Here is a 57671-nt window from a genome sequence, read left to right as displayed (position 1 = left end):
AAGGTTCGTTAAATTATTATTTCAGAAATCAGAATTTAGTCAACAAATACAATTCGGCCGGACTAAGAGCACCAGTCAACAACTTCAGCTTAAAAGGCTATGGTTTTACCGTGGGGGGACCAATTATCAAAAACAAGCTATTCTTTTTTGCAAGCGGCGAGCTTGAGCGAAGAACAGACCCAGGAACAAATTTTATAGCTTCACGCGGAGGAAATACGGGGCCGAATGTTTCAACCGTATCTGCGGAGAAACTTGATGAGCTAGCCAACTACCTTAAATCGATCGGGTATAATCCTGGATCTTATCAAGATTATCCTTTGGATACACGCAGTGACAAATTTTCCGTTAAATTAGATTACAATATCGATCAAAAAAATACCTTAAGCGCTAAATATTTCTACTTTCGTTCCTATCGCGACATCTTACCGTCCAATAGTGGTGCGCCCAAAAATAATCGGCAACCGTCCAACCTTGGCCTACCTTTCAGCTCAGCAGGCTACGGTATAAACAACAACATGGACAATGTGAATTTAGAATTACGTACGCGTATCAGTAGCAAATATTCTAATTCATTGACCGTAGGATACAATGTCATGAACGACTATAGAGAGTCGAAAGGTGGCCAACCATTTCCTTTGGTAGACATCATGAACCCCGACGGTAGTAGCATGACAGCATTTGGTTACGAACCATTTACAGCATTTAATAGCTTAAAGACGAAGGTATTTCAAGCAACCAACAACTTTAATATTTATGCCGGAAAGCATGAGATTACCTTGGGAGCCAATTTTGAAAATTACAAAACCACCAATGGATTTGCACCGAACTATTATGGAGCCTATACATTTGCCAGTTTAGATGACTTCTACAACTCTGCAAAAAATAATGTTTCCAACGCAACCAAATACCAAATCCAATATTCTGTTTTACCTGATGGGTCATTTCCTTATGCAGAAATTTCAGCACGTATGTTTGGTCTATATGCACAGGATACCTATGCTGTAAATGATCATTTTAAATTGACTGCTGGATTGAGAGCCGATTTGACTAACATATCATCCCCCAATGAACTGAAAAATGATAATGTAACCAAGTTGAATTTTGATCAAGGTGAAAAGATCGATGTATCAAAATATCCAAAGAGTGCAATTCTTTGGTCGCCACGAATTGGATTTAATTGGAATGTCAATGGAACAAATCAAACGCAGGTACGTGGTGGATCGGGAATCTTTACGGGTCGTCCGCCATTAGTATGGATTTCTAATCAGGCCGGCAATAATGGTGTTATGTTTGGTTCTGAATCTATTAATAATCCTACAAACCGCCCATTTACACCTGATGTAGATGCTTATCGCAATGTGAACCACCAAACTGCAGCCAACAACTCGAGTTATAACTTGGCGGTAACGGATAATAACTTCAAATTTATGCAGCTTTGGAGAACGAACCTTGCCATTGACCAAAAATTACCAGGCGGTGTTATTGGTACTTTTGAAGCCATGTATTCAAAAGATATCAATTCGGTCTATTTCCGTAACGTCAATCTAAATACGACGGACGGTAAAGCTTTAGTTGGTGCCGATAACCGTATGCGTTACAATACTCCACGTATTTATGGTGCTGCTCAACCTACTCCCGAAAATCCGAATATTTCCGACGCCATTGTGATGTCCAATACATCAAAAGGTTATAGTTATACCTTGACAGGAACATTGTCGAAAGAGTTCAAAGGTGGATTTTTTGCAAATATCGGTTATACCTATACAGATTCAAGATCTGTGAACGATGGAGGATCTATTGCTCAATCCATGTGGCGTGATCGCTATGTGTCGGGTAATCCAAATAGCGCTGACCTATCTTATTCAACTTATTTGGTTAAAAATAGATTTATTGCCAACTTCTCTTACCGTAAAGAATACCTGGATCATTTAGGAACGACATTCTCCTTATTTTATCAACTGCAGGACGGGCCTCGCTACTCTTATACTTATGGCGGTGACCTGAACAATGATGGTTTGTCTGGTAATGACTTGATCTACATTCCAAATAGTAAAGCTGAAATTGCACTTGTTGGCGACAATGTGCAAGACACTCGGACAGCTGATCAATTATGGTCTCAATTGAACGGATACATTAATCAGGACAATTACCTGAACGCGCACAGAGGCCAATACGCGAAACGTAACGCATTGGTAGGAAAAATGATCGGAACACTGGATATCCGCATCGCGCAAGATGTATTTTTAAATACCAGCGGTAAGAAACATCAATTGCAGATTACTTTTGATGTATTTAATTTCGGTAATATGATCAACAAAAGCTGGGGAGTTGCCCAATTTGCCAACAAAGCGAACGGTATCTTAAATTACAAAGGATTGAATGCGCAGGGACAACCAACATTCTCATTCCCGTATTTAGATGCAACAAATCAGATTCCTTTAACCAACACTTTCTCGAACAGTGTGGATGAAACTTCACGCTGGAGAATTCAGCTGGGTGTACGTTACCGATTCAACCAATAAACAAAAAATAACGTAAATTTGAACCCATCCTATAACAACGGATGGGTTTTTAGTTTAATAATCATGAAAAAACTAGCGCTTTCCATTTTTACATTTCTTGTGACCATGACCTGTCAGGCACAGCATTTTGACCTTGTCCCGCTGGGAATATATGGTGGCGAACAAGAAGACAATCTTTCTGCTTATTTAGTAGGCACTCCAAGAGATACTGCCTTCCTTTGCCTCGACGCCGGAACCATAAATACGGGGATTAGAAAAGCTATTGTGTTGAAAAGTCTAAATGGATCGGTCGAAACAATTTTGCATAACCAAATAAAGGGATATTTCATTTCCCATGGACATCTCGATCATCTATCGGGTCTTATTATTAATTCTCCTGCCGATAGCAAAAAGAACATTTTCGCTATTGATCCGGTCCTTCAAATTCTACAAAATCACTATTTCATCACGGATACCTGGATCAATTTTGGGGATCAGGGCCAAAAACCCATACTAGGAAAGTATCATTACAACAGTTTACAGGAGGGGCTGGAAATGCAAGTACCAAATACAGCATTATCTTTGACGGCATATGAGCTGAGCCATGTAAATCCATATAAAAGTAGTGCAGCACTTGTCCGCCATGATAATCACTACCTCCTTTACCTCGGCGATACTGGCGCGGACCGGGTGGAAAAATCCGATCAGCTAGATAAGCTCTGGAATAAGATTACCCCTCTGATCAAAAATAAACAATTAAACAGCATATTGATTGAAGTCTCCTTCCCAAATAATCAGCCAGAAAATTTACTCTTCGGTCACCTAACCCCCAATTTGCTGCTAGAAGAACTCGTAAAGCTCAAAGAAAAAACGGGACTAAAAAACTTGGAAGGGCTAAGCATAGTAGTCACACACCGAAAACCAACTGGTAACAACCCTGAAATCATTAAAAACGAATTGCTCAACAATAATCCACTTAAAATAAATTATGTTTTCCCCGAACAGGGCAAAAAGATAAGTTTAAACTAATGTAAAAAAGATGAAACCACTATTGGTTTCATCTTTTTTTACCTAGAACTCTTCAATTATATCTGCAATTGTCAAACGTGATTTTGCGGTAATTGCAGGCTGATTTGCATCCTCCACATGTCGATAGCCAATAGCAACTGCAAACAGCGTCTGATAGCCATCGAGTTCCAGTATTTCATCGTAGACGGAATTTTCAATTCCTTCCATTGGGGTTGCGTCAATATGATTTGCAGCACAGGCTGCAAGGAAAAATCCCAAAGAAAGATACACCTGTTGCTTCATCCAGGATTGAACATGGAACTCCCCTTTCGACTGCAAAAATTGCTTATAGTAATTAATCGATCCCTCTGGAAGCGTGTTTGCGATCTGCTCTTCAAAGCGATCTACATCGGTAAGTGCGCTAAAGACAACCAGATGGCTTGCCTCATTTATCTTCTGTGCGTTCCAATAGGATGCGGCAGCGAGTTTTTGTTTCATCTCCCCAGAAGAGACAAAGAAGAATTTCCATGGCTGGCTATTGATGGAAGATGGACTCAATCGGATTATTTCCTTTAATTCAGCGATTTTCTCCTCCGGAATTAGCGCTTCTGAATTATACTTTTTCGTTGTGTAACGTTGCTTTGCAGTTTCTAAAAAAGCCATAACATACAAGATTAAATTAACTATATATTTTATAGTTGCAAACTTAAATATAGTATTATATATTTGCAATAACGGTCAAACTTGATAGTAACAGATGTATTTGATAGACAACAAACAATACCCATGCAGTACCAGCCTAACTATGAAATACATAGGCGGAAAATGGAAAGCAGTAATTTTGATTCATCTAATTGAAAAAAAACGTTATAATGAATTAAGAAAAGAATGTGCATTAATTACCGAGCGTACATTAAGCTTACAATTAAAGGAACTTGAGGCTGATGGTTTAGTAAAGCGTACAGTACATACCGAAAAAGCTCCTTTGAAAGTAGATTACGAACTTACACCATTCGGCAAGACGCTTATTCCGCTATTAGAATCTATTGCAGAATGGGGACGGGAAACGGCTAGTCGGACCGAACGTATTCAACAAATGTAGAGTAGGAACCGTCGACTTTTAAAACGATTATCCATCATAAAGGATCACTTCCTGGTGTCGGTTTATCTTATCGGCAGCTATTATTTCAGTAAAATTTGGACAAAAAAATTTAATAAAGACAGCATTTACGCATCAGGAAGTTTTTGTAAAAACTTCCTGATGAATTAACAATGTGTCACCACTGCCGGAAAACAGATCAATATGGCCACTAAAAAACCTCATCAACAAGTTCTTTATTAACCATTGCTCCAGCTAGGTTTCCTGCAGCAACCGCATTCGCTACAGAACGCATCATACTGGAATTATCTCCACAGGCAAAAACACCCGCGACTGTTGTTTTCTGGAAATTGTCTGTTTTTATATGTCCCTGATCGGTCAATTCGCAACCTAACATAGCAGGAATAAGCGAATGTTGCCTGAAAGGTATGGCAGCATAAACAGCATCAAAGGCAAGTTCACGACCGTCTTTTAATTGTACCTGTTGGACCCATCCATTCTTATGCTGGATTTTAGTTATTTCTTCTTCAATAATCGAAATACCATGTAACTTCAGTTTTGCTTTCTGCTTAACATCAAAACTAGCCTTACCCGAAGTCAATAGCGTTAAGTCGTTCGAGAGATTATTGACCAATCCCGCTACGTGAAGCGCACGCTCTCCATTGGCCATAATAGCAGTTTTTCCTTTTCGGAATTCATAACCGTGACAATATGGGCAATGGATAACCGAAATTCCCCAACAGGCTGAAAATCCTTGTATACTAGGCATAATATCTTCCACACCAGTCGCAAAAATGAGCTTTTTAGCCTGAAAGACGTCCCCATTTTCGGTGGTTATTTCATACCCTGTAGCTGTCATCATGCCGCTCACAGCAAGCCCTTTCTGGAACTTGACACTCGGGTAGTTCAGAACTTCCTCCCTCGCTTTTTTCGCTATACTAAGCGGCTTTTCACCATCATGCGTAATGAAATTATGAGAGTGCGGCGTCTGTCGATTACAAGGTAGCCCACTATCGATAATCAACACATTCCGCAAGGAACGTCCCAATGCCATCGCTGCAGAAAGCCCCGCATAACTTCCCCCAACGATAATTACCTCATAGCTTCTATCATCTTTCATAAATATATATATTTAAATATTAATCCTCTTCTGACAAATGATGAAGTAGAATGGAAAATTTTCCTCTACCTCCCTAATTTCCATTAATCCATAGGGATCGAATTCGGCATGAATGGAATCAATATCGTAAAAAAACATATGTACTCCATCAAACATTGCAAATCGATCAGTGCCTATGGCCTCCCCCTTTCCATAGATACTCGCTAGCTTTGATACGGTCGTAAAAATCATATAACCTCCTTCAGCTAATTGGTCAAAGCAATGCTGGATTAACGCATTACGTTCTTCAGCATCCAATAGATGAATAAGCCCGTAACAAAATATACCGTCATATATATCCTGATCAAAAGGCATTTCATTAACCGAACCATGATGGATTATCGTATTTGTCCCAAAGGATTTCCGGGCGAGTTCTATTGCCGTTTTCGAGATCTCAATGCCTGTAATTTTTATTCCATTTTCCAAAAAAGGGCGACCGTTGCGACCGTAGCCGAACCCAGGAATCAGTATATTTTTGATGTTGTGTTCCAAAAAAAAGCCTACTGCAAACGTTGTAGACTTTGCGGCTTCATCCCCCCACATTTCTTGCTTCTCTATAAAATTACGTTCCCAAAATTCCATACTGCTGTTGCTTATATTGTTTAAAATTGAAATCGATCTTGTTTGCTATACCGATTCGGTACTACAGTGGATTAAAAGTCAACTCAGCGAAGATAGTATTTTTCACTATTGCAACTATGTAGCAAAAACATTAAATGCAATTAAATTGCAAATAAATTACAATAGGATGAATTATTGAAATCATGGTTATTTATCAGTATTGAAAACCTGTGCTATGCTTAAATATCTTTGCTGATGAAAATGAATATCATCACAAAAACAAAAACATGAAAACTATAAAGACATTTTTAGCAGCTTCATTATTTCCATTGCTTACGACACAGGCCAGCGCACAAAAATTGGATAAGATGCTTTGGTTTAACGAACCAACAGAATGGAACATCAAAGACAATTCACTTTCGATGTTCGTTACGCCTAAAAGCGATTATTGGCGTATCTCTCATTATGGATTTACAGTAGACGACGCCCCCTTTTTCTATACGCTACGCGGGGGAGAGTTTGAAGTCAAGGCAAAGATCTCGGCGAACTACCAAACCCGCTTTGACCAAGCAGGTCTCATGCTGCGCATTGATCATGAAAACTATATAAAAGCATGGATAGAATTTGTGGATGGAAAATACAATTTGAGTACGGTCGTTACGCATAAAACGAGTGATTGGAGCATTATTCCAATAGATAAGGAAATCCCTTTTATTTGGATCAAAGCAATACGTCGATTAGATGCTGTCGAATTTTTCTATTCTTTTGATGACAAGGAGTATATCATGATGAGGAATGCCTGGCTGCAGGATAATCACCCTGTTATGGTTGGTTTAATGGCAGCTTCACCAGACGGCAATGGCTTTCAGGCGAAATTTGACTATTTTACGATCAAACACCTTGCAGATCAACGTCGAAGCAAATGGCTGAAAGAGAATAATTCAAACTAAAAAATATCGACGCCCGTCTAAGACAGCCCCATAGACGGGCGCCATCTTAAGTCAGTATGTCCTGCTGCATCTTGTTAAACACACTCACTGCTTCATATGAATTTCGTACACGAAGCTTTTGGAGTATATTTTGCCGATGCCTGTTAACGGTATTAATGCTCAACCCTAGTTTTTCGGCAATTCGTTTACTAACCATCCCCTCCTTGATGCAGCTTAAAATTTCTTTCTCTCGTGTACTAATCGAAGTTTTCGCACCATAGCCATCTAAGTGATGGACTACGCCTGTTACCTGATTGAGGATATAATTTCGAAGATTGATTGAAGTTTCAGTTTCTGGTAGTAAGGTATAACAGCATAAAGCCAGCTGGGGGAATTCCGGTCCTGGGGTGTCCAAGTAAAAAATCTGATGGGACAGCTGGATGATTTGCCCCTCTCTCCCTTCGACCCGAAGTATACTGTTTGCTTGATAATTGAATCGCTCCGCCAGATCCTTTTTTTTGACCAAGTTGAGAAATTGAAGCTCCAAAGCATGCTTAATGGCCAAATCATCGGGGTAAACACGTTCGAGAAGAAAATCTTCCCAAATACCGTTTATTTCCAGCTTCTTGTCATATGAAGGAAGGTAAAGTCGTTCTGCAATTGTCCCCATATAGGTATAACTCCAGTTTGCCGTCAGGTCACTCAGTACGACTATACCGTTATGAATGTCGGCAAAAGTTTTTGCGTAACTCTTATAGTGTTTTAGCACAGATAAATCGATGTTGCTATTTCGTAATCTACGCTCAGCAAAATTTCTATCTAATTTTTTTTTGATCTCCGATTTCATTTTATACTTAAAAGCTTCGTTTTAGGTCTTTAAAAAGAAAGTCCAATTCGGAGATAGGGCAAGGTTGCTTCTTTACTGAACCCTATTACTCCTTGAATAGTTAATAGATCTCCTGGCATAAAATAAATTCCGCCACCATATCCCATATGCCAGTCATTGGAATTTTCATGACTCATCCAGACCCTTCCTACATCATAGAAACCAATTGCCCCGACTGTTCCAGGAACGATATAAGAAGAGTAGCTAAATAATTTCAATCGCATGTCAAAATTATTATAAAGCGCTGTTTTCCCAGTAAATCGCCGAGAATTATACCCTCTTAAGCTCATTTCTCCTCCAATTTGTGCGTGCTGATAAAAGTAGGGATCTCCCCATACCGCATCAAATCCCACACGATTAGCAAAAGTAATATAGTTGTCGGCAACCGTTTTATAAAAACTCATGGAATGCTGTAATTTTGTATAGTTGCGGCCCTCCCCTCCGATTTCAGCATTCCACCCCAATCTAGTGTGAAAATGTACTCCCGATTTTGGATTACTGATATTATCGCGGGTATCGTAATCTATACCAGTGGTGACCCCAGTAAAAAAATTACTACCGTAGATAGGCTCCGAAGGATATTTTTCATGAAACTCTTCAAAGTATCGTCCAACATTATTTAATTCTTTACTATTATAATATTCGGAGGAGGATCCATAGAAAACCTTGAATTTGGGGGCTAGGTATCTTTCTAGAAAAATATCACCATTCACAAGATCAAATCGATTTCGGTAATAGGAAATGCGCTTTGAATCCGATTTATCAAAAATGGTATTATTTCCATACCCAAAGAAGTTGCTCAGGTTTTTGGGCCCAAGGGATGAAAGATGAATGTAAAGATCATGCCCTGCAATGAGTTCCTTATAATTACCTTTGTAATCAAACATAAATGATTCGCGACCGGTCAAATAACTGGCAAGAAACTGATGCCTATACGCATAAGGTTTTTTTCTGAATCCTTGATTTTCGATCATATACCCCAGTCCAAAAATAAGTCCGCGGTCAACGCCATAGTCCAAATTAAAAACAACTCCTTTACGATCATAGACAAAATTGTCATAGTCAAACGTATGGACAGCACTGTCTTTGCTCAATTTCAGATGAATAGCATCATCAACCTGGATAGTACCCTGAACCTGGTCTTTACCATCATAAATATAAACTTTGCTGCCATTGGCAAATTTGTCTGTTGTACGGTACAAATCCTGACCATCACCACCAATAATCCGAAACTTTATGGGCGATTTGCCCGATCCATGGAAGTTATATTCATCAACGCCCGATATACCATATATGCGAACTTCTTTGGTCTGATCAGGTACAAAAGTACGTTTTAGCAATTTTCGCCCTTCGGTGCCATCCTTTTTCTTGTTATGGATATTGACAGTGACCGAACCATCACTATTGTAATCGACATCTACAAATTCATATTTGGCGGACAATGGTAGTTCAACGACACGGGCTAGAAATCGGTAGTAGGTTAATCCACTTTCCATCAGTTCGTCCCTTCTTGAACGAATATTTGTTTCCAGTTCATTCGCGCTCATTTTCACAATGGTATCAGGCATCGTTAACATAGCCTGATGAATCAACGAATCCGTCAATGTTTTCTGAACAAATTGTATTTCGTCAATCCACTCGTCCACCGTAAGATGCGTGAGAAAAAAATGATCAAAAGTACTTGCATTAAAATTCCAATGGGGCACATTTCGGATATGTGGACTAAAGGGTTGCAAATGGGCCTTCAACCATTGATAGGAAAGTAATGTTGGAAATACCCCCGAAGTTTTATAATACACCTTATCCCTATCTCTAGGGACAGGCGTATAGATCTTTTTACCTTTTTCTTTTTCAGGGTCCCAACGCCAGTTGTCTTGATGGCGATCCCAGTCGCCCAACGTAAAATCTAACAATCGTGCACGTAGTGTGAGCTTCTGATCAATTTGTGTATCATTGTCTTCCAACACTTTACGCATGACTTTTGCGCTATTATCCGTTTTTTGATCCTCAAAAGGGGTACGCGCCTCAAACATATAGGCCCTATTTTTAAATACCTCACGATACTCGCCGAACCTAGGGTCATCTCCTACAAAAACCAGTTCTGGCGAAGCTGAAGGAATACCTAAGGCTTTATTAAATGGCGGAACGGTCAATGCACCAAATGGATGATGTATCGAAATCTGATCTTGTACTATATCTTTTGCAAATGTCTTTCGAAGGCTTTCCGGTAGGCTACGTTCAGGGTATTTCTGAATAGACCTAAGAACCCACTCCCTACCCATAGAATCTACCAGTCGAAGTGACTGTGTCTGCATGCCACCACCCAACTTAACAATCTGAAGCCCGCCCCGCTCTGTAGCGAGATCCATCACACGCATCTTAACAGGAGTATTATACAATTTACGGTAACTATCTCCAAGCCAAAATCGATGCAGTAACCCCACTCGGTCATACTCAGGTGCGATCACCGTGGTAATACTGTCCATACGCTGCGCATGCGAATTAAAAACACAGCAACAGGCAATTAATGTAAAGATTCTTCTCATTTTATCTAAGTCGGGTCTTCGAGAAATCAACAGTCGATACAGGTAGAATGTTTGATGGTCTCGATATCTAATTGGGCTAAAGTTCACCTTTTAAAGCAAAGAATCAAAAACTTTCTGCTCCTTTTTTAGTATAAAACCACTATTTTGATAAAACTTATAGCTTTCGGTCCGAATGATATTGCATCTTACACGCAAACGGTAGCAATCGACAGACCTAGACCAATCGGATGCCGAATGCAATAATAATCGGCCTAACCCTCGATATTCTTCATCGACAACCAAGCCAATGATTTCTACATAAACACCAGTCTCCATACTGATGACCTGATGAAGTTGAATTCAGCCAACTGTTTTATTATCAATAATCCCCACAAATACAGCATACTCCTGCTACCGCAACAGATCCTCCAAAATAGTTTTCGTTCCTTCAATATCGGCTGGATAACCCAGCAGTTCGGTCAAGGTTGCGAGCTCCGGAGCATCAGATAATACCGCTTTTCTTATGTCCATACTATAAATTTGTTTCCTATGTTTTAGAACAAGAATAGGTTTACCAATACATTAACTATACCTCAGGTTGATCCAGTAGTCGCCGGTGATAGTTTATTTGGCCAAGGTGATAAGTTAGATGGGTGGTCAGATGAACAAGCAAATACTGCGTTGTTGTTTTTTCCTCAAACACGAGTATGGGATATATCTCAAAAAGGTTCTCCTCCGACAACAGATCCAGAGAACGTGTAACCACATCAATCGTATCATCTATCTGATCTAATAATCGTGTTCGAGGAATGTCTTTTAACGAAAACTCAGCCGCTCGATCTCTGATATACCCCGTCTTGCCTATTTCAGCACCAATATATGTTTGAAGATTTCCGATCAGGTGTAAACATAAGTTGCCAGCTGAATTGGAAATATCACGTTCAATAAGCCATATATTTCCTTCCTGTTTGTACAAAGAAATTTCATCACGCAGCCTGTTTAAGTCCCGTCGGAAAAGGTTTTTTAAAGTTTCTATAAGCATAGACTAAATTTAGATATATTTCTACTCAAAAAAGCAATTTCTATATCAACACATCAGCTTTAGCGTTAAATAGCCATATTGATACGAATCAGAAATATACATCTCCGCATGATATTATGTAATTTTAAACAACTTAAAGAGCTATAACCATGAAGATAGTTTCAAATTTCCCAAAAAAAACCTGGGTAATTTTTAGTGTAATAACAGTCACGACTACCATTCTCTTCGCCAAATGCGATAGCATATCCGATGGAAATGACAGATTGGGTTTTCCATTTCCTTTTTATGAATATATGGGTGGCAAGCGCTCAGTGGAACCTGAGAATCGAAGTAGTTTCAATTCTATTTATTTTCTTTTCGATCTTATTATCTGTTTTGGACTTGCTTATTTTTTCACATTTCTAATCCAGAGATCTAAAAAATAGCGTACATTGAAATGGAATTAATCGACCAAATTATTTCCATCTGTTTTATACAAGTTTTAAGCTAAACCGTCTTTATGATGAAGAAAAGCACAAAAATAACGAACCAAAGTATCGAATCAGCAGGACTTCCCAAAGACCCTAAACATGCCATTGCTGAATATTTCTGGAATGGATTTGATGCAAAAGCCACACAGATTGAACTCTCTATAGACAGTAATGAATTAGGCTACATTAATCGTGTAAGCATACAGGACAATGGCGAAGGCATACCCCTAGAGACACTTTCTTCCTCATTTGGAAACTTTTTGGATTCTATAAAAAAAAATAGTCTCAAACGGAGCTCCTATACCAGAGGAAAAAAGGGAAAGGGTCGATTTTCTTTCTCGCTTTTTGCAACACGTGCGATTTGGGATACCGTTTTTCAGGAGAATGAATATTTCTCAAGCTACCGAATTCAAATTGATCGCGAAAGTAAAGAGCAATACGATATCAGTGAAAGCAGGCTGGTAGAATCTAAAAATACGGGAACGCAAGTTACTCTTGAAGGCGTTTTTGGACTTAATGCTACATTTTTTGAAAGCGACGACTTTAACAATTTCCTCGCACAAGAGTTTGGCTGGTTTCTCTACTTGAATAAGGATAGGAATTACGCCATACGCGTCAATGGGAAGCTATTAGCTTATGACCATTTAATCGAAGAGACAGACCAGCTTTCTTGGACAGGCTATAGCCCTGATCGTGATACTTTTTATCATTTTACCATCAATTACATTCGCTGGAACCAACAAATTGGTGATCGATATTATTATTATTTTCTGAATAGCGATAAAAAGGAAATTGCCAAAGTACTTAGCAGTTTCAACAATAACGCGATCAATTTCCACCACTCCGTCTATGTTGAATCTACCTTCTTTGATCATTTTGAACAACAAGATATCCTCCTATCTACAGAAGATAATCTTTTCTCGGGGAAGGCCAAACAAGTTATTTATCGGAATTTACATGCTGAGTTACGTGATTTACTGGATAGAAAGCAAAAAAAATATGTACTAGAGCACGCTGTCGCGGTAAAATTAACAGATCTAGAAAGAAAAGGCCTATTGCCCGAATACAGCAGCTCGGAACAAGATAAAAAAAGAAAAAACCTATTGTTAGCATTAATACAGGAACTATTTATTGTAGATCCACGCATTTTCTTCGGCATTAAAACAGACCTTATCCGCACCTATCTCGGTTTCATCGACTTGTTATTGCAGTCGGAAAAAAGCACGGAAATCCTCCCTATCATCGAACAGGCACTTCCTCTAACTGACAAAGAAAAGAATCGCATAAAACAGCTTATAACCCGCGCTGTGAACGATGAAAACACTTCTTCCGAGCAGAAAAAATAATACATTTTTATTTAATGACTTTTAGATGTCAATAAATAAAATTAAAAGTATCACTTTTGCTTAACACTGTTAAATTATTTACGCATTAGCATGGGTAGCAAAGAACGCATACAACGGCTCAAAGATGAGAATAGAACTAATATTCTAGATGCTGCGCTCCAAATCGTCAAAGAAGAAGGATGGCAGGCCTTGAGTATGCGCAAAATTGCAGATATCATCGAATATACTGCCCCCATGATATACGAGTATTTCGCCAATAAAGATGCCATTCTGATGGAGCTTGCTAACCAAGGTTATCTCCTGCTTGCCAAAAAAGTAAAACAAGCCAAATCAACTGAAACCGATTTGGAGAAACAATTAGAAGCAATGTGGTTTAGCTATTGGGATTTCGCCTTCGAAGAACGCGAATTGTACCAATTAATGTTCGGTGTGGGAACGGCCTGTTGTGGTTTTGAAAAAACCTATAAATGTGCTGAATCCCATGGAAAATTGATAAGTGATGTCATCCGTGAAATCATGAAAGAGAAAAACCCATCCGAAGAATTGATCTGCAGGAAGTATTTTACGTACTGGTCAATTATACATGGATTGATTTCGATCAATTTGGTAAACCAAGGCAATGGCGACAATACCAATCAAGAGGTTTTAAAGGATGCTATTTACGGCATCACACGCTCCCTGACTGATTAATTTTTTTACACCAAAAAATACAACGTTAAGAAATCTAACACCGTTAAATATACCAAAACTTCAATTTTTAATATCACATGAAAACAAATCTATCACCAAGTCTTAAAAGGATTTACGTTCCAACACTTAACAGTGTTAAACGAATTAATATCGTAAAGACTGCATATGTGCTCAGTGCAATCTTTCTATATAGTTGTTCAACAGGCACGAGCAAACCCATTGATCCACAACCGGTTAACCTTCCGGTCGTTACCATCGAGAATGGTAACGAGACGGTTTATCAAGAATATCCAGCAACTATTGAAGCTTCGGCCAATATTGAGATCAGGCCACAAGTCGAAGGGATTTTGGAAAACATCTATGTCGATGAAGGTGCTAAAGTAAATAAAGGTCAGGCGCTTTTTAAGATTAACGACCGCCCCTATCAGGAACAATTAAATCAAGCGAAGGCAAATTTGCTAGCAGCAAAAGCTTCCTTGGAAAACGCCGAGTTAGAAGTGGAAAAGAAAACAAAGCTGGTGAACACCAAAGTACTGACAGACTTTCAGTTAAAAACTGCAATTAGCGCACGTAACGCCGCTAGAGCAAATGTACAACTGGCACTGTCGGCGGTTGAAACGGCAAAAATCAATGTCGGATACACGCTAATACGGGCTTCAGCCGAAGGATACATCGGTAGATTGCAGCTCAAACAAGGGAGTTTGGTGGGACCTACAGACTCCCAACCACTTACAGCATTGTCAAATGTAAGGGATCTCCATGTCTATTTCTCATTGGGAGAAAATGACTTTATCGCATTCAAAAACAATACAGAAGGTAGTAATTTACAACAAAAGCTTCACAACCTACCTCCGATCAGCTTAGTTCTTTCGGATCAGACAATTTATGATCAGAAAGGAAAAATTGATATGGTGGATGGCCAGTTTGACAAAAATACCGGTGCGATTACCCTCCGCGCGACGTTCAACAATCCGGAAGGGGTTTTACGTAACGGAAATACCGGCCGTGTAAGACTACAGAAGAAGTATGCACAAGCATTATTGGTACCTCAACTTGCTACCCTTGAAATGCAGGATAAAATCTTCGTTTACACCGTTGGCAAAGAAAATAAAGTTGTTCAACAGCCCATTACTGTCATCGGAAAAAGTGGTGCAAATTACCTCGTAAGCAAAGGACTGAATGCGGGAGATCGGATTGTCTACAAAGGCATTGACCTGCTTCAGGATGGGCAGAAAATTACGCCACAAGCTTTATCAAGGGATAGCATCAATTCATTATAATATTAGAAAATCACATGCTTAAGAAATTTATAGAAAGACCTGTACTTGCTACCGTTATCTCCATATTACTTGTCATATTGGGGGTGATTGGTATCCTTAAACTGCCTTTGCAGCAGTTTCCCGATATTGCACCGCCCGCGGTGCAAGTAACGGCATTATATCCTGGGGCAAATGCCGAAACGGTACTCCGTGCCGTAGCTCCCTCACTCGAAGAGTCAATCAACGGTGTTGAAAATATGAGCTACATGAGCTCTACTGCCAGTAACGACGGCTCGTTAATGATTACCGTATATTTTAAACTTGGCACTGACCCTGACCAAGCTGCTGTGAACGTCCAAAATCGTGTGGCTCAGGCAACCAGCCAATTGCCCGCTGAGGTTGTACAAGCCGGAATTACAACAGCAAAACAGCAAAACAGCTTGATCATGGTATTGGATCTCTATACGGAAGATCAGAGTAAATACGATCAGACCTTTATTACCAACTACGCGCAAATCAATATTATTCCCGAACTGAAACGGATACCTGGTGTTGGACAAGCATTGGCGTTTGGTGGTAGCAAAGACTACTCCATGCGGGTATGGCTTAATCCAAATCAAATGGCGACCTATAAACTAACGCCTGAGGAAGTTATGGCTGCAATTCAAGATAAAAACGTTGAAGCTGCTCCTGGTAAATTCGGCGAGAGCAGCCGTGAAGCTTTTGAATTTGTGATCAAATATAAAGGTAAACTCAACCAACCAAGTGACTACGAAAATATTATTATCCGCTCCAACACTGACGGTTCAGTACTTAAACTCAAAGACGTCGCTCGTGTTGAACTGGGATCCTATACCTATGCGAGCCACACCCGTATCAATGGCAAAGCAGGATTGAATATTGGGGTAATGCAGCTGGCAGGTTCGAATGCAAATGAAATTCAGATCGCGATTCAAAAATTCATGGAGAAAGCCTCTTTAAGCTTTCCGAAAGGTGTCAAATATCTCGTTTTATACAACACAAAAGATGCACTTGATCAATCTATTGACCAAGTAAAACATACACTAGTTGAAGCATTTATATTGGTATTTTTAGTTGTCTTTCTATTCCTTCAGGACTTTAGATCGACATTAATACCAGCGATTGCAGTACCAGTAGCCATCGTTGGAACATTTTTCTTCATGCAGCTCTTCGGCTTTTCAATCAATCTATTGACCTTGTTTGCCCTGGTGCTCGCCATTGGGATTGTCGTCGATGATGCAATTGTGGTCGTCGAGGCAGTGCACGCCAAGATGGAACATGAAAATCTCCCACCTAAGCTCGCTACAACATCTGCCATGAGCGAAATCACCGGGGCAATTATCTCGATTACATTGGTGATGTCTGCCGTATTCCTTCCCATCGGCTTTATGGAAGGTTCTACCGGAGTGTTTTACCGACAATTTGCTTTCACGTTAGCGATTGCAATCGTTATTTCAGCAATTAATGCCTTGACACTAAGTCCTGCGTTATGTGCACTCTTCTTAAAACCAACGCATCATGGTCATTCTGATGCTAAGAAACTTAATTTCAAGGAACGTTTCTTTGCTGGATTCAATGTTGGATTTGACCGGTTGACTAAAAACTATTTAGGTAGTCTACGCTTCTTGATCCGTTACAAGTGGGTTGCATTTGCAGGATTGGCGATTACCCTACTTTTGACAATATTTATGATCCGTAAAACACCTACTGGATTTATTCCGTCGGAAGACCAAGGATTTATTGCCATTTCTTTATCCATGCCTGCAGGCGCTTCGTTAGATCGTACTTCTGGGGCATTAGCCGAAGCTGAGAAGCAACTTCAACATGCTGATTTTACCAAAACTTTAAATGTACTTGCTGGTTTCAATATTTTAACACAATCCACAAGTCCTTCAGCGGGTGTTGCATTTATCCTCCTTAAACCACATGAAGAACGTGGTCAGATAAAAGACATCAATGCGATTATGGCCGATGTGAATCAACGCCTGGCAAATATCAAAGGTGCAAATTTCTTTGTCTTTACCTTCCCTACAGTACCAGGGTTCAGTAATGTTGACGGTCTCGATATGGTATTGCAGGACAGAACCGGTGGACAACTTGGAAAATTCAGTGGCGTAGGCCAGAAGTTTATTGGCGAACTGATGAAACGTCCTGAAATCATGATGGCTTTCACAACCTTTAAAGCGGATTATCCACAATATGAGCTCCAGGTAGATGATATCAAGGCAGAGCAACTTGGCGTAAGCACAAAAAGTATATTACAAACCATGCAGGCCTATTTTGGTAGTGCCCAAGCTTCAGATTTTAATCGTTTTGGAAAGTACTATCGTGTGATGGTCCAAGCTGATGCCAAGGATAGAAGTGAACCTACTTCAATGGACGGTATTTTTGTAAAAAACAGATTAGGTGATATGGTTCCCATCAATACATTAGTCAAATTAGAACGTGTATATGGACCGGAAACAGCATCGCGGTACAACTTGTTTAATTCAATCGGCATAAATGCAATACCAAAACCCGGATATAGTTCTGGAGACGCTATCCGTGCAGTTGAGGAAGTTGCAAAACAACAATTGCCTACTGGATTTACCTATGAATTCTCAGGTATGACCAAGGAAGAAATTGTCTCCGGAGGACAGTCTACATTGATTTTTATTCTCTGTCTGATATTTGTTTACTTCTTGCTTGCGGCACAATATGAAAGCTACATCATTCCATTAGCGGTTATTCTCTCCATTCCAACCGGCATATTTGGCGTCTTTGCAGCAATTAGCTTCACTGATATCGCCAACAACATCTATGTACAAGTTGCACTTGTCATGTTGATTGGTTTACTGGCCAAAAATGCCATTTTGATTGTGGAATTTGCTATTCAGGGGCGCAAACAGGGGCTATCGATTCCTAGCGCTGCACTTAAAGCCGCAAGATTACGTTTGAGGCCTATTATCATGACTTCTTTAGCCTTTATTGTTGGTATGATTCCAATGATGACAGCCGTAGGTCCGTCTGCTCAAGGAAATCATTCCATCAGTATTGCCGCTGCGGGTGGGATGTTCACCGGAGTAGTTTTAGGACTCTTTATTATCCCGATTCTCTTTATTTTCTTCCAATTTATCCAAGAGAAAATAGCTGGTGTCCCGAAGCAAAAGCAGTATGAAAGCGAGACCGCTTCGTTGGAAATACCCGTGCATACAAACAATTAGTATATCATGACAAAATTTAAATATATGAATAGTAAAGCAAAGTTACTGACGGTTTTCATCTTATCTTTTGTCGCATGGTCCTGTAAAACAGATAAGTTGGTCAGCAATCAACACCTTGCCCCTAACTTACCCGAACAGTACCGCGACCAAGCTAAAGCTCCGCAGGAAACTAGCATTGGCTCTATTCCATGGCGTGATTTTTTTAAAGATCAAATCCTACAGACATTGATTGACAGTGCAATACAACATAACTTAGATATGAAGCTAGCACTGAAAAACATAGAAGCGTCTCAACTTAGCCTGAAACAAGCAAAAGCGAACTATCTTCCCTCAGCCCAGCTACAGATCAGGGGAAATAGCACCAATCCATCCAATAACAGTATGAATGGATTGAGCCTCGGACAGTTTTTAGGCCAACATCATGTGGAGGATTATACGGCATCCTTAGGTTTATCCTGGGAGGCCGATCTATGGGGTAAAATCAAAAATCAAAATATCGCTGCTTTAGCTTCCTATCTGCAGACAGAAGAAGCTAAAAAAGTAATTCAAACCCAATTAATTGCACAAGTTGCACAAGGTTACTATCAACTGCTGATGCTATATCAATTGCGTGATATTGCCAAACAAAACTTGCAATTAAGCGATACAACCTTACGCATCGTCCAACAGCAATATGAAGTTGGTGACATTACGCTGCTTGCGTTGGAACAGGTTGATGCGCAACGATTGTCCGCAGCGGCGTTAATCCCTGACTTTGAACGGCAGATCACTATTCAGGAAAATGCCATTCAGATTCTTAGCGGAAAACTCCCACAAGAGATTAAGACAGCGGAGAAATTGACAGACATCCAGTTCCCCGAAGAGCTAGCAACTGGCATACCAGCTGATTTGTTGAGCCACCGTCCGGATGTAAAACAGGCCGAACTAGCTGTTACAACTTCACAGGCCTATCAACAGTATGCAAAAGCGCGCATGTATCCTTCCTTGGTGATTAGTGCCGAAGCTGGCGTAAACGCATTCAAAGCAAGTAATTGGTTCAACTTGCCCGCGTCATTATTTGGTGCAATTACAGGGAGTATTACACAACCTATTTTCCAACGCAAGGAATTAAAAACGCAATATGAGCTGGCGCGTGTCGAACAAGAAAAGAATGTATTGATCTTCAAGCAAAAAGTAATTTCAGCCGCTGGGGAAGTATCCGATGCTTTAATTTCAATTCAAAAATTGAAAGAAAAACAAAAGATTACTTCGGATAGAACGACGCGTTTAAAGCAAGCGACAAAGCATGCCAATCTTTTGTTTGAAACAGGAATGGCCACCTACTTGGAAGTAATTACAGCGCAAAGCAATATCTTACAAAGTGAGCTCGAACTTGCTCAGGTAAAAAAAGCGGAGCTTTCTGCTGTTGTTGATCTATACCGCTCATTGGGAGGTGGATGGAGCAATAACTAATACGGTATAAAAAGCAATTTTCTAATTTTATTATACATATCTGGTAGATGGGGGGCCCTTAGGGTCCCCTGTTTTATTTTTATCCTAAGTTCATTTTTACACCACCTTTAACATAACGCCCTGTAAAGCAAACTTCAAATCAGGCAATACATAAGCTTTTTCTATTTTTTAGAATTTCTTCAACAACCCGATCGCATTCAATTTATAAATCCTTCAAACCTTGGAATAAAAGAGACAAATGCAACTGAACCAATGCGATTACTTTTGTTTCATAATATAAATTTTATAAAATGAGAGATTTAAAAAAGATTGCACTAGCGGTATGTATCGCCTTAAGCACATTAGTAGCGGTGAGCTGCAGTAAAGATGATGAAACTGTTGTTGAACCCCAGCTTACCCCAAGCGAAATATTAGCCAGTACGCCATGGGAAACAACAAACGCAAAGAATAATAAAGGTGAAAGTGTAGTATTAACAGATGCTAACGTGGCAAATTTTGTAGGATTTGCTTATTTCAAATCTGATGGTACTTTTACAATGTTCAATCTTGACAATTCTCCAAAAATGCACGGCGACTGGACCGTATCTGCAGATGGTAAAACGAGAACAATTGTTGCTAAAAATGCTGCTGGAGAAACGTTGTTTACTCGTGTGGTTGATATTACGGTATTAACAAAGAAAGAATTCACTTATAGAGTTTATCCAAACGCTAATGACAAAACGATCTATTTCGATATCATCCATACACCAACAACTCATCAAGAGCCAAAATAATTTATTAGATAACACATCGAAAAAATAGTAACCACAATAAAACAGAAAGGCTTGACGAAATGATGTCAAGCCTTTCTGTCTATCGCTAAAAACGAATTCCATATTCAAAGTCACTCTTTGACACGATTAGATCAAATGATTATAAAACAAAAGATAACTACAAGATTTACAATATATTAAAAAAATATCACAGGGATTTCATTATGAATTATACACTGATAGGCCAAGGTTAGATCATCTATCAGCCTTCGTCAATATACGCCTGAGTGCATCAAATTGATATTTCAGTCAGGGCTTTATACGCTTCAGCAGAAATTTGTCGTCCAATACTAAAAGGAATTACGAAATTTGCATAGATTTCACCGATACAGATAAGTTAAAAGAATGCAGGATATAGCGATCTATAAAAACGATAAGACTCTAATTAGTACAAATAAAAAAAGGCTGATATTTACCTTTCTGTCCTTTCTGCTTATTTATCTCGTTGCCTATATTATTGATCCTTTCTCGAGTTGCTGGGATGGCTATTTTAAACGGAATATGTTTGAAATACTCGGTGAATGGACATTTACGATCATTTATAGCTTTATCATTTCCGAATTTAGTATCATTGTCCATGACAAGCTTAATAAGTTCTTAACCTGGAAAGATAGTCCGACAGAGCGACTTCTACTTGAAACCGTCATCAACCTTTTTGCAGTACTCTTTATCAATTTACTTCTGGAGTACCTGATTTCAAAATATTATTTTGGACCTCAAAATGTTACTATAGCCCCATCTTTGGAGGAAAAAAGGGGGATGATTCAAAACATTACAATCAGTGTATTGATTGCGTTGATGATCATGGGGATCAATATTGGTAGTCATTTGATCACCAACTGGAAGAATGAATCCATGCGCGCTGCAAAGCTTGATCAGGTCATTCTTGAAACAGAACTTCAATCGTTAAAATTACAGATCGACCCCCATTTTGTCTTTAATAACCTGAGCGTGCTCTCAGAAATCATCCTCGAAGACCAACAATTAGGCTATGAATATGCAGAAAACTTCTCCAAAATATATCGCTACCTTCTTGTCAATTCCAAAAAGGACATTATCTCACTCGAAGAAGAACTCAACTTTCTAAATTCATACATATTTCTCATCAAAAACCGATTTGGCGATGGGGTAAACTTCGAAATAAACGTCAATCCCGCCAAACGCAATTGCCAATTACCTCCTCTTACCTTACAGTTATTGGTAGAAAATGCATTAAAGCATAATCAGACAAATAAGAGAAAACCGCTGAAAATTAAAGTCTACACCAACGCCCAGAATCAACTTGTTGTTGAAAATATATTAATTCCTATTGAGAATGTATCCGAATCATCGGGAATCGGAATTTCAAACATCATTAAAAGATACGATTTGCTATCCAACTTAAAACTGCAAATAAAGAATGATGGCAAAACATTTAACGTTATCCTCCCACTTTTAGCGCAAGCATAATGAATATAACCAAAGTATTAATCATCGAGGACGAAAAACTCAATGCCGATCGTTTAAAGCGACTTTTGAAAGAAATAAAACCATCCATCGTTATTTTGGATGTACTTGATAATATTGCGGATAGCATCAATTGGTTCAATAGCAATGAACTTCCCCACCTGGTCATGATGGATATTCGTTTATCCGATGGCTTAAGCTTTGAAATATTAGAGACTATAAAAATAGACTGCCCAATCATATTTACAACAGCATTTGACGAATACGCTGTGAGGGCTTTTAAATTCAATAGCATAGATTATTTGCTCAAACCTGTAGAAAAAATAGAGCTGGGAAATGCCATCCAAAAACTTGACTATCAAAAAGATCTCCAGATCAACCAACAACCGCTTCAAGGTTTATTGGATTTTATCTATCCAAAAGATTTTCGCTCACGTTTTCTAATTCCATTCAAAGACGGTTATAAGACCATTCTCGTCGAAGAAATATTATACTTTTACTCCGAATTTAAACTTACCCATGCGCAACTCAAATGTGGTACTGTCGAAATTGTCCCTCAAACAATGGAAGAACTCGAACAGCAATTGAATCCAAAAGTATTTTTTCGCGCCAACAGGCAATTCATTGTACATATAGATGCGATCAAAAGATTACATAACCACTTCAACGGAAAACTAAAAATAGAAATTAAACATAACGATCAAGTGGAAATCCTTGTGAGCAGAGAAAAGGCTCAACTGCTAAAAAATTGGTTAGACTATTAATGCTAAACTGATCCGCTTGCTCCTTTTTTCGTCAGAAAGGTAAAGTAAGTTTTTCGCGATGAAGAAGGAATGTCAATCGATAAGACCAATATCTTCAACACAATTGGATCGTACCATTTAATATCGTAAAATTCAGCTCATCACTGTGACGTTTCAGTAAGCAATTGTAACGTCTCGGTAGATTTCTTTGCCTTATGGCTTAAAAGAATTCTTTTCTTTGTTTCATTATAAAATGATAAAATGGCACAAAGAACGATGACTTTAAAACCTTTCCTTACATTTATTACAGCAGCAGCATTATTATCGTCCTGTGGAGGCAACCAAGAACAACCGCAAGAGCAGGCAGTTACTGTTGACTTTATCGAATTATCTCCTACCCACGCGGAGACCGAAAAAAAATATCCTGGTACATTAGAGGGGACCGTCAACGTCGATGTCAAAGCGCAAGTAACGGGATATCTGGATCAGATTTATGTCAAAGAAGGAGACTATGTATCCCAGGGTCAACCCCTTTTCAAAATAAAAGCTGATGTCTACAACGAACAAGTAAACAACAGCAAGGCAGCTTACCAAGCTGTTTTATCGGCAGAACAAAACGCGAAATTGGACATTGAAAAAATCAAACCACTTGTTGAAGGTAAAGTGTATACCGAATTACAGTTAAAAACTGCAGAGGCCAATTATGCCGCAGCTAAAGCACAGGTAGCGCAAGCACAAGCTGCACTCGGTTCATCTCAAATAAATGCCAAATTTACGTTGATCAATGCACCAGTGAGTGGTTATATCGGCCGTATTCCTAATCGGATCGGAAATTTAATTACCGCAGCAGATGCGACACCGTTAACAACGCTATCTGAAATCAATACCGTAAATGTGTATTTTTCATTGAGTGAGGCCGATTTTATAGCCTTTATCAAAGATCAGAATAACAAATCATCCAATCAACAAGCAACGCTATTACTAGCTGATGGAACGGCATACAACCATTCGGGGAAAGTAGAATTAGCCAGTGGTAACATCGACAGAACAACCGGAAGCATGGCACTTAAAGCAAGTTTCACCAACCCTGATAAAATTCTCCGTTCGGGTGGTTCAGCCAAAGTAATCTTGAAAAAAACCCACGAAAACGTTTTGTTGGTACCTATGGCGGCTGTCAAGGATATTCAAGATCGCTACTTCGTTTATGTTATTGGCGAAAAGAACAAAATTTCCATGAAACAGATTGAAATTGCGGGAAATACAGCCAACGCCTATTTACTTAAATCAGGACTTACAGCTGGTGAAAAAATCGTTATGAATAGAATTGACATGCTTAACGATGGAATGCAAGTTCAACCGACTAAAAAATCCACCATGTAACCAGATGGAGCGTAAATAGCAACAACAGAGCTGCTGAAAAAGTTCCTTTTTAAATATTTGGGAGAAATCTAGGCAATAGCAATCATGGCAAAAGCTGCAACGTCCAAAGAGCGGTAACACGCCTATACGTTCCGTATGCACTTTTAAAAAATGGTACTATAAGCTTTATAAAAATTATACTAAAATGTTAAAGAAATTTATTGACAGGCCAGTTTTGGCAACTGTTATATCGATCATATTTGTCATACTGGGGGTCATCGGTCTTTTTAGGCTGCCCCAAACGCGATTCCCGGATATCGCCCCGCCCACTGTCCAAGTTACCGGAAGCTATCCCGGAGGAAATAGTGAAACAGTATTGAGATCAGTTGTTACACCCCTTGAAGAACAAATCAATGGTGTGGAGGACATGGAATACATTACATCGACTGCAAGTAACGATGGTACATTCTCTGTGCGCATTGTCTTTAAAGCAGGTGTAAACCCAGATCAAGCAGCCGTCAACGTGCAAAACAGAGTACAACAGGCTACTCCGATCTTGCCACAGGAAGTTGTCCGGATGGGATTAACAACCTCCAAGCAACAAAATAGTATGATCATGATATTTAATATCTATACAGAAGATAATAAAAAATATGATGAACTATTTTTACAGAATTATGTGAACATCAACTTGATCCCACAGATCAAGCGTGTTCCCGGGGTCGGTCAGGCGATGGTATTTGGTTCCAAAGATTATTCGATGCGTGTATGGTTGAATCCGCAAAAAATGGCAAGTTATGGACTTGTGCCGCAAGAAGTCATCGCTGCAATTTCCAAACAAAGTCTGGAATCTGCACCTGGAAAATTAGGTGAAGAATCAAAAGCACCTCTTGAATATGTTATACGCTATAAGGGGAAAAAGAATCTTCCAGAGCAGTATGAAAACATTATCGTTAAAAACAATAATGTCCAGATCGTACGTTTAAAGGATGTGGCACGTATTGAGTTTGGCTCGATCAGCTATAGCGGTAATTCCCAAAATAACGGTCTCAATACCGTCACCATCGGTATATTCCAGACATCAGGCTCCAACGCCAATGAAATTGAAATTGACAAACAGATTGAAATAGCGCAACGCTCATTCCCTCCTGGAATCAAGACTTTTAAATTGATCAGTACCAAGGAGCGCTTGGATGAAAGTACAGCCCAAGTACGCTCGACATTAATTGAAGCCTTCATTTTGGTTTTCCTCGTTGTATTCTTACAAGACATACGATCGACTATTATTCCAGCAATTGCAGTCCCTGTAGCTATCGTAGGTACCTTCTTCTTCCTGCTCGTATTTGGCTTTACCATCAATATATTGACGTTATTTGCCCTCGTACTCGCCATTGCTATTGTTGTCGATGATGCAATTGTCGTTGTCGAAGCAGTACATGGAAAGATGGAGACTTCCAATTTAACAGGTAAACAGGCTACCCATAGTGCCATGAGTGAAATCACTGGAGCTGTAATCTCCATTACCTTGGTGATGTGTGCAGTTTTTATTCCCATTGGATTTATGACAGGTTCATCGGGCATGTTTTATAAACAGTTTGCCTATACTCTTGTGATCGCCATTGTGATCTCTGCGATCAATGCCTTGACGCTGACACCTGCACTATGTGCATTATTACTTAAAAATACACACGCCGAAAATCAAGATGGACAGACCTCAAAAACTGGGTTTTCTCAGCGTTTTTTCAAAGCGTTTAACGCAGGCTTCGAAAACATGACCAATCGATACGTTGGTTCATTAAAATTCCTGGCAAAGAAAAAATGGATTTCGTCACTTTTGATCCTGGCTACAATTGGCGTTGCGGGGTACCTCATGACAAGCACTTCCAAAAGTTTCGTACCAATGGAAGATGATAACTTTGTCGTATACAGTTTGGAAATGCCCCCAGGAACGGGACTGGACCGAACAACAAAAGCAGTCGAAAAAATCGAAAAACTACTGGCCGATATCCCTTCGATTGAAAGCCATACAAGTATTACTGGATTCAATATGATCGGTAACAACTCCAGCGCAGCCTATGCGACAGGATTTATACGCTTGAAAGATAAAAAGAAACGTGGTGAGATGAACGATATTGATCAGATTCACCAAGTTATCTCACAAAAATTATCCAGTGTCAAAGAAGGTAACGCAATGGCATTTCGCTCCCCTCCTGTTGATGGTTATGGTATGATGAATGGCGCGGAACTCGTTTTGCAGGACAGAGCTGGTAAATCGCCGGTAGAGCTCAAAGCAATGTCCGACTCCGTTATTGCGCAGATTATGAAACAACCGGGAGTGCAATTTGCCTATACCATGTTCAGAGCAGATTATCCACAGATGGAGTTAGAAGTAGATGAAGACAAAGCGGCCCAACTTGGCGTAGATGTCAGTGAAATGCTTTCGTCCGTTCAAACTTACTTTGCGGGTGACCAATCATTGAATTTCAATCGTTTCGGTAAATTCTATCGGATAGCAGTTAAAGCTGATGGCATTTATAGAACCGATAAAGAAGCATTCAACGAAATATTTGTCAAGAATAATCTTGGCCAAATGGTCCCTGTAAATACCTTGGTCACACTTCGTAAAGTGTATGGTCCTGAGTCGGTAACCCGTTATAATTTATACAATTCGCTCACGATAAACGTTGTTAGTACGCCTGGTATCAGTAATGGTGCTATCATGGAAACATTGGAGAAAAATGTATTGACCAAGTTACCGGGAGACTACAGCTACGAATGGACAGGACTTAGTTTGGAAGAGAAGTCATCAGGCAATCAAACCGTACTTATCCTATCATTAAGCTTGCTATTTGTCTATTTCTTACTATCAGCACAGTACGAAAGTTACTTATTGCCTCTTGCCGTCCTGTTATCAATCCCAACAGGGATGATCGGCTCTTTCCTAGGAACACGTGCTATTGGATTGGACAACAATATCTACGTCCAGGTCGGCTTGATCATGCTCATCGGTCTTTTGGCAAAAAATGCCATTTTGATTGTTGAATTTGCTTTACAGCGGAGAAGAGCAGGCTCCTCACTCATTGATTCGGCTTTAGAAGGCGCAAGAGCTCGTCTACGCCCAATCTTGATGACTTCATTGGCTTTCATTGCGGGTATGGTCCCCTTGATGTTTGCGACCGGCGGAACGGCTACAGGTAACCATTCCATCAGTACAGGAGCAGCAATGGGTATGTTAAGCGGTGTTATCCTTGGGGTAATTATTATACCATTACTGTACCTGGTGTTCCAATATTTGCAAGAAAAAGTTTCGGGTAAAAAACTTACGGACAATACAGTACACAATACAAACGATTAAAATGAAAAAATTTCATCACTATATAACAATTTTCGCAAGCACTACCCTGTTGTTGTCCGCATGCAGCGTGGGCAAAAAATACACCCGTCAGGAGATAGCAATGCCCGAAAATTTCAAAAACAGCGAGGTTGTCGTGACGTCTGATACGCTACAGCTATCCTGGCGTAACTTTGTACAGGATCCCCTGTTGACATCACTCATTGAAAAGGCTTTGTCCAATAATACGGACGTCAATGTAGCACTCCTGAACATGCAACAATTGGAACTCGCGTACAAGCAGTCTAAGAAAGGATTACTACCAACAGCTGATTTAAGTATTGGAGCGAATAGAACCTGGTTATCGAGCAACTCTTTAAATGGCTCACTAAGTGACCAATTTATCGGGACGCCTCATATGGACGATTATAGTGCTACGCTCAGATTGTCTTGGGAAGCCGATATATGGGGAAAGGTAAAAATGCAAAAAGAAGAATCCTTGGCTAATTTTTTTGGCCAAAAGGAAAATTTATCGGCTTTGAAAACCCGGGTTATTGTACAGGTCATCCAGTCATATTACAATCTGATTGCTTTGGATGAACAGCTTAAGATTGCACAAAGAAATGTTCAATTGAGCGATAGCACACTGAATATGATACGTTTGCAATACAACTCATCACTGGTCAGTTCGCTTGCTGTGGAGCAAGCCGAAGCTCAGAAGAAAACTGCTGAATTATTAATTCCCCTAGCCCATCAAAATATGGCGGTCGAAGAAAATGCACTGAGCATTCTTTGCGGAGGTTTCCCCGAGGGCATTCAACGTACAGCAAGTTTAGATGATACGATTGTTGGAGACGGACTTGCCGCAGGGGTACCGGCCGAACTATTAAGCCGCAGACCAGATGTCAGAGCAGCTGAATACGCTGTTGTGGCTGCGACAAGCAGAATGGGACTCGCTAAAGCAGCAATGTACCCCTCCATAAGCTTGACTCCATCCATTGGTACAAACTCCATTCAATTTAGCAAATGGTTTGATCTACCGGGTTCTATTGTGAAAACAATAGCAGGGAATATTGCTCAACCGATTTTTCAGAAAGGGGCCTTGAAAACAAACTATGAGATATCGGTCATCGAACGCGAAAAGATAGCTTTGCAGTTTAAACAGTCGGTTATGATCGCAGTTTCGGAAGTTTCTGATGCCTTGGCAAAAATCAAACATACAGAACAGCGCCTGCGACTTATCCACGCCAAATCAAATGCCCTCGCCAAAGCCACCGCTGATGCGGCCTTACTTTACAAAAGTGGGATGGCAAACTATTTGGAAGTGATAACTGCCCAAAACAATGCACTTCAAAATGATTTGGAACGTATTACAGTAAAACGGGAAAAGCTCAATGCGGCCATAGATCTTTACCGTGCACTGGGGGGCGGAACGGATACTTTACCGCCAAATACGCCATAAAAGCAGAAAATAAAAAGCACAAAATAAAGGCAACTGAATAAATATACGCCCCTAGAAGCAAAAACTTCCTAGGGGCTTTTTCATTACTTTTTTGCAGCTGCGCCCAAAATTCCCTATCTTCGGGTAAATACAAATATGATGAATAGAACGAGTTGTCTTCCTCCTCCAGTAGCGTAATATTTTTTCCCGATATTACTGAAGCCCAATACCAGAAATGGACCGATTTGCTGTGCTTCTTATTTTCTATCAATTTTATTATTTAACATCTTTCGTCCTTATTGGGCGGAACTGGAAGACAATTTCTTATGAAACATTCATATTTCATGCTGCACCTTGCTGTGCTGTGCCTGGGACTATCTGGCGTATTTGGAAAAGTGATTTCACTCAACGAGGGGATACTCACATGGTACCGTGTATTTTTAGCTGCCGCTATCCTATTTTTTATTCTAAAATGGTATAAAATACCTACAGATTTTACTTTCAAAGAGAAACTGCATATTGCAAAAAATGGGCTACTATTGACAGCATCCTGGCTATTATTCTATGCTAGCATCAAATATTCAAACATTTCCATCGGCGTAATCTGCTACTGTATGGCAAGTTTTTTTACCGCTATTTTTGCACCGATGATCAATAAAACGAAATTTAGATTGTCTGAACTTCTGTTGAGTGGACTTACGTTGTGTGGGATAGCACTGATATTTCACTTCGATACCTCACACCAGCTTGGCATAGTCTTAGGGATAATTTCTCCGGCTTTTGCCTCACTCTATGCGGTTCACAATGAAAAATTGACCAAAAAGTACAATGCAATATGCATTAATTATTATCAAATGATCGGTGGAACAATAGGGCTGGCATGTCTACTTCCTTTTTACATTCAGCACTATCCAATCAGCACTTTCATTCCCAATGCCCTGGATATTTTCTATCTGATCATCCTATCTTTATGTTGCACTGTGGGAGTCTATCTCGCATTTACAGAAATCTTAAAGAAGATATCAGCATTTACATTGAACTTAAGCTTAAATCTTGAGCCAGTATATGCTATTTTGATTGCATTTTTACTTCTTAATGAAGCAAGAGAATTAAACCTATCCTTCTATGTTGGACTGTTTTTGGTTGTTTCATCTGTGTTATTGCAGTATTGGATCAGCAGTAAAAAGAGCGCTTAACAACCTCCATTCATTTCCCAGTCCAACGAAGATTGGGAAATGAATATTGTTTCCTCCTTGTGTCAAGCAGGTAGCCCCGATAAACAGGTAGCCCCGAAAAAACATGTTGAAAAGAAAAATGTGTGTCATTTTCAACAAAGCATTATATTTATGAAACGATTCGGGTTTTAATTCCAAAACCGGCACAACCGGTCAAGCAATTTATTATATATACATTAAATAGATAGTTCCGTTATGAGCAATAGCAGTACAGAAAACAAATTTGTCAACCAGCAGATCCAATACCTTGAGTTTGTATCAAGCGACCTTGAACGTGCCAAAGCATTCTACTCAACGAGTTTCGGTTGGGAGTTTACGGATTACGGACCAGCATATACGGCTTTTGGCGGAAAATATGTTGATGGTGGTTTTACACTTGGTGACCCCAGAAATGGCAGTATTCTCGTCGTTATCTATGCCGACGATCTACAGGCTACTCGTGATCAGGTTATCCGTGCTGGCGGGACCATATTAAAAGATATTTTTAGCTTTCCCGGAGGAAAAAGATTTCAGTTCCAGGATCCTGATGGATATGAATTGGCCGTATGGACTGTTGAATAAAAGTTAAATACAATATATACTCAAATACAAAGCCCCCATATTTTTCTCATATGGGGGCTTTGTATTTTAAAATCAGGCTCTTTTAGCTTTCTGATAGTTTTTATTTTTATTCCTATTGAAACGCTTCTTCTTATGCTGTGGATTCTTTTTGGCAGGATTGTAAGTAGGTCCCGCTTCAAACCCCTCTGGCAATGGAAGTTGTTCAATCGGATAACCTATTAAATTCTCGATTTGAGCGAAACGGTTTTGGTCTTTCTCATTGACAAAGGTAATGGCTGTTCCTGTAGTTGCTGCCCGTGCCGTACGTCCAATACGGTGTACGTAGTCTTCCGGATCCGGTGGAACATCGTAATTAACGACCAAACTGATCCCCACCACATCGATACCGCGAGATATCACATCTGTCCCTACCAATACCCGTACCTGACGAGACCGGAATCTAGCCATGATATCTTCCCGTTTCGACTGCTCGAGATCCGAATGGAAACCCTCCGCATCAATCCCCTGCTTCTGTAATTCCTGAGCGAGAAGTTTGACCGTAGTTTTTTGGGACGCAAAAATAATAACAGATACATAGTTCGGATCCTTCAGTATATTCTTCAGAAGCTCCATTTTCTGTTGATCATACGCAAGATATACACGTTGATCTATCCCTTCCGAAGGTTTAGAAATGGCAATATTAACTTCCACAGGCTCTTGCAGAATTTTTCGGGCAAAAGACCTTATCTTCATCGGCATCGTCGCCGAAAACAAAAGCATCTGCTTTTTCTTCGGTAGATAACTTACAATACGTAAAATATCGTCTTGAAATCCCATATCCAGCATACTATCGGCTTCATCCAAAACAAAGTGCTTTAAATGAGAGAGATCAATCTTCATGGAGGTAAGATGGCTTATCAACCTTCCCGGCGTAGCAACAATAATATTTACCCCCTCTCGTATGGCCCGTTTTTGCTGTTCATACCCCATACCATCACCACCACCATAAATGGCTATGGATGTTGCACCCGTATAATAAGACATGCCCATAATCTGCTGGTCAATTTGCATAGCAAGTTCCCGGGTCGGAACAAGGATAATAGCGAGGATAGATTCCCTTGAATTCCGTGCTATTGCATCGAGGATCGGCAACATATAAGCTGCTGTTTTACCTGTACCTGTCTGTGCACAGGCAATCATATCTTTTCCCTCTTTAATAATCGGGATGGTCTGTTCTTGGATCGGCGTAGCCTCCTCAAACATCATACTTTCTAAACCTTCTTCCAAAGCCGGAACAAAGCCAAATTCATCAAATCTCAACGTATTGTTTTTATTGTTGTGCCCTAAATTACTAAATCTAATTCATAAAAGTCTAAAATTAATACCTATAGCTCGTTATCCGCTTTCAAATAGATGCCCAAATAGGATTAATCTTTAACCTTCGACTGCTATCTATTCAAAATCTAATCAATAACCCCTGTTTTCTTTGCAGCTGACACAGCGCTCAAAACGACGTAGCCTAGCAGGCCGGCACATAAAGAAGCGATCAGAACCGCGAACTTGGCCTCTTCAATCAGCATGCTATCATCAAAAGACAGTATCGAGATGAAGATCGACATCGTGAAACCGATTCCCCCCAATAAGCCTACTCCAAAAATCTGTTTCCAGCCAGCCCCTTCCGGTAATTGCGCAATCTTCAACTTCTTCGCAATATAACAGATCAAAAATATACCAATTGATTTACCAGCGATAAGACCAAAGATAATACCAATCCCCAATTTTGAAGTCAAACCACCAATCATTTCCCCATGGATTGGAATAAGCGTATTCGCAAATGCAAACAGCGGAATGATAATAAAATTGACGGGTTTGGTCAATAGATGCTCCAATTTTTCCAGGGGAGATTCTTCCGCATCCGGTGTTGTTGGTAACGTCATAGCCACCAACACGCCAGCTATTGTTGCATGAATTCCCGAGTGGTGAACAAAGTACCAAATAAATAGACCCGGAATAAGGTAAGCCCATATCGCTTTAACGCCCAGTTTATTCAACACGATCAAAAACAGAAAGATGCCTAAAGCAATAAACAAATAGGTCGCATGAATACCATTGCTATAAAAGATCGCAATGACCAAAATGGCAAGTAAGTCATCAACAATGGCCAGAGCAGCCAAAAAGATTTTAAGACTGGCAGGAACCTTATTTCCCAGAAGCGTGATAACAGCTAAAGCAAATGCAATATCCGTCGCCATAGGGATACCCCAGCCGTTTGCCGTATTGGTTCCCTGATTTAATACAAAATAAATGATGGCTGGCAAAAGTGCCCCACCAACCGCAGCCAAAATGGGCAGGATTGCTTTACTTGGCGATGAGAGTTCACCCTCTACAATTTCACGTTTTATCTCGAGCCCCACCAGTAAAAAGAAAATAGCCATCAAACCATCGTTGAGCCACAATAACCACGAATATTTTAAATGAACATGATCGCTCTCAAAGCCTACTTCCTTGTTCAGGAATTCCATTACACTGGCATACAAAGGTGTATTTGCAACGATCAATGCTAGAATAACACAGGAAAAAAGTATAATTCCACCTGCAAAGCTGGATTTTAAGAATTCTCTAAAGACAGTTAAATTGATAAGTTTTGACATGATTTGAATATCTAAAAACGCTTACAAAGGTTCACAAGATACGATTTTTAGGACCATTTACCGAATTCGAGCGACGATATCCCGGGCTATATCCAATGTAGCTACCCTTTTATTTTTCGAACCTAACAAATCAAATGGGAGAAACAGACATTATACATTAAATTTTTATAAAAAGCTTTGTCATTTTTTAATGAAATAATTTGGCTTTGTTGCAAAAAATACTTAGCTTGCTACTATAGTTAATAAACCGTTTATTATGTGCAAGAAGTGGATTTTCATGGTACTTCTTTTCGTGGCAAATTTTACATATGCGCAGACGACAGAGGATAAAACCCAACATTCAGGTTCCCATTACATTATTTTAGCAATCATCGCTATTATTGTCATTGTTTATATATTATACAGGAGGCAAAAGAGGAAATTTAATGAATANNTATTCATTAAATTTCCTCTTTATACCCTTCTCTTTCCTATCGACCTTTCAATGCCTCACATCTTAATCACGAATCGGTTCATTCGTTTGTGCTAATCGTTGCGATCCCGTATTTGCCGGACATGCAATATCGTCTGTTGCATCGTATACAAGCTTCTTGCCATTCAATTTTGTAATCAACTCTTGAGGGACATACACCTGAACTTTGGTAATCGCATAACCACTTGGAAAATAGCGAACATAATAACCATCGGGGTGAAGCGTCCAAATACCACTTGGCACGTCCGTACGAGGTTCAGCCATACCAGCTAAGATTGCATATTGTTCAAAATCAGCGTACGAATAGTTTCCTGAGGAAACGAGCTGCCGAATATTATTTTCCGCTTCAAAGATTGTCTGTACTGCAGGAGGCATTTGGTCTTTTGCCTTTTGGACAACATCGAATGGCAAAACGCCGAGCGCACCACCTTCCAAATGCAAAATTTGTTCAGCTGTAAGCAATTTTAAGGCTGTCTCTTTCACCGGACCCGAATAATCAATAAATTTTGTCTTCGCTATGATCGTCCACAATAGCATCTGTATGTCAGATTGTGCAACTTCCGGGTGCTTTTCAGCACTTTTCAAAATTGCAATGACTACTTCTCTCTTCTTGCCCAATGTAGGTGCATACATATATCCATCACCTTTCGAAGGCGCATAAGTACCTGCTTTCAAGCAATAGCTCTTATTGGTCATTTCAAAATATCCAGCCTCCAATAAGTAACCATCATTGCCATTCTTTTGCAAATTTTCTAAAGGTTTATAAACAGCCGTATTTTGAAAATCGGGCATTTGCTCCCCCTTCCTATTTACATCTTCAAAACTTGTACTAATCGCTTCTGGTTCCTTTAGCAGTTTATCCAAACCCAACATTTTGCTTCCCTTGGAAGCAACGGCTTTGCTTGCCTTATCCAATAGCCCTCCAAATTGAGCCGAGGCTCCTTGGATATTAAATAAAAAAGCAACTGTAAGTATAACGACACCGGTTATTCTATTTCTTTTCATAATTGATTTCATTTCAGCTCTTGTCCACAAAAAAGAAGCCAATTTAAATCACCAACACAATATTTATAATTTATTAATTCCTTGTTTGCACACATTGCCGGATTTCACACGTCATTTCAAGATCCTCTTCATCCTTTGAAATTTCAGACCATACATGTTTTCAAAAGAAGCTAAAAACAGTTGATTTCCCCAACATTACTCTCCGCAATTTCTCCTGAAACTGATCACCGTAAATAGTTAAAAATACAATATTAAAACGTATCTTTGCAGCATGATTAATGTGTCAAATCTCTCCCTTCGTTTTGGTAAACGTGTACTATTCGAAGATGTCAATCTAAAATTCACACCTGGAAACTGTTACGGTATTATTGGCGCTAATGGAGCAGGTAAATCTACTTTCTTAAAAATTATCTCAGGGGAAGTTGATCCTTCGACAGGTTCAGTGGCATTCACGCCAGGCGAACGCATGTCTGTTTTAAGTCAGGATCACTATGCTTTCGACGAGTTTACTGTTCTTGAAACTGTCATGATGGGTAACCAAGAGCTTTACAAAATCATGAAAGAGAAAGATGCCATTTACATGAAAGAGGATTTCTCTGATGCCGACGGCGAACGTGCCGGCGAATTGGAAAGTCTTTTTGCTGAAATGGATGGATGGAATGCCGAATCAAATGCCGCAACTTTATTGAGCAGTTTGGGTATTAAAGAAGAACTACATTATAAGTTGGTTTCTGAAATCGACGGTAACCAAAAAGTGCGCGTACTTTTAGCGCAAGCATTATTCGGTAAACCCGATATTTTGATTCTCGATGAGCCTACCAATGATTTGGATATTAATACCATTGCATGGTTAGAGGATTTTTTAGCGAGTTACGAAGCAATCGTCCTCGTTGTATCCCACGACCGTCACTTCTTGGATGCTGTATGTACGCATACAGTGGATATTGATTTTGGTAAGATGACAATCTATACGGGTAACTACTCATTCTGGTACGAATCTTCTCAATTAGCGTTAAAGCAACGTTCTGATCAAAACAAGAAGATGGAAGATAAAGTAAAAGAACTCCAGGAATTTATCCGTCGGTTCTCTGCCAATGCTTCCAAATCCAAACAGGCTACTTCTCGTAAAAAAGCCTTGGATAAGATCAATATTGACGAGATTAAACCATCCAACCGTAAATATCCTGCCATCATGTTCAATACCATGAATCGTGAACCAGGAGATCAAACGCTACAAGTTGAAGGATTAAGCAAAACGGTCAATGGCGAGGTATTCTTTAAGGATATCACGTTTATGATTAATAAAGGCGATAAAATCGCTGTTCTAGGTCCAAATTCATTGGTTACCACAGCATTTTACGATATTATCACTGGTAGAGACACCGATTTCGGCGGCGAATTCAAATGGGGCGTTACCATCACTCCTGCCGATATGCCGATTGAAAATGCCGCGTTCTTTGAAGGAAAAAGTGATAATTTGGTTGATTGGTTGAGAGAATATACAACTAACCCAGAAGCAGATGAACAGTTTATACGGGGATTTTTGGGGAAAATGTTATTTTCCGGTGAAGAGGTTATGAAGAAAGTATCTGTGCTTTCGGGAGGAGAAAAAATGCGCTGTATGTTCTCCCGTATGATGCTTCAAGGTGCCAACTTCCTGATCTTCGATGAACCAACCAATCACTTGGACTTGGAATCTATCACTGCATTGAACAATGGAATGTCTGATTTTAAAGGATCCATGTTGTTCACATCCCGTGACCACGAATTGACTGAAACTGTTGCCAATAGAATCATCGAATTGACGCCGAAAGGTATCATCGACAAATTGATGACTTACGATGAATACATTAATAGCGATGTAGTGAAAGCACAACGTGAAGAAATGTATAAATAAATAAGATAATTTATCCCAATTTAATAAAGGCTCCATAATTCATTTTATGGGGCTTTTTTGATGTCCATTAAAAAAGCACTGAGGGGTTCAGTGCTAATCGCGATTGATATGAAAGAATTGAGAAAGTTTTTATTTTACTGAACCGACGGTTTGACAATACGCCAGCCTAATTGTAAGGACACTGCACAATGATCGGATAAATCTTGGCCCTTTTCGTTTTGAAAAAGCTTTTTTTGAACCTGATAATTCTTTGCCTCAAATAGCAAATGATGATCGTTGCGATAGTAGATTTTATCAATACCTTCACAATCCTCTGTTAACTCCAACGCCGTTTTCGCTTCAAAGTTCGCTTGATGCGCAGGAATATCACCTTTGTTGCGTAAACTTACCCATGCATCTACCAAACCTAAGTCCTTCTGAAAAGAACCGATGTTATCCAGCTCGTAAGCATAATGTGCATTAAAGTCACCCATAATCAAAAGTGGTCTGCCAGCCGAATACTTTTTGATATAGGCTTTTAGCTGATTTATATTCTTCTGCCGGGCAATCGTTGCATTCTGATCATCCTGCGCTGTAGCATGTACATTATAAACATCAATAAATACTGCCTTGGCCAATTGAATTCGAGCATAAGAAAAGCCTTTAGGCGTCAGACAATCTGCACCATTGCAATCGGTCCAGCTTATTCGCTCAAACTCTACGATCGGATATTTTGAAAGTGTACTCAGCCCGTCCCCAAAAGGTACTCCACCCATATTTGCCGTTCGGTAGCTATGCTTATTTTCGCTGTAAAGAAACTTGTTGTAGTTAAAGTCCTCCTGTACATTGACAATATTAAACGCATTGATCCGATTGCCGATCGACGTAATACTGGAAGACCGCTCGGTTACAGCACTGGAAATCAATTCAGGAAGGCCAGCTATATTGTATGTTAACAAATTTAGCTTTCCGTATGTCGCCTCCGGCATAGCTGCATACACCGAATTACTAAACTTCGGCTGTTGTTTTGGCTTCAACTTAAAACCCAACATAACACCGGCAGACGCACAAATAAATAAGATGACAATCTTTCGAAAACCCTTGGGTCTAATTTTTTTTTCGAACAATAGATCTAATAGCATGGACTGAATATTTTGTTCACTCTAAAGGTACTCCACCAACATTAGCTCTATTATCATATTCAATTAATTCTACTTTTAATAATCATTCACAAATCATTAAAAACTAATAATTTATAAACACTATAATGACAAAAGGTTAATACCTGCATAGCATAGGGGTTACAGCTTTCAACTATTTTTATACAACCCCTAATAAGAATAACATGAGAAAGGTAGCCTTCTTTACAGAGATACTCGTCGAGGATTTTGACGGTGCATCACGGACAATGTTTCAGCTGATAAACCGTATAGACCAGCAGAAATTCAACTATTTCTTTATTTATGGCGGCGGCCCTACGCAATTTCGAAATTTCCATTCTTACAAGGTTCCCACATTCAAAATACCGGTCAATGACGATTATTGTCTCGCTATTCCACAGCTTATTAAAAAGAAACTTGAGCTCGCTTTAGATAAATTTGCTCCCGACATGATCCATATTGCAACTCCTTCCCTTTTAGGTTTTTTTGCATTGAATTATGCCAAACGGAAAGGTATTCCTGTCCTTACAATCTATCATACACACTTCATTTCATACATTGCCTATTATTTCAAAAACATATTACCCTTAGTCAAACCGACTGAACAATGGATGAAAAAAGCAATGAATAACTTTTACAACAAATGTGATATTGTCTATGTACCGACCAAATCCATTCTAAATGAATTACAGCAGATCGGCTTACAACAAGAAGGATTAAAACTGTGGCAAAGAGGAATAGACACAGCTCTGTTTAACCCCCAAAAAAAGAATCTATCTCAACTGCAGACCATCACAAAGAATGACAAACCAACAATCCTTTTTGTCAGTCGTATCGTCTGGGAAAAAAATATTAAAACGCTTATTGAAATCTATCAACAGATACATGCCCAAAACCTCGACTATAATTTCATTGTTGTCGGTGAAGGAACAGCCAAAATAATTGCGATGCAAGAGATGCCTAAAGCTATTTTCTTAGGAAAGAAAAGCCATGATGAGCTCGCAATTTTATATGCTTCGGCCGATGCGTTTGTTTTTCCGTCGGTCTCAGAAACGTATGGAAACGTCGTCGTCGAAGCATTAGCATCCGGACTTCCTTGTGTTATCGCCAACGGCGGAGGCTCGGCCTCCTTGATTCAGCACGGAAAAAATGGATTTAAGTGTCAACCTGAAAATGCGGCTGGATATGTTTACTACCTCAAAAAAATTCTCTCCGACGCAAGCTTAAAAAAGAATCTCGTCATTGAAGGTCTATCCTATGTTGGGCAACTGGATTGGAATAGACTAGCTGGACGCTATTTTAATGACATTGAACTATTGATAGACAAAACACAGGAAGTCGATTTGGCATGGGCAAATTAACAAACCCAAGCCAACTCATCAAAGGTGTTTTTTTACTTTTGATTCTGGCGTCCATCACGATCTTTTTAGCGAAAAGCGATTTAAATGCGTTGAAAAAAGAGCTCTCCTCTGTTGGTTATCGCTTCATCGTTATTTTGTTTACAACTTGCGCGGCCTATTTTTTAGGTACATTAGCTTGGTGGATATGTTTAGGCCCTGCAAAAAAGAAGGTCAATCTGCTCAAACTCTTTGCCGTCCGTCAAATCGGGGAAACCGTTGGACTATTCAATCCCACCAGCATTATCGGTGGCGATTTATTAAAGGCACAATTGATAACCCGTTATGACATTCCTTTAAAAGAAGGATTGAATTCGGTTGCAATATCCCGTATTACTGCCGTACTGTCTCAATTGACACTCTTTTTGATTGCTATGATTTGGTTGATATTTTCTCCTTTAAAAAATGAAATTATACGCTACGCAGGCCCAGTAATTTATATGATCTGTATGTTCTTATTTCTTTTGATGATCTTGATACTTTACTGGTTAATAGCTGCAAAAAGTCCCTCACAAACCAAGGCTTCAACAGCAACACCTTTTGGAAAAGCACAAGCGCATGTTCAGTCACTCCTTTGGAGTGTAAAAGACTTTTATAAACATCAAAATAAGGTTTTTTGGTATTCTTACTTACTTTTTGCACTACATTGGATTATTGGCAGCCTTGAATTCTATTATATTCTAAAATTTTTGGGTGTTTCAGTACAACCAATACATGGTTTAATAGTAGATATGAGCGTCATTGTGCTAAAAAGCATCGGTGCTTTTATTCCAGGACAACTGGGTATTGAAGAAATCGCCAATAAGCTCCTACTCCATATGATCGGTATTACAGGAGGTAGTATTTGGCTCAGTGCTTCATTATTACGTCGCGGCCGACAGCTCACCTGGGTAGCACTGGGTTTTATATTTTATCTATGCATCAAAAGGAAACCAGTACATGTATCCATCTGAAATAGAAATACTATTTGTCAGCCACAAATATCCCCCAAGTGTTGGCGGTATGGAAAAACAAAGCTTTGAACTGATCAATACTGCGGCTCTTTACTTGAAGGTACACACCTTAGTCTATGACAATAGGGAACCTCTTTTAGCCTTCTTCTTCCTACTGAATCGCCGCATTCTAGCCAAAATTAACGATAACCCCGGCATCAAGCTTATCCACTTTAATGATGGATTAATTGCGTCCTTCGCCTCTTTTCACAAAGGATATACCCATTTAAAACGTGCTGTCACGCTTCACGGTCTGGATATCGTTTTTCCACTTCGTTATTTTCAACGTAAGATTATACCGCGGTTTAACACTTTTGATCAGCTTATTGCCGTTAGCCAAGCCACCGCCGACGCCGCACAGTTACGCGGTATCGATCCATCCAAAATCATTGTTATACCCAACGGTGTAGATCCGATACACTGCTCCACTCAAAACAATGAACCAACCTGCGAAAGCAGGCCCTATTTTATCACTTTGGGACGCCCTGTTAAGCGGAAGGGCTTCTCGTGGTTGATGAAACATGTCATCCCCGCGATTCAGGGCGATTTCAAATTACTAATGGTGGGGCCATTCGATCAAAAACCGCAATGGAAAGAACGCCTATTGCAGCTTACACCAAAAAAGATAAATCATTTAATCACCCTATTCCTCGGATTTCCCACCGATCAAGGGGCCATCCGAAAATTACTGAAAGCATACCCCGAAAAAATTGAACATCTTGGAAAAGTTCCATTCGAACAACTGCAAAGCCTCCTGACCAACGCACAGGCCTTTTTGATGCCCAATATTGAAATGGCCGGTGATATGGAAGGCTTTGGGCTCGTCTGCCTAGAAGCTTCCACAGCAGGCACAATTGTTGTTGCCGCCGAATTAGAAGGAATTACAAGCGCCGTTACACACAATTACAATGGGCTTCTCCTGCCAAGCGAAAACCAAAACGCATGGATCGAACAACTTCAAGCCATTTTAGAAGATCCAGTCCACTATAAAAAGCTAAGCCTACAATTTAAACAGAATACCCTAAAACAATATAGCTGGGATATTATGGCCAGATCCTATTGCCAATCATTTGCAGACTTAATTACAGCAGCAGATAAATAATTGAACGTAATACCGCATCAAGTTGACTGCTTCTGTCATCCACGCGGAAAGCTCTTCAAAAGGCATTGTTTATAGAACTTACTTGCTTGCTTGCTTGCTTGCTTGCTTGCTTGCTATACAGATAAAAGATCAATTAAATGATGAAATATGAAACAATAGATGCTTACTTCCAACGACAAGAACTCATACGGATAAATTCAACGTCTTTCAAGACGCAAAACTTTTTTATAGCGAACTGCTAACGGTCGATAAAAAATCAATTGAATCAAAGCGAAACATCCTACCAAAACAAGTCCCAATGGTGAATAAAAAGTTAGACCAATATACAGTAGTAATAAGAATAACCGCAGCATCTCAAGTGGAAAAACCCAGTCTTCATGTTCTAGAAGTCCTCCAATACAAATAACACTACAAAGAATAAATCCCCCGCCAATAACGAGTTGTATCAGTTGCTGATAATTACCATAAAGCAGAAAGAAAAAAAGAAGTGTCATCGTCAACATGGACTGAAAAAAGATATAGCGGCTTAACGCCTGCGCATGAACTTGCGGCTTAGCTCCGGCAAATATGCGCTCTTCCAGTTCTTCGCGAATTTCAGGCTGTATATCGTCAGGCTTACCGAATATAGTCCGCATTTTGTTCCCAAATCCTTTCGCCCGCTTAAATGACAAACCAATTTCAAATAAATAATGAAAATGCTGCCATAGAAAAGTATAGCGGTGAATGGGCTTTGTGAGCCCATAGACACAAGGCTCCTCCTTTTGTTCCGATATAAATGTTCCAAACAGCTTATCCCAAATAATCAGGATATCCCCATAATTCTTATCCAGATAGATTTCGTTGCTGCTATGATGCACCCGATGATGGGAAGGCGTTACAAATAGCCGCTCCAAAATACCCAAATTTCCAACAGTCTGCGTATGGGAGAAAAATGGATACACGCCATGAATCAACAGAATAGCGGTCATCATAAAGGGCGGGAAACCCAAAAGGGGGATAAAAGCCCAAAATAGCGAACGGAAAACGGCTTGAAATATGGTGATCCGGGCCGCCACCGTAAAGTTATAATCTTCACTTTGGTGATGTACAACGTGCGCAGCCCACAATAGGTTTATTTCATGGCTATAGCGATGATACCAATACCAGAGAAAATCTGTAAATAGGAAAAGTATAACCCAGGTCCAAACATTAGCTTCAATCTGAAATATCGCAAAATTTTGATACACCCAAACGAAAAAAAAGTAAAATAAACTAACGGAAAACATATCACACATACGCTCAACGATACCAACATTAAGATTTGAGATCGATTCATCAAAAGAATAAAAACGTTTCTGTTTTTTGAGGCTATACCCATATTCCAACACCATCAGAATTAAAAATAAGGGAATGATAAATGCCAAAAAATTAAGTTTTTCCGTATACATCCATTTGCTATTTTAAAGACAAACAATCTACCTGAGTCGCTATTTGATAAGATTCGTCTTTTATGATGCCAAAAGATAAATTCTTTCAAACTCTTTATTATTAAACAATCAATTTTAAATCAGGTTTTTCAATTTATGGTTTTTCAATTGATCAAAGGTATGCTTGCTCCTGTTTAGACAAGACCAAACGCCAACCTTAAGGACTTTTCTATCGCAAAAGAAAATGCACAAAAAAATCCTCAAAAAGCTAAACACTTTTTGAGGACTTCTGACTGAACGATAACCAGTACTTTACTGACAAGTCACCGTGATACCAGCTTACCGGACTATTTAAATGCTAATGCACACTGGACATATCGATCTGCGTCTTTCCTTGTTTGATCATCAAGACAAAGGGGACACACAGCAAAAATACCACACCCAGATATAAAAACACATCCATGTAGGATAATACAGTAGCCTGTTTCATCACGCTCATATCGAGTATCTGGTGTGCTTTGGCCAAAGCTTCATTGGGCGAAAAACCTTTCGCCTGAAAGCTCATTTGCAATTGCTGCACCCGTTGTTGCACATCAAACTTGCTTGGATCTAAATTAGCCACCAGATCGACGCGATGTTTTTGGCTATCACGGGCAATAAATGTCGTAATTAAGGCTATACCAAACGAACCACCCAGCTGGCGCATCATCCCTGTAAAGGCAGCTCCTTCACCGATTGACTTACCATGTAATGTCGATAGGGAGAGTGTCATGACAGGTACGAACAACAATCCTAAGCCAACTCCACGGAGAATTAGGGGCCAAAACATGTGCTCTGCTCCCGTATCATTGGTCATGAGACTGTACATCCAAAAACAGAAGCCAAAAAAGATACTTAGTCCTACGGCAACCATATATTTTTGGGGAACACCATTTTGGATCATCTTCCCAATAAAAGGCATCATGATACCGGTCATGATTGAACTTGGCAACAATAACAAACCTGCGTCTGTGGCCGTCCATCCCAATATCGACTGTGTATAGATTGGAATAATAAAAGTCGATCCAAACAAGCCGAAACCAAGAATAAAACTCATCACTACACCAACCTGCAAATTCTTATCCTTCAATACCCGCAAGTTAACAATGGGTTTATCATAGACCAATTCCCGCCATATAAAGAACAATAGTCCGAAAACAGACAAGATTGACAAGCCTAAAATCAATGGATCGTCAAACCAATCATCCTGTTGTCCATGTTCCAATACAAACTGAAGGGAACCAATAAACATGATCAAAAAGATCATACCAAACCAATCCACTTCCTTTGCAGATTGCTTTTGGCTATATTTAGGACTGCGCACAAAAGATAAGGTCAACAAGGTCGCAATAATCCCTAACGGCACATTGATATAGAATATATATGGCCAGGAGAAATTATCGATAATATATCCACCTAACGGTGGGCCTAGCGTTGGACCAATAATTACCCCCATACCATAGATAGCCTGAGCCATACTACGTTTTTCCTTCGGGTAACTTTCTGTAATAATGGTCTGCGCTGTTACTAACAACGCTCCCCCGCCCATCCCTTGTATAAAACGAAATGCAACAAGCTCCCAAATATTGGTCGCGTTACCACATAAAAATGAAGATACTGTGAATATGATAATAGACGCAGCAAAGTAATTTCTCCGTCCAAATTGTTGGGACAACCAGCTGGTCATCGGAATCACAATTACGTTGGCGATTGCGTAAGCCGTGATAACCCATGCCACATCTGTCAAGGTCGCCCCCAACGAACCTTTCATGTCGTTCAGAGCCACGTTGACGATGGTTGTATCCACGATTTCCAACAGCGCACAAAGCACCGCTGTAATCGTGATTACAACACGTCGAAAACCATATTCAACCAGACTGTCTTGTTGATTTAAATTTTCCATAGTTATTGAACATGCACATCTACGTCAGCATTCATGCCCGGTCTGAGCAAAGCCACATTTTCTGCTTTATTGTCTTTTGTCAATTTGATTTTTACAGGTAAACGCTGAACAGTCTTCACAAAGTTACCAGTCGCATTATCTGGCGGCAATAAAGAAAAACGCGATCCTGTCGCCGGTGAGAAAGAATTTACTTCACCTTCAAATTCGATATTAGGATAAGCATCCACTTTGATCCCCACCTTTTGACCAGGCTTCATTTTTTCCAATTGCGTCTCTTTAAAGTTGGCTACTACCCATGTTTCAATATTATCGACAATGTAGAATAAAGACTGACCTGGATTGACCATTTGTCCAGGCTGAACCTTAATGTTGGATACCTGACCATCCACAGAAGCCAGTACCGCGGTATAAGAAAGGTTCAATTTAGCCGCCTCAAGCTGTGCATTCGCTCTTTTTATATTCGCCTCAGCAACAGAAGTTTGTTTTGAAGCCACTGTAGTCTTACTGACGATTGCATTACGTTGCGACGCACTGGCATTGCGTTGCTGTTGCAAAATTTCAACCTGCTTGTCGGCTTCCAATTTCGCAGTCAATGCCTGCTCGTACTGCTGTTTCGTAATGGACTGGTTATTGTATAAGTTTTGGTAGCGGATATAATCATTGTTCGCTTGCTTAGCACGAATACGTGCCGCATCGATGCTGCCTAAATTGGATTGAATCGTTGCATCTGAGATCGCCACATTAGCCGAAGACGCAGATACATCTGCCTTTGAAACATCAAAGCTACTTTGAGCTGCTGCCAAGGCTGCTAATGCCTCGTCCACACGAACCTGATAGTCTTGACTCTCAATGGTAAATAACGTATCCCCTTTTTTAACCAAATCATTGTCCTTTACATAGACTTTAGCGATAAAACCACCCACCCGTGGAATGATCGGGCTCATGTTTTTCTCTACCTGCGCATCGTCTGTAGTCTCATGCGCCTGGCCATGCATATATTTATACGCCCCATAAGCCCCTCCGAAGATGACCAATGCAGCCAAAACAATTGTAAATTTTTTATTTGTACCTTTTTTTTCAGGTGCGTTTTCTACTGTATTTTCCATGTCTAGATTAATTGCTATTTAATGTTTAAAGACCCATTTGCTAACAGCAGGTCGTAATATTTTTCAATGGTGTTTGCTTTGCTGATTGCCAGATTGATCTTGCTTTGCAGCTGCTGTACGTCTGCGGTCAACAAGTCGTCGGTATCTGCGATACCATTATCGTACTTATCTTTGGTGATCCGATAATTTTCAACAGCCTGATCCACCGCCTGATGATAGACCACATCCTGCTTTTGTGCCAGCATATAGTTTTCATTGGCCTGTTGAACCTGCACTTTTACCTTGTCATTTAATAATTCAATATGCTCATCAATTTCCTTGATACGGTTTTTTGCCACATTCACTTCTCTTTTATTTTTGTAAAGCGAACCGATATCGTAAGAAACGCCGATGCCAACCATGGCAGCATTCGTCACGGTAACCACCTTTTGAAGACCAAAAGCATTGTATCCAGCTGTTGCAGCAACAGTTGGCATGGCAGCCGCTTTTGTTACTTTCAACTGATCTTCAGCAACCAAACGTTGCGATTCCATCGATTTTAGATCTGAGCGCGAGGTTTTTGCTGCATCATATGATGCTTTTAAGCCCAAATCCACACCTGTGACTTCGCCCAAATTGATCTGATCCAGTTGGGTATCTTCATCAATTTTCAAGAAATTAGCCAATTGATAATTCAGCACCTTGATATTTTTCTGTGCTTCCTGAAGCGAAACCTGATAGTTTGAAAGCTGCAGTTCTGCTTTTAATAAGTCATTACGTGCGATCAAACCATTATCCAACATCGCTTTAAAATCCGAAACACGTTGCTCCGACTGCTTAATATTTTCAGCAATCAACAAATTGGTTTGTTGAGCCTTATAAAGACTCAAATAAAGATTTACTGCACGTATAGCCAATTGTTCTTTGCTCGCTACAGCATTGTATTCCTCGGCTTTCAATACATCCTTTGCAATATCAATGCCGCCCTTAATTCTGCCACCGGTATAGATTGGCATACTCACCGAAGCCTGACCCAACCACAATTGGTTTGCAGCGATATCTGGAGCAGATCCCCCCTCACCTAAAGCCAACTTTAAATTCACATTTGGTGTGGTCATAGCCATGTATTGTCCACTCAATTTTGCATCGGGAAGTTGTTTCGATTTGGCCGTTTCCACCTCGAGCTGCCTACCCAATATCTTGGTGTCGGCAGACTTCGCTTCCACGCTTTGATTTGCGGCCAAGTGAATTATTTCTTCCAAAGTCATGTGCTTGTTGTCCTGTGCCAACAAACCCATGGGACTTAAAAGCAATAAAGCACTCAAATTGGCCAACTTATTTTTCATATGTCAATAAAGCTTTAATTGTTGTCTGTATAAATTCTGTTAAAGTTGTTTCTATATAATTTGCATATTCTTCATCGTTATCGATATGCAACTGATCTTGCAAAAAGCAATGATTCATTTGGAAATTCATAAAAGTTCCCATCATCATCGAATGGATTAAAATTGGATCATATCCACCTTTGAACACCCCCTGTTCTACACCTTCATTGATCACGGAAGAAATAACCTCCAGGTTATGCAATTTGAGCTTCCTGAATGCTTCAGAGATCAGCATCCGCTGTTTTAGTGAACTTTCAATGGTAATGATATGATACAGCTTACGATGCGAATTCATCGATTTAATTGATCGATCTACCATCGCGTCTATTTTGTCCAGCGCATTGTCAATAAGCGCCAACTCATCCACATTGATCATAAAATCAGGAACACGCCACTCAAAAAACGTATCCAGCAACTTGTCCTTTGATCCAAAATAATAGTTGATCATTGCAACATTTACATTCGCTTCGTTGGCAATATCACGCACGGAAGTCCCATCAAACCCTTTTGTTGCAAAAAGACGCTCAGCTGCAAGTAAAATATCAATCTGTTTCTCGTTAAATTCCATTTTAAACCTCGATCTTTTAAAGATACCATCGCATATTCATAGCGATAATAAAAGACGTTCTCGCTAAATGCGCGACAAAGTTAAACAAACGTTTAATTTAAACAAGTGTTTAATTATTAAATTTGTGTAAAAAAAAACACCATTTCTGGTGTTTTTGCTGTTGGATGAGATTAGTTAAGTATCCGGTAGATCATTTCTTTTAAAATCTCTTCACTATTGAAATTGCTCGGCACATTGACACCTTTGGATTTCAAGTCGGTCTCCTTCAACACATTAAGCACATCGAAAGTTTTCCGTCTATTGTAATTCCGTGCAGCAAGCTCGTATTCTTTTAGAAAGAAAGGATGTACCCCCAGTTCTTTTGCCGCGACGGATTTGTCTATCAGATAATGGTATTTGAGAATCTTCGTGAAGTAGGTGGCAATTTGTCCAATAACCATCACCAGTGGATTATTTTTGGGATTGGCGACAAAATAATCGACGATCTGATATGCTTTTAGGGCATTACGTTTAGCCAAAGCAGTATTTAATTCAAAAACATTATAATCTTTGGAAATACCTATATTCCGTTCAACATCTTCCATGCTTATCTCTTGGCTCTTCGGAACATTAAGCATCAGTTTGTCAAGTTCATTGGACACCTTGGACAGGTCATTACCGAGATAATCCGCAATCATCACCGCAGCTTGCGGATGAATGCGCCAGCCCGCATCTTTCACATACGTCCCAATCCAGGGGCCAACCTTATCGTCGTATAGTTTGGCCGCATCAACAACTAGTCCCTTTTTTTCAAAGACTTTATAGACCTTTTTGCGTTTGTCAAATTTCCCATGTTTAAAACAGAACACAAGAATGGTTGTCGGTGTAAGATGCTCCAGGTATTTAGTTAACAGTTCTTCCGTATCCGATTTCCATTTCAGCTCCTGCGCTTCCTTAATAATAATCACCTGATAATCGCTCAACATGGGATACCGTTTTGCTGCATTGACAATGGTAGATATATCAATATCTTTTCCATAGAAAATCGATTGATCAAAACCCTTTTGTGCTTCGTTCAATACCGTCGCTTCCAATGCGTCGGCAATGGTATCAATGAAATAACTCTCCTCCCCTTGCAATAAATACACTGGTTTAAAAGACCTGTTCTTAATATCAGATAAGATCGGATTTATGTTCATATGCAAAAACTATCGATAGTATTTATTTTCCCTGGGCCCAATTAAGCTCTTTACACGCGGCAACTTGTCTAAAGTTGCTATGGAGTACCCGGTCTATTTATTTATTTTTTCACTGCAGATCGGTTGCCCCATTACTTTCCCGCATCCAAACAATCTGCTACAGTCTAAAATGTCCCATGTTATTGCATCTTCACATGGTGTATCTAGTTCGACTATGGACATTTTATAGGAAGCAAAATTACGATTTTAATGGCAATTTAAGCGAGTAACCTCGCCGAATTAACGATTTTATAATTGATTCATGTACGACCATCACTTTAAGCTATTGGTTTAAAGCCATGAACATTTAACACCACAACTTCCACAATTCTGGTCAAGCAATACGGCCACAAAAGCAGACCTGAGGTTTTTTACAAAAAATCATCTTCGTCAGCAAAAAAACACCATATTTCATGCCTGATGAATGTATTTTTTTTGCTAAAATTTTAGTATATTTGTGTATGTTTTCACCGACTCCACTGAACTTACCGCCGTATCAAGCTAAAATATCTAAAAAGAACAATGCGATTTATATATTTGATGAGCTCAGAAAAAAGGATCTGGTATTAACACCGGAAGAATGGGTTAGGCAGCATTGGATCAACTATTTGTCGCTCATGAAAAATTATCCCAAGGCACTGATGCACATCGAAGGCGGTTTGAAATTAAATAACCTGCAGAAACGAAGTGATTTGTTAATTTATAACAGCAGCGGGCATAAGGTGGTCTTAGCCGAATTTAAGGCACCTCATATAAAAATTACACAACAAGTATTTGAGCAAATTGCAAATTATAATACAGTTCACCGTATACCATACCTGCTAGTAAGCAACGGTATGAATCATTATTATTGTAAAATTGATTTTATCAAAAAGTCTTACGAATTTTTGGAAGACCTCCCCAACTACAACGAAATTGACTAAGGAGCTATGCATGAAATAGATAAAAATTAATCCGGAGATTCAGTCTCCCTTAGGTCTTGAACGGGGAGCACCGAAAAAATGTAAAGTAGATGTAAAACATCTTTTCAATTTATTTGATTTTTAAAATATAGTTTTATATTAGTCCTACAGAATAGAAAAAATAAAAAGATGAATATAGATAAAAACGAATTCAGAAAATATGCAGTAAAGCATCACCGTATTGGAAGTCAACATGTTGATAGTTTCATTGCTCGTACAGAGACTAGCATTCCGACAAACCTTACGCCTTACATCGTTGAAGAACGTCAATTGAACGTTGCTCAGATGGATGTATTTTCGCGTTTGATGATGGACCGTATCATATTTTTAGGCAGCGGTATTGATGATCAGGTAGCCAACATTATTCAGGCACAACTCTTGTTCTTACAGTCTACCGACGCACAACGTGATATCCAGATTTACATCAATTCACCGGGTGGAAGCGTGTATGCTGGACTAGGAATCTACGATACCATGCAATATATTACGCCAGATGTAGCAACCATCTGTACCGGTATTGCAGCATCTATGGGCGCTGTTCTTTTAGTTGCTGGTGCAAAAGGCAAACGTGCAGCCTTACGCCACTCACGCGTCATGATTCACCAACCTTCCGGTGGCGCTCAAGGAGTTGCAGCCGATATGGAAATCAACTTACGTGAGATGATGAAATTAAAAGAAGAATTATACACCATTATTTCAGATCATTCTGGACAAACTTACGAATGGGTAGAAAAATCTTCCGATCGCGATTACTGGATGCGGGCTAATGAGGCCAAAGAATTTGGTATGATTGACGAGATTTTACTTCCAAAGAAGGAGATTATTAAATAACAATGGCAAAGAATAACGATAGAGACATTCATTGTTCGTTTTGTGGCATAAGCAAAAATGAAGCCCAGATGCTTATTGCTGGCAACGGTGCGCACATCTGTGACCGTTGTATCCAGCAGGCAGGCGAAATCTTGGCAGAAGAATTAAAACAACGAAAAAGTAAAACTTTACAGACAGCTTTAAAGTTGATCCGTCCTTTGGAGATTAAAACCCACTTGGACCAATATGTCATCGGTCAGGATGATGCCAAAAAAGTAATTTCAGTAGCCGTTTATAATCACTATAAGCGTTTAAATCAGAAAGTGGATAAAGACGAGATCGAAATCGAAAAATCCAATTTGATTATCGTGGGGGAAACAGGCACTGGTAAGACCTTGCTGGCAAAAACTGTCGCCAAGATACTTAATGTACCTTTCTGTATTGTGGATGCTACAGTATTGACCGAAGCAGGTTATGTAGGGGAAGACGTAGAAAGTATATTGACGCGTTTACTGCAAGCGGCAGATTACGATGTGGCTTCCGCTGAGCGTGGTATCATCTACATCGATGAGATTGATAAAATCGCACGTAAAAGCGACAATCCTTCTATTACGAGAGATGTATCGGGTGAAGGTGTGCAGCAAGCTTTACTGAAGATTCTCGAAGGTACAGTTGTCAACGTTCCACCGCAAGGCGGCCGTAAACACCCTGATCAAAAAATGATCGCGGTTAATACAAGCAATATCCTATTCATCTGTGGTGGAGCATTCGACGGTATTCAAAAGAAAATTGCAAACCGTCTGCGTACCCAGACAGTAGGTTATAAAATGAACGAGGACGAAGAGGAAATTGACTTGAACAATTTGTACAAGTATATTACACCGCAAGACTTAAAGAACTTTGGATTAATTCCAGAGCTGATTGGTCGTCTTCCTGTATTAACTTACTTAAACCCGCTGGATAAGGAAACCTTGCTGAGTATTCTGACTGAGCCAAAGAATGCTTTGGTAAAACAATATAAAAAGCTGTTTGAATACGAAGGTATTGAGCTAAAATTTGATCCTGACGTTTATACGTTTATTGTTGATAAAGCTGACGAATTTAAACTTGGAGCCAGAGGCCTACGCAGTATATGCGAAGCCATTATGCTGGATGCCATGTTTGAAATTCCGTCAACGAAAGAGCAGACGGGACAGAAAGCATTGGAAATCACGCTAGACTATGCGAAGAAGAAATTCGAAAAGTCTGATTTAAAAAAGCTTAAAGTTGCTTAAAAAAATCCCGTTCGCTGAACGGGATTTTTTTTTAGAAAAGAATTAAAAATCTTATATTACAATAATAACATAGCCATAACGGAATGTTGACAGGAAGATAAGAGATTCAAGAAATTAAATTTAATGACTATGACAACAAAGAAAAGTGCAAAGAATACCGTAAATAGTCCGATCACACCAGGTTTAAAAACCAAAGAAGAAATCGTGAACAACTGGCTTCCCCGTTATACCGGAAGACCTTTGGAAGAGTTCGGGGAATATATCCTTTTAACGAACTTTTCGAAATATATACACCTATTTTCTGAAATGCATGATAATGCGCCTATTTATGGAGAAGATAAACCGATGCAATCCGTCACTGCCGGAGGCATCACCATTATCAATTTCGGGATGGGAAGTCCAATGGCCGCAACCATTATGGATTTATTATCAGCAATTGCACCAAAAGCAGTGCTATTTTTGGGTAAAACCGGTGGAATCAAGAAAAAAATTCCTGTAGGCGAATTGATTCTTCCAATAGCCGCTATCCGCGGTGAGGGAACTTCCAATGACTACTTTCCACCCGAAGTACCTTCATTACCCGCCTTCGCCATGCAAAAGGCCATATCCACGACAATCCGGGATCACCAACGTGACTACTGGACAGGAACGGTATACACCACCAATAGACGAGTTTGGGAACATGATAAAGCCTTCAAAAAGTATTTAAAATCAATCCGTGCCATGTGCGTGGATATGGAAACCGCAACGATATTCAGTGTCGGATTTGCCAATAAGATTCCAACAGGTGCTCTGTTGCTGGTTTCGGATCAACCAATGGTACCCGAAGGAGTCAAAACGTCTGTCAGTGATGTAACAGTTACAGCAAAATATGTAGAAGCACATATCAGCATAGGTATTGATGCTTTAAAACAGCTTATCAATAACGGATTGACCGTGAAGCACCTTAAATTTTAAGCTGTATTTCAACCAACATCATATTTTCCCTTTCTAGGAAAATATGATGTATCCCTCTCCATAAAACCATAACTATCAAACCCTTAAAACTATTAACTATTATTTTTGATTAATAATTGAACGGTTATTAACTAAAATTTGAGGTGTTAACAAATGTTAATCTTCACAATAATTAAACGATTTGTCGTTTATATTGTAATATTCATATTACTCAACACATATATCGTAAAAATTAATCAAGCATTGTGAAGAAAAAAACATTATCTTTTTTTAACGTAACCTTTTTGATTTGTTCAGCCTTAGCCACACAGGTAAGTTGTTCTTCAAGTTCTTCAAAAGAAAATAAAACTAAAGAAAAAAACGTAGCCTTGCCAGTCTATACCGTCACTAAATCTGATGCCACCACCATCAAGGATTATTTGGGAACCATAGAAGGTAAAGTTAACGTGGAGGTCCGCCCACAGGTCGAAGGGCTGCTTCTGGAAATTTATATCGATGAAGGCTCATTTGTTCAAAAAGGCCAGAAACTGTTCAAGGTAGACCCTTCTACTTACCAAGAAAATCTCAATAACATGGTTGCTACGGAGCAAGTCGCCAAAGCCAAACTTAAAAATGCACAGCTCGAAGTCGACCGGTTGAAACCGTTGGTTCAAAACGACGTTATCTCCGATGTCAGACTGGCGTCGGCAAAATCAGATTATCAAGTAGCCAAGGCAACGTTGGACCAGGCCATCGCAGCCGTACGTTCAGCGCAGATCAGCAAAGATTTTACAGTGATCACCGCTCCGGTAAGTGGTTACATTGGCCGCATTCCAAAGCGTATTGGAAATTTGGTATCAAAAGGCGATAAAGAACCCCTTACCTATCTTTCAGACATCCAGGAAGTGTATGTATATTTCTCCATGAATGAATCTGACTTTCTTTATTTTTCCAAAGCACAGGCAAAAAAAGATAGCTTGGAAGGGAAAAAATACAACCAGAATCAAAAGCTCGTATTTCCAGAAGTTACTTTAGTCCTCGCAGATGGTGAGGAATATTCAAAAAAAGGTATTGTCGACGCCGTCAATGGCCAGATTAACCGAACTACGGGAGCAATCTCTTTGCGCGCCACTTTCCAAAACCACGACAACATACTTCGATCCGGAAGTAGCGGCACCCTTAAGATTGCCGAAGTAAAAAAAGACGTTCTTCAAATTCCGCAGATAGCCGTCAATGAATTGCAGGATAAAACCTTTGTCTATATACTGGACCAAAACAATAAGGCGCAAAAACGAAATATCCAACTGATGGGCAAAAGTAAAAACAATTATATCGTCTATTCAGGCCTCAAGGAAAACGATCGCGTTATTACCAGCGGATTTGACAAATTAACCGACGGTTCACCAGTGACCCCGATTTTACAGAAATAATTATCGATCATTTTTGCATACTACCCGGTGCCAGGCATACTGTGCGCCAAAAGTAGCGTGTTTAAAATTCTATGTATATGCTAAAAACATTTATAAATAGGCCTGTATTAGCTACGGTGGTTTCTATTATCCTGGTTATCTTAGGCTTAGTGGGCCTAAAACTCCTGCCTGTCTCGCGCTTTCCAGAAATTGCCCCACCAAGTGTGCTTGTTTCACTAAGTTATCCCGGTGCTAATGCGGAAACCGTAGCAAAAAGTGTTTTGCTGCCTATCGAAGAAGCCATCAATGGTGTAGAGGATATGACCTATATCAAGTCGTCTGCCTCCAATTCAGGATCGGGAAGTGTATCGGTGTACTTTAAGACAGGTACCAATCCTGATATTGCTTCGGTCAACGTACAGACACGGATTTCCAAAGCAATCAGTTCCATTCCTGCCGAAGTAAATGAAGCCGGCATCACGGTCATGCCTCGGCAAACCGGTGTCATCATGACCATCAATCTCTACTCCGATCACCAGGATAGCGCCTACGATGAAACCTTTCTCCAGGCTTATGCACAGATTAACCTGATGCGACCTTTGCTGCGTGTCGATGGCGTAGCTCAAGTTTCCCGTTTGGGGGCCAGGGATTATGCGATGCGCCTTTGGCTGAACCCAGAAAAACTAGCCCTTTATAACCTCGTTCCACAAGATGTTATGAATGCTATAAAAGATCAAAACTTTGAGATTGCCCCAGGCAAATTTGGAGAAACCTCGGATGAAGCTTTCGAAACAGTGATCCGTCATAAGGGGCGTTTCACCACACCGGAGGAATTCCAGAGTATTGTGATCAAAACCAACACCGACGGTTCAGTGCTCTATTTAAAAGATGTGGCCCGGGTAGAATTCGGAGCTACAAATTTAAGCAGCGACAACAAGGTGAATGGCCATCCCGGTCTTACACTCAACTTAACACAGACCAGTGGTTCCAACGCCCATGACATCGATATTGCTGTCAGAAAGGTTCTTGAAGAACAATCAAAAACATTTCCAAAAGGCCTACACTATGAGGTGACCTATTCAGTACGTGATCAGATCGACGAATCGATCAACCAAGTGGAGCACACCCTTTTTGAGGCGTTTATCCTGGTATTTATTATTGTCTTTATCTTCCTGCAAGATTTTCGATCCACCCTGATTCCGGCAATTGTAATCCCAGTTTCCTTGGTGGGAACCTTCTTTTTTCTGCAGCTTTTTGGATTTTCGCTCAATGTCCTCACGATGTTTGCCCTGGTGTTGGCTATTGGAATCGTAGTGGATGACGCCATTGTCGTCGTCGAAGCTATCCATGAAAAAATGCACAGCACAGGATTGAAACCCAGAGCCGCAACATTGTCGACGATGTCCGAAATTACGGGAGCCATCCTGTCAATAACCATGGTCATGGCTGCTGTATTTTTGCCTGTAGGATTTATGGAAGGGCCAGCAGGTATTTTCTATCGCCAATTTGCTTATACCTTGGCAACGGCGATTCTGATTTCAGCACTCAATGCCTTAACTTTAAGTCCAGCCTTATGTGCTCTCCTACTGAAAGCCCCGAAACAGCATACCAATCAAGAAAGCAGCAAAATCAATCAATTTAAAGATCGTTTCTTTAAAGCATTCAATACGTCTTTTGATCGGCTGACGGCCCGTTATGTCGCTATTGTAGAAACACTGATCAAGAATAAAAAAATAGCCTGGGCAGGCTTAATTTTAATTACAGCACTTGGCATCGTGTTCATGATTAAAACACCCAAAAGTTTTATTCCTACCGAAGATGATGGCTTTATTACATATAACATTGCCCTCCCTCCCGGCGCTTCATTGAGTCGGACTACTGAGGTTCTTCATCGTGCCGATAGTATTTTAAAGAAAAGACAGGACATCAATGGCATGACAACAGTCTCTGGTTTTAATGCCCTGGACGGAAGTTCGAGCCCGGCATTTGCTGCTGGTTACATTACCTTAAAACCACATGCCAAACGCGAGCACATCAAAAACATTAATGCGTTTATGGATACCATTAGGCATGATCTATCCCAGATCAATGAAGCAACGTTTACGGTGTTCCCCCGACCTACCGTACAGGGTTTTGGAGACTTTGCCGGCATTGAAATGGTTCTTCAGGATCGGATGGGTGGTGACATTCGGGATTTCAACACCATTGCAGATACCTTTATTAACCAGCTCAATACGCTGCCTGAAATTCGCAGCGCCTACACAAGCTTTAAATCAAACTTCCCTCAATATGAAGTAAATATCGATGCCGTAAAGGCAAAATCGCTGGGCGTCGAAATCAAAGATCTTATGTCTACAATACGGTCTTATTTTGCACGTGTACAGGCGAGTGATTTTAACCGGTTTGGTCGCCAATACCGCGTTTATGTTCAATCGGATTTCGACTTCCGGAAGGATCCCGAATCCTTCAATTCTATTTTTGTGCGGAATAGTAAAGGCGAAATGGTTCCTATTAACACCATATTAACTTTAGAAAAGACGGTGGGTCCGGAAACTATTACACGCTACAATCTGTACAACGCGATAGCGGTTAATATTACGCCAGCGGAAGGCTACAGTACTGATGATGCCATGCAGGCAATCCAAAAATTGGCCGACAATAAACTTCCGGGTAATTACGGTTTTGAATGGACGGGCATGAGCTATGAAGAAAGTCAGTCCGGTTCGCAGACGATCTTGATTTTTGCGCTTAGTATCCTATTCGTCTACTTCCTGCTTTCGGCTCAATACGAAAGCTATATCCTTCCTTGGGCAGTACTATTGTCCATACCAGTCGGCCTGATCGGCGTTTTTACCGTGATCAACCTGGTGGGACTTCAAAACAATATTTATGTGCAAGTCGGACTCATTATGCTCATTGGCCTCTTGGCCAAAAATGCGATTCTAAGCTGCGCCCGTTTGTTTA

At 39.9% G+C, this 57671-nt stretch carries 44 protein-coding genes (1 of these 44 running past the window's edge); 27 read left to right on the top strand and 17 right to left on the bottom strand.

What is annotated here, in order from left to right; all coding sequences use genetic code 11:
* Positions 1-2522, top strand: the 3' portion of a protein-coding gene (locus tag B3H30_RS14570) for a TonB-dependent receptor (RefSeq protein WP_070565453.1). Its footprint begins 745 nt before the window's first position; 2522 of the gene's 3267 nt are visible here — the last part of the coding sequence; its start codon lies off the left edge, out of view; the stop codon is at positions 2520-2522.
* A gap of 63 nt (positions 2523-2585) precedes the next feature.
* Complete coding sequence (locus B3H30_RS14565) at positions 2586-3530, top strand: MBL fold metallo-hydrolase (protein WP_070565455.1); 945 nt, start codon at positions 2586-2588, stop codon at positions 3528-3530.
* Positions 3531-3572: 42 nt separating this feature from the next.
* On the opposite strand, the gene B3H30_RS14560 is transcribed toward B3H30_RS14565, so the two are convergent.
* Positions 3573-4172, bottom strand: a complete 600-nt coding sequence (locus B3H30_RS14560; RefSeq protein ID WP_070565457.1) for a nitroreductase family protein — start codon at positions 4170-4172, stop codon at positions 3573-3575.
* A gap of 142 nt (positions 4173-4314) precedes the next feature.
* On the opposite strand from B3H30_RS14560, the gene B3H30_RS14555 reads away from it, so the two are divergent.
* A complete protein-coding gene (locus B3H30_RS14555) occupies positions 4315-4611 on the top strand; it encodes a winged helix-turn-helix transcriptional regulator (RefSeq protein ID WP_201303552.1) in 297 nt (98 codons plus the stop codon).
* Between the two features lie 208 nt (positions 4612-4819).
* On the opposite strand, the gene B3H30_RS14550 is transcribed toward B3H30_RS14555, so the two are convergent.
* Both B3H30_RS14550 and B3H30_RS14545 read right to left on the bottom strand, forming a co-directional pair.
* A complete protein-coding gene (locus tag B3H30_RS14550; protein ID WP_070565461.1) occupies positions 4820-5728 on the bottom strand; it encodes an NAD(P)/FAD-dependent oxidoreductase in 909 nt (302 codons plus the stop codon).
* Between the two features lie 12 nt (positions 5729-5740).
* Positions 5741-6349, bottom strand: coding sequence for a class I SAM-dependent methyltransferase (locus tag B3H30_RS14545; protein WP_070565463.1), 609 nt, complete (start codon positions 6347-6349; stop codon positions 5741-5743).
* Between the two features lie 266 nt (positions 6350-6615).
* Between B3H30_RS14545 and B3H30_RS14540 the strand changes: the two genes are divergently transcribed.
* On the top strand, positions 6616-7278 hold the full coding sequence (locus B3H30_RS14540) for a DUF1349 domain-containing protein (RefSeq protein ID WP_286834540.1): 663 nt from the start codon (positions 6616-6618) through the stop codon (positions 7276-7278).
* Positions 7279-7324: 46 nt separating this feature from the next.
* Here B3H30_RS14540 and B3H30_RS14535 read toward each other — a convergent pair whose 3' ends face one another.
* From B3H30_RS14535 to B3H30_RS14525, 4 genes are all read right to left on the bottom strand, one after another.
* Positions 7325-8104: a helix-turn-helix domain-containing protein gene (locus B3H30_RS14535; protein ID WP_083295908.1), complete on the bottom strand. Its 780-nt coding sequence runs from the start codon at positions 8102-8104 to the stop codon at positions 7325-7327.
* A gap of 29 nt (positions 8105-8133) precedes the next feature.
* Complete coding sequence (locus B3H30_RS14530) at positions 8134-10689, bottom strand: BamA/TamA family outer membrane protein (RefSeq protein ID WP_286834537.1); 2556 nt, start codon at positions 10687-10689, stop codon at positions 8134-8136.
* A 90-nt stretch (positions 10690-10779) separates the two neighbouring features.
* Complete coding sequence (locus tag B3H30_RS24890; RefSeq protein ID WP_070565469.1) at positions 10780-11004, bottom strand: GNAT family N-acetyltransferase; 225 nt, start codon at positions 11002-11004, stop codon at positions 10780-10782.
* Positions 11005-11254: 250 nt separating this feature from the next.
* On the bottom strand, positions 11255-11710 hold the full coding sequence (locus B3H30_RS14525; RefSeq protein ID WP_070565471.1) for a DUF1572 family protein: 456 nt from the start codon (positions 11708-11710) through the stop codon (positions 11255-11257).
* Positions 11711-12209: 499 nt separating this feature from the next.
* Here B3H30_RS14525 and B3H30_RS14520 point away from each other — a divergent pair, with 499 nt between their 5' ends.
* From B3H30_RS14520 to B3H30_RS14460, 13 genes are all read left to right on the top strand, one after another.
* The gene (locus tag B3H30_RS14520) at positions 12210-13526 is read left to right on the top strand and encodes an ATP-binding protein (RefSeq protein WP_286834534.1); all 1317 of its coding nucleotides are present in this window, start codon (positions 12210-12212) and stop codon (positions 13524-13526) included.
* 90 nt (positions 13527-13616) lie between these two features.
* Positions 13617-14216 (top strand): TetR/AcrR family transcriptional regulator, encoded by a 600-nt coding sequence (locus B3H30_RS14515; RefSeq protein WP_046674552.1) that lies wholly within the window; start codon positions 13617-13619, stop codon positions 14214-14216.
* Positions 14217-14293: 77 nt separating this feature from the next.
* Complete coding sequence (locus B3H30_RS14510) at positions 14294-15496, top strand: efflux RND transporter periplasmic adaptor subunit (RefSeq protein ID WP_286834532.1); 1203 nt, start codon at positions 14294-14296, stop codon at positions 15494-15496.
* Positions 15497-15510: 14 nt separating this feature from the next.
* Complete coding sequence (locus B3H30_RS14505) at positions 15511-18699, top strand: efflux RND transporter permease subunit (protein WP_070565477.1); 3189 nt, start codon at positions 15511-15513, stop codon at positions 18697-18699.
* Between the two features lie 24 nt (positions 18700-18723).
* Positions 18724-20151, top strand: coding sequence for an efflux transporter outer membrane subunit (locus B3H30_RS14500; protein ID WP_070565683.1), 1428 nt, complete (start codon positions 18724-18726; stop codon positions 20149-20151).
* A gap of 290 nt (positions 20152-20441) precedes the next feature.
* The gene (locus B3H30_RS14495; RefSeq protein ID WP_070565479.1) at positions 20442-20924 is read left to right on the top strand and encodes a DUF4822 domain-containing protein; all 483 of its coding nucleotides are present in this window, start codon (positions 20442-20444) and stop codon (positions 20922-20924) included.
* A gap of 384 nt (positions 20925-21308) precedes the next feature.
* On the top strand, positions 21309-22412 hold the full coding sequence (locus B3H30_RS14490; protein WP_070565481.1) for a sensor histidine kinase: 1104 nt from the start codon (positions 21309-21311) through the stop codon (positions 22410-22412).
* Complete coding sequence (locus B3H30_RS14485) at positions 22412-23173, top strand: LytR/AlgR family response regulator transcription factor (RefSeq protein ID WP_070565483.1); 762 nt, start codon at positions 22412-22414, stop codon at positions 23171-23173. Before B3H30_RS14490 ends, B3H30_RS14485 begins: the two co-directional genes overlap by 1 nt.
* A gap of 240 nt (positions 23174-23413) precedes the next feature.
* Complete coding sequence (locus B3H30_RS14480) at positions 23414-24532, top strand: efflux RND transporter periplasmic adaptor subunit (protein ID WP_286834527.1); 1119 nt, start codon at positions 23414-23416, stop codon at positions 24530-24532.
* A gap of 184 nt (positions 24533-24716) precedes the next feature.
* Entirely contained in the window at positions 24717-27866 is a 3150-nt protein-coding gene (locus B3H30_RS14475) for an efflux RND transporter permease subunit (RefSeq protein ID WP_070565487.1), read from the top strand.
* A 1-nt stretch (position 27867) separates the two neighbouring features.
* Positions 27868-29304: an efflux transporter outer membrane subunit gene (locus tag B3H30_RS14470; protein ID WP_070565489.1), complete on the top strand. Its 1437-nt coding sequence runs from the start codon at positions 27868-27870 to the stop codon at positions 29302-29304.
* A gap of 305 nt (positions 29305-29609) precedes the next feature.
* Positions 29610-30479 carry a DMT family transporter gene (locus B3H30_RS14465; protein WP_070565491.1) on the top strand — a complete coding sequence of 290 codons (870 nt, stop codon included), beginning with the start codon at positions 29610-29612 and terminating at the stop codon, positions 30477-30479.
* A 234-nt stretch (positions 30480-30713) separates the two neighbouring features.
* A complete protein-coding gene (locus B3H30_RS14460; RefSeq protein ID WP_046674543.1) occupies positions 30714-31079 on the top strand; it encodes a VOC family protein in 366 nt (121 codons plus the stop codon).
* Positions 31080-31151: 72 nt separating this feature from the next.
* Here the strand turns inward: B3H30_RS14460 and B3H30_RS14455 are convergent, their stop codons facing one another.
* From B3H30_RS14455 to B3H30_RS14445, 3 genes are all read right to left on the bottom strand, one after another.
* Positions 31152-32378, bottom strand: a complete 1227-nt coding sequence (locus tag B3H30_RS14455; RefSeq protein WP_046674542.1) for a DEAD/DEAH box helicase — start codon at positions 32376-32378, stop codon at positions 31152-31154.
* 143 nt (positions 32379-32521) lie between these two features.
* Positions 32522-33709 carry a Na+/H+ antiporter NhaA gene (nhaA, locus tag B3H30_RS14450; protein WP_070565493.1) on the bottom strand — a complete coding sequence of 396 codons (1188 nt, stop codon included), beginning with the start codon at positions 33707-33709 and terminating at the stop codon, positions 32522-32524.
* Positions 33710-34205: 496 nt separating this feature from the next.
* A complete protein-coding gene (locus B3H30_RS14445) occupies positions 34206-35186 on the bottom strand; it encodes a hypothetical protein (RefSeq protein ID WP_112376167.1) in 981 nt (326 codons plus the stop codon).
* A gap of 271 nt (positions 35187-35457) precedes the next feature.
* On the opposite strand from B3H30_RS14445, the gene B3H30_RS14440 reads away from it, so the two are divergent.
* Complete coding sequence (locus B3H30_RS14440; protein ID WP_070565495.1) at positions 35458-37083, top strand: ABC-F family ATP-binding cassette domain-containing protein; 1626 nt, start codon at positions 35458-35460, stop codon at positions 37081-37083.
* A gap of 134 nt (positions 37084-37217) precedes the next feature.
* Here the strand turns inward: B3H30_RS14440 and B3H30_RS14435 are convergent, their stop codons facing one another.
* Positions 37218-38204, bottom strand: coding sequence for an endonuclease/exonuclease/phosphatase family protein (locus tag B3H30_RS14435; protein WP_286834522.1), 987 nt, complete (start codon positions 38202-38204; stop codon positions 37218-37220).
* A 203-nt stretch (positions 38205-38407) separates the two neighbouring features.
* Between B3H30_RS14435 and B3H30_RS14430 the strand changes: the two genes are divergently transcribed.
* The 3 genes from B3H30_RS14430 to B3H30_RS14420 are packed head-to-tail and all read left to right on the top strand — an operon-like array spanning position 38408 to position 41713.
* Positions 38408-39583 carry a glycosyltransferase family 4 protein gene (locus B3H30_RS14430; RefSeq protein ID WP_070565500.1) on the top strand — a complete coding sequence of 392 codons (1176 nt, stop codon included), beginning with the start codon at positions 38408-38410 and terminating at the stop codon, positions 39581-39583.
* Complete coding sequence (locus B3H30_RS14425) at positions 39571-40572, top strand: lysylphosphatidylglycerol synthase transmembrane domain-containing protein (RefSeq protein WP_070565502.1); 1002 nt, start codon at positions 39571-39573, stop codon at positions 40570-40572. The genes B3H30_RS14430 and B3H30_RS14425 overlap by 13 nt, the downstream gene beginning before the upstream one ends.
* Positions 40559-41713: a glycosyltransferase family 4 protein gene (locus tag B3H30_RS14420; protein WP_254667698.1), complete on the top strand. Its 1155-nt coding sequence runs from the start codon at positions 40559-40561 to the stop codon at positions 41711-41713. The genes B3H30_RS14425 and B3H30_RS14420 overlap by 14 nt, the downstream gene beginning before the upstream one ends.
* A gap of 197 nt (positions 41714-41910) precedes the next feature.
* Here the strand turns inward: B3H30_RS14420 and B3H30_RS14415 are convergent, their stop codons facing one another.
* The 6 genes from B3H30_RS14415 to holA all read right to left on the bottom strand — a co-directional run bounded on the left by B3H30_RS14415 (position 41911) and on the right by holA (position 49277).
* Positions 41911-43140 carry a sterol desaturase family protein gene (locus tag B3H30_RS14415; RefSeq protein WP_070565504.1) on the bottom strand — a complete coding sequence of 410 codons (1230 nt, stop codon included), beginning with the start codon at positions 43138-43140 and terminating at the stop codon, positions 41911-41913.
* 337 nt (positions 43141-43477) lie between these two features.
* The gene (locus B3H30_RS14410) at positions 43478-45061 is read right to left on the bottom strand and encodes an MDR family MFS transporter (protein ID WP_070565506.1); all 1584 of its coding nucleotides are present in this window, start codon (positions 45059-45061) and stop codon (positions 43478-43480) included.
* A gap of 2 nt (positions 45062-45063) precedes the next feature.
* The gene (locus B3H30_RS14405; protein ID WP_070565508.1) at positions 45064-46167 is read right to left on the bottom strand and encodes an HlyD family secretion protein; all 1104 of its coding nucleotides are present in this window, start codon (positions 46165-46167) and stop codon (positions 45064-45066) included.
* Positions 46168-46181: 14 nt separating this feature from the next.
* The gene (locus tag B3H30_RS14400) at positions 46182-47492 is read right to left on the bottom strand and encodes a TolC family protein (protein ID WP_112376165.1); all 1311 of its coding nucleotides are present in this window, start codon (positions 47490-47492) and stop codon (positions 46182-46184) included.
* Positions 47482-48099: a TetR/AcrR family transcriptional regulator gene (locus B3H30_RS14395; protein WP_070565512.1), complete on the bottom strand. Its 618-nt coding sequence runs from the start codon at positions 48097-48099 to the stop codon at positions 47482-47484. Before B3H30_RS14395 ends, B3H30_RS14400 begins: the two co-directional genes overlap by 11 nt.
* A gap of 170 nt (positions 48100-48269) precedes the next feature.
* On the bottom strand, positions 48270-49277 hold the full coding sequence (holA, locus tag B3H30_RS14390; RefSeq protein WP_070565514.1) for a DNA polymerase III subunit delta: 1008 nt from the start codon (positions 49275-49277) through the stop codon (positions 48270-48272).
* Positions 49278-49777: 500 nt separating this feature from the next.
* Here holA and B3H30_RS14385 point away from each other — a divergent pair, with 500 nt between their 5' ends.
* The 6 genes from B3H30_RS14385 to B3H30_RS14360 form a co-directional block, all read left to right on the top strand.
* Positions 49778-50239 carry a type I restriction enzyme HsdR N-terminal domain-containing protein gene (locus B3H30_RS14385; protein WP_070565516.1) on the top strand — a complete coding sequence of 154 codons (462 nt, stop codon included), beginning with the start codon at positions 49778-49780 and terminating at the stop codon, positions 50237-50239.
* Between the two features lie 168 nt (positions 50240-50407).
* A complete protein-coding gene (gene clpP, locus B3H30_RS14380) occupies positions 50408-51109 on the top strand; it encodes an ATP-dependent Clp endopeptidase proteolytic subunit ClpP (protein WP_046674530.1) in 702 nt (233 codons plus the stop codon).
* Between the two features lie 2 nt (positions 51110-51111).
* Positions 51112-52362 carry an ATP-dependent Clp protease ATP-binding subunit ClpX gene (clpX, locus tag B3H30_RS14375; protein ID WP_070565518.1) on the top strand — a complete coding sequence of 417 codons (1251 nt, stop codon included), beginning with the start codon at positions 51112-51114 and terminating at the stop codon, positions 52360-52362.
* Positions 52363-52485: 123 nt separating this feature from the next.
* The gene (locus tag B3H30_RS14370; protein WP_070565520.1) at positions 52486-53319 is read left to right on the top strand and encodes an AMP nucleosidase; all 834 of its coding nucleotides are present in this window, start codon (positions 52486-52488) and stop codon (positions 53317-53319) included.
* Positions 53320-53564: 245 nt separating this feature from the next.
* A complete protein-coding gene (locus tag B3H30_RS14365) occupies positions 53565-54728 on the top strand; it encodes an efflux RND transporter periplasmic adaptor subunit (protein WP_083295910.1) in 1164 nt (387 codons plus the stop codon).
* A gap of 77 nt (positions 54729-54805) precedes the next feature.
* Positions 54806-57671: efflux RND transporter permease subunit (locus tag B3H30_RS14360; protein ID WP_286834518.1), on the top strand; the 2866-nt coding region annotated here is incomplete at its 3' end.

The organism is Sphingobacterium sp. UBA7038, assembly GCF_002494055.1.
Classification (GTDB): domain Bacteria; phylum Bacteroidota; class Bacteroidia; order Sphingobacteriales; family Sphingobacteriaceae; genus Sphingobacterium; species Sphingobacterium multivorum.
The sequence above is the reverse complement of the archived record's forward strand: the minus strand, read 5'-3'. Positions and strand labels throughout refer to the sequence as shown.

Excerpts from the sequence above, each read along its gene's own strand:
- B3H30_RS14515 (WP_046674552.1), top strand. The coding sequence starts at position 13,617 with ATGGGTAGCAAAGAACGCATACAACGGCTCAAAGATGAGAATAGAACT.
- B3H30_RS14495 (WP_070565479.1), top strand. The coding sequence starts at position 20,442 with ATGAGAGATTTAAAAAAGATTGCACTAGCGGTATGTATCGCCTTAAGC.
- B3H30_RS14485 (WP_070565483.1), top strand. The coding sequence starts at position 22,412 with ATGAATATAACCAAAGTATTAATCATCGAGGACGAAAAACTCAATGCC.
- B3H30_RS14440 (WP_070565495.1), top strand. The coding sequence starts at position 35,458 with ATGATTAATGTGTCAAATCTCTCCCTTCGTTTTGGTAAACGTGTACTA.
- B3H30_RS14415 (WP_070565504.1), bottom strand. The coding sequence starts at position 43,140 with ATGTATACGGAAAAACTTAATTTTTTGGCATTTATCATTCCCTTATTT.
- nhaA (WP_070565493.1), bottom strand. The coding sequence starts at position 33,709 with ATGTCAAAACTTATCAATTTAACTGTCTTTAGAGAATTCTTAAAATCC.
- B3H30_RS14530 (WP_286834537.1), bottom strand. The coding sequence starts at position 10,689 with ATGAGAAGAATCTTTACATTAATTGCCTGTTGCTGTGTTTTTAATTCG.
- B3H30_RS14475 (WP_070565487.1), top strand. The coding sequence starts at position 24,717 with ATGTTAAAGAAATTTATTGACAGGCCAGTTTTGGCAACTGTTATATCG.
- B3H30_RS14445 (WP_112376167.1), bottom strand. The coding sequence starts at position 35,186 with ATGAAAAGAAATAGAATAACCGGTGTCGTTATACTTACAGTTGCTTTT.
- B3H30_RS14425 (WP_070565502.1), top strand. The coding sequence starts at position 39,571 with ATGGGCAAATTAACAAACCCAAGCCAACTCATCAAAGGTGTTTTTTTA.
- B3H30_RS14545 (WP_070565463.1), bottom strand. The coding sequence starts at position 6,349 with ATGGAATTTTGGGAACGTAATTTTATAGAGAAGCAAGAAATGTGGGGG.
- B3H30_RS14520 (WP_286834534.1), top strand. The coding sequence starts at position 12,210 with ATGATGAAGAAAAGCACAAAAATAACGAACCAAAGTATCGAATCAGCA.
- B3H30_RS14535 (WP_083295908.1), bottom strand. The coding sequence starts at position 8,104 with ATGAAATCGGAGATCAAAAAAAAATTAGATAGAAATTTTGCTGAGCGT.
- B3H30_RS14510 (WP_286834532.1), top strand. The coding sequence starts at position 14,294 with ATGAAAACAAATCTATCACCAAGTCTTAAAAGGATTTACGTTCCAACA.
- B3H30_RS14460 (WP_046674543.1), top strand. The coding sequence starts at position 30,714 with ATGAGCAATAGCAGTACAGAAAACAAATTTGTCAACCAGCAGATCCAA.
- B3H30_RS14420 (WP_254667698.1), top strand. The coding sequence starts at position 40,559 with ATGTATCCATCTGAAATAGAAATACTATTTGTCAGCCACAAATATCCC.
- B3H30_RS14400 (WP_112376165.1), bottom strand. The coding sequence starts at position 47,492 with ATGAAAAATAAGTTGGCCAATTTGAGTGCTTTATTGCTTTTAAGTCCC.
- B3H30_RS14550 (WP_070565461.1), bottom strand. The coding sequence starts at position 5,728 with ATGAAAGATGATAGAAGCTATGAGGTAATTATCGTTGGGGGAAGTTAT.
- holA (WP_070565514.1), bottom strand. The coding sequence starts at position 49,277 with ATGAACATAAATCCGATCTTATCTGATATTAAGAACAGGTCTTTTAAA.
- B3H30_RS14370 (WP_070565520.1), top strand. The coding sequence starts at position 52,486 with ATGACTATGACAACAAAGAAAAGTGCAAAGAATACCGTAAATAGTCCG.
- B3H30_RS14555 (WP_201303552.1), top strand. The coding sequence starts at position 4,315 with ATGAAATACATAGGCGGAAAATGGAAAGCAGTAATTTTGATTCATCTA.
- B3H30_RS14465 (WP_070565491.1), top strand. The coding sequence starts at position 29,610 with ATGAAACATTCATATTTCATGCTGCACCTTGCTGTGCTGTGCCTGGGA.
- B3H30_RS14490 (WP_070565481.1), top strand. The coding sequence starts at position 21,309 with ATGCAGGATATAGCGATCTATAAAAACGATAAGACTCTAATTAGTACA.
- B3H30_RS14410 (WP_070565506.1), bottom strand. The coding sequence starts at position 45,061 with ATGGAAAATTTAAATCAACAAGACAGTCTGGTTGAATATGGTTTTCGA.
- B3H30_RS14430 (WP_070565500.1), top strand. The coding sequence starts at position 38,408 with ATGAGAAAGGTAGCCTTCTTTACAGAGATACTCGTCGAGGATTTTGAC.
- B3H30_RS14565 (WP_070565455.1), top strand. The coding sequence starts at position 2,586 with ATGAAAAAACTAGCGCTTTCCATTTTTACATTTCTTGTGACCATGACC.
- B3H30_RS14500 (WP_070565683.1), top strand. The coding sequence starts at position 18,724 with ATGAATAGTAAAGCAAAGTTACTGACGGTTTTCATCTTATCTTTTGTC.
- B3H30_RS14470 (WP_070565489.1), top strand. The coding sequence starts at position 27,868 with ATGAAAAAATTTCATCACTATATAACAATTTTCGCAAGCACTACCCTG.
- B3H30_RS14560 (WP_070565457.1), bottom strand. The coding sequence starts at position 4,172 with ATGGCTTTTTTAGAAACTGCAAAGCAACGTTACACAACGAAAAAGTAT.
- B3H30_RS14540 (WP_286834540.1), top strand. The coding sequence starts at position 6,616 with ATGAAAACTATAAAGACATTTTTAGCAGCTTCATTATTTCCATTGCTT.
- B3H30_RS14480 (WP_286834527.1), top strand. The coding sequence starts at position 23,414 with ATGGCACAAAGAACGATGACTTTAAAACCTTTCCTTACATTTATTACA.
- B3H30_RS14405 (WP_070565508.1), bottom strand. The coding sequence starts at position 46,167 with ATGGAAAATACAGTAGAAAACGCACCTGAAAAAAAAGGTACAAATAAA.
- clpX (WP_070565518.1), top strand. The coding sequence starts at position 51,112 with ATGGCAAAGAATAACGATAGAGACATTCATTGTTCGTTTTGTGGCATA.
- B3H30_RS14435 (WP_286834522.1), bottom strand. The coding sequence starts at position 38,204 with ATGCTATTAGATCTATTGTTCGAAAAAAAAATTAGACCCAAGGGTTTT.
- B3H30_RS14505 (WP_070565477.1), top strand. The coding sequence starts at position 15,511 with ATGCTTAAGAAATTTATAGAAAGACCTGTACTTGCTACCGTTATCTCC.
- B3H30_RS14525 (WP_070565471.1), bottom strand. The coding sequence starts at position 11,710 with ATGCTTATAGAAACTTTAAAAAACCTTTTCCGACGGGACTTAAACAGG.
- B3H30_RS14385 (WP_070565516.1), top strand. The coding sequence starts at position 49,778 with ATGTTTTCACCGACTCCACTGAACTTACCGCCGTATCAAGCTAAAATA.
- B3H30_RS14395 (WP_070565512.1), bottom strand. The coding sequence starts at position 48,099 with ATGGAATTTAACGAGAAACAGATTGATATTTTACTTGCAGCTGAGCGT.
- B3H30_RS24890 (WP_070565469.1), bottom strand. The coding sequence starts at position 11,004 with ATGGAGACTGGTGTTTATGTAGAAATCATTGGCTTGGTTGTCGATGAA.
- clpP (WP_046674530.1), top strand. The coding sequence starts at position 50,408 with ATGAATATAGATAAAAACGAATTCAGAAAATATGCAGTAAAGCATCAC.